46 protein-coding genes (1 of these 46 running past the window's edge) are annotated in these 57671 nt (G+C 72.1%); 16 read left to right on the forward strand and 30 right to left on the reverse strand.

Features of this window, described 5'->3' with window-relative positions; all coding sequences use genetic code 11:
- Positions 1–332 precede the first annotated feature (332 nt).
- A complete protein-coding gene (locus tag ACIA8L_RS54095; RefSeq protein ID WP_395917762.1) occupies positions 333–1067 on the forward strand; it encodes a response regulator in 735 nt (244 codons plus the stop codon).
- A 43-nt stretch (positions 1068–1110) separates the two neighbouring features.
- Here ACIA8L_RS54095 and ACIA8L_RS54100 read toward each other — a convergent pair whose 3' ends face one another.
- The 21 genes from ACIA8L_RS54100 to ACIA8L_RS54200 form a co-directional block, all read right to left on the reverse strand.
- Positions 1111–3018: a response regulator gene (locus tag ACIA8L_RS54100; RefSeq protein WP_395917763.1), complete on the reverse strand. Its 1908-nt coding sequence runs from the start codon at positions 3016–3018 to the stop codon at positions 1111–1113.
- Positions 3019–3023: 5 nt separating this feature from the next.
- On the reverse strand, positions 3024–3464 hold the full coding sequence (locus ACIA8L_RS54105; RefSeq protein ID WP_395917765.1) for a response regulator: 441 nt from the start codon (positions 3462–3464) through the stop codon (positions 3024–3026).
- Positions 3457–4854 carry an ATP-binding protein gene (locus ACIA8L_RS54110; protein WP_395917767.1) on the reverse strand — a complete coding sequence of 466 codons (1398 nt, stop codon included), beginning with the start codon at positions 4852–4854 and terminating at the stop codon, positions 3457–3459. Before ACIA8L_RS54110 ends, ACIA8L_RS54105 begins: the two co-directional genes overlap by 8 nt.
- 160 nt (positions 4855–5014) lie before the next feature.
- On the reverse strand, positions 5015–6343 hold the full coding sequence (locus tag ACIA8L_RS54115; RefSeq protein ID WP_395917769.1) for an acetyl-CoA carboxylase biotin carboxylase subunit family protein: 1329 nt from the start codon (positions 6341–6343) through the stop codon (positions 5015–5017).
- Complete coding sequence (locus tag ACIA8L_RS54120; RefSeq protein WP_395917770.1) at positions 6340–9477, reverse strand: amino acid adenylation domain-containing protein; 3138 nt, start codon at positions 9475–9477, stop codon at positions 6340–6342. Before ACIA8L_RS54120 ends, ACIA8L_RS54115 begins: the two co-directional genes overlap by 4 nt.
- Positions 9478–11422: 1945 nt before the next feature.
- Entirely contained in the window at positions 11423–12469 is a 1047-nt protein-coding gene (locus ACIA8L_RS54125) for a M23 family metallopeptidase (protein ID WP_395917772.1), read from the reverse strand.
- 275 nt (positions 12470–12744) lie between these two features.
- Complete coding sequence (locus tag ACIA8L_RS54130; protein WP_395917774.1) at positions 12745–14109, reverse strand: hypothetical protein; 1365 nt, start codon at positions 14107–14109, stop codon at positions 12745–12747.
- A 212-nt stretch (positions 14110–14321) separates the two neighbouring features.
- Positions 14322–14828 (reverse strand): hypothetical protein, encoded by a 507-nt coding sequence (locus tag ACIA8L_RS54135; RefSeq protein ID WP_395917776.1) that lies wholly within the window; start codon positions 14826–14828, stop codon positions 14322–14324.
- A complete protein-coding gene (locus ACIA8L_RS54140) occupies positions 14812–15732 on the reverse strand; it encodes a DNA-processing protein DprA (RefSeq protein WP_395917778.1) in 921 nt (306 codons plus the stop codon). The genes ACIA8L_RS54135 and ACIA8L_RS54140 overlap by 17 nt, the downstream gene beginning before the upstream one ends.
- The gene (locus ACIA8L_RS54145) at positions 15732–16796 is read right to left on the reverse strand and encodes an ArdC family protein (protein WP_395917780.1); all 1065 of its coding nucleotides are present in this window, start codon (positions 16794–16796) and stop codon (positions 15732–15734) included. Before ACIA8L_RS54145 ends, ACIA8L_RS54140 begins: the two co-directional genes overlap by 1 nt.
- Positions 16797–16939: 143 nt before the next feature.
- Entirely contained in the window at positions 16940–18016 is a 1077-nt protein-coding gene (locus tag ACIA8L_RS54150) for a DUF4192 family protein (protein WP_395917782.1), read from the reverse strand.
- 265 nt (positions 18017–18281) lie between these two features.
- Positions 18282–18566 carry a hypothetical protein gene (locus tag ACIA8L_RS54155; protein ID WP_395917784.1) on the reverse strand — a complete coding sequence of 95 codons (285 nt, stop codon included), beginning with the start codon at positions 18564–18566 and terminating at the stop codon, positions 18282–18284.
- Positions 18567–18609: 43 nt separating this feature from the next.
- Positions 18610–19608 carry a DUF4192 domain-containing protein gene (locus ACIA8L_RS54160; RefSeq protein WP_395917853.1) on the reverse strand — a complete coding sequence of 333 codons (999 nt, stop codon included), beginning with the start codon at positions 19606–19608 and terminating at the stop codon, positions 18610–18612.
- Positions 19609–19664: 56 nt separating this feature from the next.
- Positions 19665–20321 carry a GGDEF domain-containing protein gene (locus ACIA8L_RS54165; protein ID WP_395917786.1) on the reverse strand — a complete coding sequence of 219 codons (657 nt, stop codon included), beginning with the start codon at positions 20319–20321 and terminating at the stop codon, positions 19665–19667.
- A gap of 94 nt (positions 20322–20415) precedes the next feature.
- Positions 20416–21096 (reverse strand): hypothetical protein, encoded by a 681-nt coding sequence (locus ACIA8L_RS54170; protein ID WP_395917788.1) that lies wholly within the window; start codon positions 21094–21096, stop codon positions 20416–20418.
- Between the two features lie 328 nt (positions 21097–21424).
- The gene (locus ACIA8L_RS54175) at positions 21425–22411 is read right to left on the reverse strand and encodes a replication-relaxation family protein (RefSeq protein WP_395917790.1); all 987 of its coding nucleotides are present in this window, start codon (positions 22409–22411) and stop codon (positions 21425–21427) included.
- Positions 22404–24896 (reverse strand): type IV secretory system conjugative DNA transfer family protein, encoded by a 2493-nt coding sequence (locus tag ACIA8L_RS54180; protein WP_395917792.1) that lies wholly within the window; start codon positions 24894–24896, stop codon positions 22404–22406. The genes ACIA8L_RS54175 and ACIA8L_RS54180 overlap by 8 nt, the downstream gene beginning before the upstream one ends.
- Positions 24896–27592, reverse strand: a complete 2697-nt coding sequence (locus tag ACIA8L_RS54185) for an SCO6880 family protein (protein ID WP_395917794.1) — start codon at positions 27590–27592, stop codon at positions 24896–24898. The genes ACIA8L_RS54180 and ACIA8L_RS54185 overlap by 1 nt, the downstream gene beginning before the upstream one ends.
- A 57-nt stretch (positions 27593–27649) precedes the next feature.
- A complete protein-coding gene (locus ACIA8L_RS54190) occupies positions 27650–28708 on the reverse strand; it encodes a conjugal transfer protein TrbL family protein (protein ID WP_395917796.1) in 1059 nt (352 codons plus the stop codon).
- A gap of 1 nt (position 28709) precedes the next feature.
- Positions 28710–29012 (reverse strand): hypothetical protein, encoded by a 303-nt coding sequence (locus tag ACIA8L_RS54195; protein ID WP_395917798.1) that lies wholly within the window; start codon positions 29010–29012, stop codon positions 28710–28712.
- A gap of 322 nt (positions 29013–29334) precedes the next feature.
- On the reverse strand, positions 29335–30129 hold the full coding sequence (locus ACIA8L_RS54200) for a hypothetical protein (protein WP_395917800.1): 795 nt from the start codon (positions 30127–30129) through the stop codon (positions 29335–29337).
- Between the two features lie 449 nt (positions 30130–30578).
- Here ACIA8L_RS54200 and ACIA8L_RS54205 point away from each other — a divergent pair, with 449 nt between their 5' ends.
- Entirely contained in the window at positions 30579–31226 is a 648-nt protein-coding gene (locus ACIA8L_RS54205; RefSeq protein WP_395917802.1) for a hypothetical protein, read from the forward strand.
- 189 nt (positions 31227–31415) lie between these two features.
- On the opposite strand, the gene ACIA8L_RS54210 is transcribed toward ACIA8L_RS54205, so the two are convergent.
- A complete protein-coding gene (locus ACIA8L_RS54210; RefSeq protein WP_395917803.1) occupies positions 31416–31955 on the reverse strand; it encodes a hypothetical protein in 540 nt (179 codons plus the stop codon).
- Positions 31956–32405: 450 nt separating this feature from the next.
- On the opposite strand from ACIA8L_RS54210, the gene ACIA8L_RS54215 reads away from it, so the two are divergent.
- The 4 genes from ACIA8L_RS54215 to ACIA8L_RS54230 all read left to right on the forward strand — a co-directional run bounded on the left by ACIA8L_RS54215 (position 32406) and on the right by ACIA8L_RS54230 (position 35453).
- Positions 32406–33404 (forward strand): helix-turn-helix domain-containing protein, encoded by a 999-nt coding sequence (locus ACIA8L_RS54215; protein WP_395917805.1) that lies wholly within the window; start codon positions 32406–32408, stop codon positions 33402–33404.
- Positions 33397–33606: a DUF397 domain-containing protein gene (locus ACIA8L_RS54220; RefSeq protein WP_395917807.1), complete on the forward strand. Its 210-nt coding sequence runs from the start codon at positions 33397–33399 to the stop codon at positions 33604–33606. Before ACIA8L_RS54215 ends, ACIA8L_RS54220 begins: the two co-directional genes overlap by 8 nt.
- A gap of 385 nt (positions 33607–33991) precedes the next feature.
- Positions 33992–34564: an HD family hydrolase gene (locus tag ACIA8L_RS54225; protein ID WP_395917809.1), complete on the forward strand. Its 573-nt coding sequence runs from the start codon at positions 33992–33994 to the stop codon at positions 34562–34564.
- A gap of 412 nt (positions 34565–34976) precedes the next feature.
- Entirely contained in the window at positions 34977–35453 is a 477-nt protein-coding gene (locus ACIA8L_RS54230) for a hypothetical protein (RefSeq protein WP_395917811.1), read from the forward strand.
- 46 nt (positions 35454–35499) lie between these two features.
- Here the strand turns inward: ACIA8L_RS54230 and ACIA8L_RS54235 are convergent, their stop codons facing one another.
- The 6 genes from ACIA8L_RS54235 to ACIA8L_RS54260 form a co-directional block, all read right to left on the reverse strand.
- The gene (locus tag ACIA8L_RS54235; protein ID WP_395917813.1) at positions 35500–37779 is read right to left on the reverse strand and encodes an ATP-binding protein; all 2280 of its coding nucleotides are present in this window, start codon (positions 37777–37779) and stop codon (positions 35500–35502) included.
- A gap of 216 nt (positions 37780–37995) precedes the next feature.
- Positions 37996–40575, reverse strand: coding sequence for a S8 family peptidase (locus tag ACIA8L_RS54240; RefSeq protein ID WP_395917814.1), 2580 nt, complete (start codon positions 40573–40575; stop codon positions 37996–37998).
- Between the two features lie 183 nt (positions 40576–40758).
- Positions 40759–41355 (reverse strand): cadmium resistance transporter, encoded by a 597-nt coding sequence (locus ACIA8L_RS54245; RefSeq protein WP_395917816.1) that lies wholly within the window; start codon positions 41353–41355, stop codon positions 40759–40761.
- Positions 41352–42572 carry an amidohydrolase gene (locus ACIA8L_RS54250; protein ID WP_395917818.1) on the reverse strand — a complete coding sequence of 407 codons (1221 nt, stop codon included), beginning with the start codon at positions 42570–42572 and terminating at the stop codon, positions 41352–41354. The genes ACIA8L_RS54245 and ACIA8L_RS54250 overlap by 4 nt, the downstream gene beginning before the upstream one ends.
- Positions 42569–43828: a M20 family metallo-hydrolase gene (locus ACIA8L_RS54255; RefSeq protein WP_395917820.1), complete on the reverse strand. Its 1260-nt coding sequence runs from the start codon at positions 43826–43828 to the stop codon at positions 42569–42571. Before ACIA8L_RS54255 ends, ACIA8L_RS54250 begins: the two co-directional genes overlap by 4 nt.
- Complete coding sequence (locus tag ACIA8L_RS54260; protein WP_395917822.1) at positions 43825–44850, reverse strand: pyridoxal-phosphate dependent enzyme; 1026 nt, start codon at positions 44848–44850, stop codon at positions 43825–43827. Before ACIA8L_RS54260 ends, ACIA8L_RS54255 begins: the two co-directional genes overlap by 4 nt.
- A gap of 88 nt (positions 44851–44938) precedes the next feature.
- On the opposite strand from ACIA8L_RS54260, the gene ACIA8L_RS54265 reads away from it, so the two are divergent.
- A complete protein-coding gene (locus ACIA8L_RS54265; RefSeq protein ID WP_395917824.1) occupies positions 44939–45850 on the forward strand; it encodes a LysR substrate-binding domain-containing protein in 912 nt (303 codons plus the stop codon).
- A gap of 34 nt (positions 45851–45884) precedes the next feature.
- Here the strand turns inward: ACIA8L_RS54265 and ACIA8L_RS54270 are convergent, their stop codons facing one another.
- Positions 45885–47414 carry a tryptophan 7-halogenase gene (locus tag ACIA8L_RS54270; protein WP_395917826.1) on the reverse strand — a complete coding sequence of 510 codons (1530 nt, stop codon included), beginning with the start codon at positions 47412–47414 and terminating at the stop codon, positions 45885–45887.
- 231 nt (positions 47415–47645) lie between these two features.
- Between ACIA8L_RS54270 and ACIA8L_RS54275 the strand changes: the two genes are divergently transcribed.
- From ACIA8L_RS54275 to gntD, 5 genes are all read left to right on the forward strand, one after another.
- The gene (locus tag ACIA8L_RS54275) at positions 47646–49229 is read left to right on the forward strand and encodes an MBL fold metallo-hydrolase (protein WP_395917827.1); all 1584 of its coding nucleotides are present in this window, start codon (positions 47646–47648) and stop codon (positions 49227–49229) included.
- Between the two features lie 20 nt (positions 49230–49249).
- Positions 49250–49471 (forward strand): MbtH family protein, encoded by a 222-nt coding sequence (locus ACIA8L_RS54280; protein WP_395917829.1) that lies wholly within the window; start codon positions 49250–49252, stop codon positions 49469–49471.
- A 15-nt stretch (positions 49472–49486) separates the two neighbouring features.
- Complete coding sequence (locus ACIA8L_RS54285) at positions 49487–50308, forward strand: alpha/beta fold hydrolase (protein ID WP_395917831.1); 822 nt, start codon at positions 49487–49489, stop codon at positions 50306–50308.
- Positions 50305–51420 (forward strand): capreomycidine synthase, encoded by a 1116-nt coding sequence (gene vioD, locus ACIA8L_RS54290; protein ID WP_395917833.1) that lies wholly within the window; start codon positions 50305–50307, stop codon positions 51418–51420. The genes ACIA8L_RS54285 and vioD overlap by 4 nt, the downstream gene beginning before the upstream one ends.
- Positions 51421–51836: 416 nt before the next feature.
- A complete protein-coding gene (gntD, locus tag ACIA8L_RS54295; RefSeq protein ID WP_395917835.1) occupies positions 51837–52838 on the forward strand; it encodes a guanitoxin biosynthesis L-enduracididine beta-hydroxylase GntD in 1002 nt (333 codons plus the stop codon).
- 45 nt (positions 52839–52883) lie between these two features.
- Here gntD and ACIA8L_RS54300 read toward each other — a convergent pair whose 3' ends face one another.
- Entirely contained in the window at positions 52884–53705 is an 822-nt protein-coding gene (locus ACIA8L_RS54300) for a BTAD domain-containing putative transcriptional regulator (RefSeq protein WP_395917837.1), read from the reverse strand.
- Positions 53706–54040: 335 nt separating this feature from the next.
- Between ACIA8L_RS54300 and dpgA the strand changes: the two genes are divergently transcribed.
- The 4 genes in view from dpgA to dpgD are tightly spaced (at most 11 nt apart) and all read left to right on the forward strand, a layout consistent with a single transcriptional unit that may run on beyond the window.
- Entirely contained in the window at positions 54041–55261 is a 1221-nt protein-coding gene (gene dpgA / locus ACIA8L_RS54305) for a 3,5-dihydroxyphenylacetyl-CoA synthase DpgA (RefSeq protein WP_395917839.1), read from the forward strand.
- An 11-nt stretch (positions 55262–55272) separates the two neighbouring features.
- Complete coding sequence (dpgB, locus tag ACIA8L_RS54310) at positions 55273–55953, forward strand: enoyl-CoA-hydratase DpgB (RefSeq protein ID WP_395917841.1); 681 nt, start codon at positions 55273–55275, stop codon at positions 55951–55953.
- Positions 55950–57290: a (3,5-dihydroxyphenyl)acetyl-CoA 1,2-dioxygenase DpgC gene (gene dpgC, locus ACIA8L_RS54315; RefSeq protein ID WP_395917843.1), complete on the forward strand. Its 1341-nt coding sequence runs from the start codon at positions 55950–55952 to the stop codon at positions 57288–57290. Before dpgB ends, dpgC begins: the two co-directional genes overlap by 4 nt.
- Positions 57287–57671, forward strand: partial view of an enoyl-CoA-hydratase DpgD gene (gene dpgD, locus ACIA8L_RS54320; RefSeq protein WP_395917845.1) — the start only. Its footprint extends 449 nt past the window's final position; only the first 385 of its 834 coding nucleotides appear in the window; its start codon is at positions 57287–57289; its stop codon lies off the right edge, out of view. The genes dpgC and dpgD overlap by 4 nt, the downstream gene beginning before the upstream one ends.

Consider the following 57671-nt stretch of genomic DNA (forward strand, 5'->3'; position numbering starts at 1 on the left):
GAGCGGCGCCGCCGCGACCCGCCGCCGCGGCCCCCCCCCCGGGCGGGGGCGCCACAGACCGGCGGGCCCGGCGCCCGGGGGGGGGGGCTGACCCGGCAGTTGCTGGCGTTCGGTCGCGGGCAGTCCGGCACGGCCCAGGTATCGGACCTGCACGACGTGATCACCGCCCTCACGCCGATGTTGCGGCGGACCCTCGGTGAACACGTCGAGCTGGTGACCATTGGGCATTCGGCACCGCCGCGCCGGGTGCGGATCGACCGCGGCCAGTTGGAGCAGGTGGTGGTCAACCTGGCCGCCGACGCCCGCGACGCGATGCCTCGCGGCGGACGATTGTGCATCGACTGGGACTGGTTGCTGCTGGATCGTGCCGAACTGGTGCCGGCGACGCGGAGGGTCCGGACAAGATCTGGTTCGTCCGGCTCGCTGTCGCCGACAGCGGACTGGGCATGGACAGCGAAACCCTGGCACACGCCTTCGAGCCCTTCTACACCACCAAAGGCGTCGGCCACGGCACCGGTCGGGGACTGGCCGGTGTCTATGGCATCGTGCGCAACGCCGGCGGTGTGGCCCAGCTGTACTCGGAGGCCGGACACGGCACCACAGTGAAGATCTACCGCCCGGCCTACGATGACCACCCGCCACCGCCACCAGCGTCGCCTCGGGAGGCCGCCGCATTGGCGGTCGGCGGCGCCCGAGCCGGAACCCACATCCTGGTCTTGGAGGACTCCCCGGAACTGGCCGCCGTCGTGCAACGGCTGCTCGACCGCGCGGGTTACCGGGTGACCGTCTGCCTTGACCCGGTGCAGGCGCTGGAGCTGCTCGACGGCGGCCTGCCGGCCGACCTCGTCATCACCGACGTGGTGCTGCCCACACTGACCGGCCCGGAACTGGCGCAGGCCATCCACCGACACCGGCCGGGTCTGCCGATCGTCTACACCGCCGGCGTCCTCGGCGACCGCAACCAGCTCGACGCGGCCGCGATCCTCGTCGAGAAGCCGTTCTCCCGGACCCCCGTGCTCACCGCGGTCGACCGGTCGCTCAAACAGGCGGCATCATCCGCGGAATGATCGGCAACAAGCCCACCGCCACCACCCGCCATCCGCGTTGCGTTCATCGCGTCGCGGCGTCGATGGCGGCCCGGATCCCGCGTAGGAGTGTGGCCGCGTCAACGGGTTTGGCAATGATGGGGATGTCCTCGGGCAGGTTGCGGCTGCTGTGGTTCTCGGCGGCGTAGCCGGACATGAGGATGATCGGCGTGGTTGGGCGCAGTGCGCGGAGTTGTTCGATGAACTCGGGGGCTGTCATGCCGGGCATGACGACGTCGGAGAGGCAGAGGTGGAACTGGTTGCGGTCGTCGCGGATGGCTTCGAGTGCGTCGTCGCGGGTTGGTACGTCGGTAATGAGGTAGCGGCTGTTGCTGAGGAGGCGTCGTGTGGTCTCGCGGACCCGCGGGTCGTCCTCGATGAGCAGGATGTGTTCGCCGGCGCCGCCGCTGGTGGCGGTGGCGGCCGTGGTTTGGGGTAGCGAGGCGATGGGCAGGTCGGCGGCGGGCAGGTCGATGGTGAATCGGGTGCCTCGTTCCGGTTCCGACCACAGGGTGATGGTGCCCGATGCATCGCGGACGACGCCGTAGACGGTTGCCAGGCCGAGGCCGCTGCCCTTGCCGGTGCTGCTGGTGGTGAAGAAGGGTTCGAAGGCGCGGCGCTGGACCTCGGGGGTCATGCCGCAGCCGGTGTCGGTGACGGTGAGGCGGACGAAGCGGCCGTCCAGTGCGGCGGTCTTGATACTGAGCTCACCGCCGTTGGGCATGGCCGTGCGGGCGTTGACGACGAGGTTCATGATGAGTTGCTCGAGGCGGCTGGGGTCGATGGTGACACAGTTGATTGCCGGGTCGGGGCTGATGACGAAGTCGATGTCCTCGCCGATGGTCCGGCGCAGCAGCCGTTCGACGTCGGCGATGACGGCGTTGACGTCGACCAGCTGTGGGCGGGACGGTTGGAGCCGGGTGAAGATGAGCAGTTGCCGGGTCAGCGCGGCGCCCCGGCGGGCGGCGTCGGCGATGGCGTCCACGTCGCGGGAGCACGGGTGGCCCGGGCCGAGTTCGTCGAGGATGAAGTCGGCGTACCCGCTGATGACGTGGAGCAGGTTGTTGAAGTCGTGGGCGATGCCGCCGGCGAGTTGGCCGAGGGAGTCGAGCCGTTCGGCCTGATGCAGCTGACGGGCCAGTTCCTCGCGTTCGTGCGCGGCCTGAATCTGTGTGGTGACGTCGCGGAGGATCCCCTCGACCGCGACGGTTGCGTTGTCGTCGCTGTGTACCGCGACCAGTCGGTGCTCGATCCACGCCTCGGTGCCGTTGGGTCGCCGCCACCGCGTGAGGAAGGGTTGCGGTGGCGGCGACTGCCAGGCCTGGCGCTCCTGTTCGAGGTCGTCGGGGTGTACTGCGTCGAAGATGAGCTCGGGCCGGTCGTACAGGACGCTCGGCTGGTGGCCGTTCAGGGCGGCGATGCCGGGACTGACGTACTCGATCGCCGGGCCGGGTGTGAGCCGGTACTTGACGACGACGTCGCTGAGGTGCTCGGCGATGAGCCGGAACCGTTCCCTGGCGGTGTGCAGGGCCGCCTCCGCGTGGCGCCGCTCCTGGCGGTCCCGCGCGTCGCGCAGCTCGCGGTGCGCGGCGGGCGCGAGGCGGGACAGGCTGTCCTTGAGGACGAAGTCGTGGGCGCCGGCGCGCATGAGGGATGCCGCGGACTCCTCGCCGATCTGGCCGGACACGACGATGAACGGGATGTCGAGACCGGTCCGGCGCAGCAGCTTCAGGGCGGCCTCGGCGTTGAACCGGGGCATGCTGTTGTCTGAGATAACGATGTCGGGCGGGCTGCGGTCCAGCTCGGCGGACATCGCCTCGGCGGTTTCCACCCTGCGGTGTTCGATGGTGAGGCCGGAGCGGCGCAGTCGGTTGACGACCAGGATCGCGTCGTCCTCGCTGTCCTCGATGAGTAGCAGCCGCACGGTCTCCATGGCGGTCAGGTGCCGTTGCGGGTCAGCGCCGGCTGGTTGACCAGTAGCCAGTACAGGCCGAGCACCCGGACTGCTTCGAGGAACTCGGCGAAGACCACGGGTTTACGCACGAAGCTGTTCGCGCCGAGGTCGTACGTCTTGATGATGTCGCGTTCCTCGGTGGACGTGGTGAGCACGACGATCGGCAGGTACCGGGTGCGTTCGTGGGCGCGGACGGCGCGTAGCACGTCGAGTCCGTTGACTTTGGGCAGGTTGATGTCGAGCAGGACCAGCGCCGGTAGCGGGTTGCTCGGGCCGCCGGCTTCGGGCAGCAGGTATCGCAGGGCCTCTTCGCCGTCCGCGGCGATGTCGACGTGGTTGGTCATGTTGCTCTTCTTCAACGCCCGCAGCGTCAACGCCACATCATCGGGGCTGTCATCGACGAGGAGGATGGTGCTCTCATTCATGCGTTGTCTCCTCGAGGGCGGCCGGCGCCGCGGTCGGCGTGTCGTGGGGCACGGCGGTGGCCAGGTTGAAGGTGAACGTCGCGCCGTTGCCGATCTCGGCGTGGGCGAAGATCCGGCCGCCGTGCCGGTGCATCACCCGGGCGACGATGGCCAGGCCGATGCCCGTGCCTTCGAACTCGGCGACCGGGTGCAGCCGCTGAAATGCGCCGAAGAGCTTGTCGGCGTACTGCATGTCGAACCCGGCACCGTTGTCGCGGACAAAGTACATCTCCTCGCCGTCGTGCTTGACACGGCCGATCTCGATGACGGGGTCGGCGCGTTTGCCGGTGAACTTCCACGCATTGCCGAGCAGGTTGTGCAGGGCCATGCGGATCAGCTGCGGATCGCCGTAGGCGCGGAGGCCGTCGGCGATCCGGGTGGTGACGGTACGCTGCGGGTCGTTGGCGGCGAGTTCGGCGAGGACGTCGCGGGCGATACGGGTCAGGTCCGCCGTCTCGCGGACAAGCTCCACGCGGGTGGCCCGGGACAGGTCGAGCAGGTCGTCGATCATGCGGCCCATGCGCTGCACGTTGTGCTGGATCCGCCGCAGGTAGTCCCGGCCCTCCTCGTCGAGGACGTCGAGATAGTCCTCCAGCAGGGCGTCGCTGAAGCCGTGCAGGGAGCGCAGCGGGGCGCGCAGGTCGTGCGAGACCGAGTAGGCGAACGCGTCGAGTTCCCGCGTGGACGCCTCGAGCTCGGCGGTGCGTTCCCGTACGCGGGTCTCGAGGTTGGCGTTGAGCCGGCGTACCTCCTCTTCGGCCTGTTTGCGCTCGGTGATGTCGGTCGAGATGCCGCAGACGGCGTACGGCTGGCCGGAGCTATCCAGCACCGGAAACTTGACCGACACCCAGGTGCGCACCGCCGAGTCGACCTCGGCGCTCTCCTCGTACTGCACGGTCTGGCCGGCCCGCGCTACGCCGAGGTCGTTGGCGCGCAGCTGCTCGGCGAGGTCGAGCGGGAAGACGTCGTGGTCGGTGAGGCTGACCACCCGCTGCCGGTCGACCCCGAAGAGCCGCTCCCATTCGCCGTTCACGAGCACGTACTGGCCGTTGTCGATGCGTTTCATGTAGATGACGGCGGACGTGTTGTCGATCAGATCCTGCAGTTGATTGTGACTGGCCGCGGCCTCCTGCTCGGCGTCGCGACGGGCCACGGCCTGCCGGACCGCGACCCGGTCGGCCAACACGCCCAAGCCCGCGAGGACCGGCAAGAATGCCGCAGCGGTGACCGCCATCGCCCAGTGACTGGCCACCGCCGACACCGCCGACGTCGCCAGCGCGGCCAGGAGCGCCGCCGCGAACGCGCGATGCATCGACGTCAGGCCGTCGATGCGGTCCGGTGTGCCGGCCACCGGCCGGCCACCGGCCGACGACGGCGCCCCGAGGCCGCCCGGATCGCCAGCGGATGCCGTGGCCGGCGGCACTGTGCCGTCCGAGGGGACGGAGGACCGGCGCGTTCCCGAGGACGACACCGCTGGCATCGCGACACCCCCGCACCGTGCAGCCACCCGACTACTCTACGTAGTCGACGGTATCATCCGCGGTACCGCTCCGCGGCCGGACCGGAGCGTGACCGGCGACGACGTATTCGATGCGCAACGTCCGGTTGATGCGGTCGACGAGTTCGAGCACGTCGCGGTGGTCGCGACCGGATCCGTGGACGATGCCGAGGTACGTGAGCGTCCCCTCGCGCCAGTCCAACGCGTCGCCGGCCTGCTTGAACGTCTCGACGGTAAGGCCGCGCTGCCGGTGAAGCTCCTCGACGCCGTCGAACCGGCGCAGCGCGACCGCCTCCATCGGGGGCGTGAGGAAGTACTGGAACGTGTGCCGGCGACTCGCGCCCGCCGTCGCGCCGCCGTCGCGGTCGAGCGCCGCTGCCAACGAGGCCCGGATCAGGTCGAAGCCGCGGGCGCGGCGGATCAGGTCGGCGACGTACCCGCCGACGCGGCCGTTGACCTCGATGACCCGCGGCCCGGCCGGGGTCAGCTTGATCTCGACGTGGGTAGCACCGTGCTGCACGCCGAGGGCGGCGAGGGCCGCGGAGGTCAGGTCGAGCACGCGGCGGCGGTCCGGTTCGCGCAGCGTGCTCGGCACCACGTAGCCGGTCTCGCGGAACGGGGCGGCGAGGGGAAACTTACCGGTGATCTCGACGTGCCGGGCCACGCCGCGGTGGGTGACCGATTCGACCGAGACGTAGTCGCCCCAGCCGGGTCCGGCGGTCGACGGGTCGCCGGCGAGCACCTCCTCGACGACGAACTCGCGACCGGACGGGCCAGGGCCGGCCAGGAAGTCACGCAGCTGCGCGGCCGCGTCGGCTGGGCTGGTAACCAGGCAGGTCAGCGCGCCGGCGGCGCCGCTGCGCGGCTTGAGCACCGCGGGCAGGCCGACCTCGGCGAGCGCGGCGGTGAGGTCGGTGATCCGCCGCACGGTGCGGCACCGGGTGGCCTGCACGCCCGCCTCGGCGAGCAGCCGGCGTTGCCGGTACTTGTCGGTGGCCGCGCGGGCCGCCGCCGGGCTGAGGAACGCCCAACCGCGCCGGTCGGCCAGGGCTGCGGTCCGGGTCAACTGGCTCTCGCTGAACGTGGTGATCCCGGCCAGGCCGGCCCGGTGGACGACGTCGTCGACCTCCTCCGCCGAGCGGCCGGTGATGTCGTACGTCACCGCCAGGGCGTCGAGTTCGTCGAAGCGCGAAGCGACGTAGCCGAGGCTCCGGTCGCACAGGAACACCACCTCGGCGAGGCCGCGCGCGGCGGCCAAGATGCTCAGCGGGCTGGCCGCACCGAAGTCCAGCAGGACCGCCAGTCGCGGCAGCTCACCGCCGGTCGCCGCGGACGTGGTCATCGCGGTGGTCGCGGCGCCGGCACCGTCGGCGCTCCGGTGTGGCCGGGCGGGGGCGGGAAGAACGCCACGCGCTGGAAGAACCGGATGTAGTGGTCGAGGAGGTCGGCGTCCACCGGCGGCATGCGCCGGTCCAGGTCGGCCAGCGCGCGCTCGGCCTCTGCACTGCCGAACCGGGGGAAGCGGGAGGTGAGGTACATCTGCTTGACCACCAGGCCGCTGAGCGGGCTGCGGTCGACCCACAGCGGCACGAACGGCGTGAACGGGTGCTCCGGATGGTCGCACGCGTGCTGGACGGCCCGGCGGACCCAGTCCGGGTACGCCACCATCCGGATCGGATAGCCGTGCTCGCGCAGCCGGTCGACCATGTCGGCGAGGCTCGCCGGCCTCGGGTTGGCCAGATGGTACGTGCGCGTGTCCGCGGTCCTGGTCAGCGCGATGTGGACGATCTGCGCGGCCAGCACGTCCACCGGCACCAGATCGAGCGGCAGGTCGATGTCGGGTGCCACCCCCAGGTCCACGATCACCCGCAACAGGGCACAGGTGGCGTTCTCCAGGTTCCACGCCCCGTCCGTCAGGTCACCCGATACCTCGTACGGCCGGTAGATCGACACGGCGAGCCCGGCCTCGGCGGCGCCGCGCAGCAGCTCCTCCGCCACCCACTTGGTCTCGGTGTAGCCCATGTACAGGTGCTCCGGGAAGTCCAGCGGGGTGTCCTCGGTGACGGCGGCCACGCCGGCGGCGCCGAAGCCGGCCAGCACCGCGAGGGTGGACACCATGTGCACCGGAATGCCAAGGCGCTGGCCGGCGAGCCGGATGAGCTGCTTCACCCCGTGTACGGTCACCTTGGCCAGGTCCGGGTACGGATAGGTGAAGTTGACGTATGCCGCCGAGTGCACGATCAGCCCGAGCGTCTCGGCATAGCGGTCGAAGTCCGCACGGGCCAGCCCCAGCAGCGGCTGAGCGAGGTCACCGACGACCGCAACTACCCGCCCGCCGGGCACCTCGCCGAGCCCGTACCGGGTCCGTGCCGCCTGGATCCGCTGTGCCGCCTGCCCGTCGTCCAGCGCCCGGACCAGGCAGTGGATCCGGGCGTCGGTCGTGTGCAGCAGTTCCCGGAGCAGATAGCTGCCGACGAAGCCGGTCGCACCGGTGAGCAGGATCTCGCCGGCGGGCCGGCCGGCGGCCGGGTGCGGCCCTTCCGGCCGGGGGTGGGCGATCGGCACGTCCAGCTCGGCCTCCCGGCGGAAATCGATGGCCGGGCCCTCCGTGGCCCGGCCGAGCGTGCCCGAACGTGCCTCGGCGACCGCCGCCGCGCACGCCTCCAGCGACGGGTCGGCCAGCAGGCGCGCGGTCAGGAACCGGCTCTGCGCCGCGTCGATCCCGAAGGTGGTCTGCAGCCGGGCGAACACTCGGGCGGCGGTCAGCGAGTTGCCGCCCAGCGCGAAGAAGTCGTCGTCGAGGCCGATGTCGTCGACGTCGAGCGCCTCGGCCCACAGCCGGGCCAGCCCGGCCTGCAACGCGGTCTGCGGCGCGCGCCCGCGGGGTTGCGCGGAGCCGCCCGGCGCAGGCACCGCCCGTGACAGCGTCGCGACCAGCGCCGCCCCGTCCACCTTGCCCGTCCCCGTCAGCGGAAACCGGTCCAGCGCCACCAGCGTGGCCGGCAGCATGAACTGCGGTAATCGGTCGCCGAGGAACTCCCGCACCTGCGCCGCGGTCGCGGCGGCGTTCGCGGCGGGCACGTAGAACGCCGCGATCGACCGGATCCGGCCGCCGTCACGCACGGCCACCACCGCGGCCTCGCCGACACCGGGACACCGCGACAGCACCCCCTGGACCTCGTCGAGGTCGACCCGGAAGTCACGGAACTTCACCATGCGGTCGAGCCGACCCATGAACTCGATGGTGCCGTCCGGCAACCACCGGGCCAGGTCGCCGGTCCGGAACAGCCGCGCGTCCGGCCGCCGTCCGTCCGGGTCGGCGACGAACCGCTGGGCCGTCAGGTCCGGGCTGTTGAGGTACCCGGCCGCCACACCGTCCCCGCCGACCCACAGCTCGCCCGGCTCGCCCATCGGCGCCGGCCCGCCCTCGGCGGTCACGATCCGGCACGTCGAATTGGCGATCGGCCGGCCGATCGGGATGCTGCCCAGGCCGGGAGGTACCGCCTCGACCCGGTACGTGGTCGAGAACGCCGTGTTCTCCGTCGGCCCGTAGGCAGCGAGCAGGCGCTCCGGCGGTCCCTCGGTCAGCACCCGCCGGATCAGCTCCGGATTCAGCACGTCGCCACCGGTGATCAGGCACCGCAGGCCACGGAACATCGCCGGCCTGGACCGCGCGCAGTGGTGGAACACCCCCGCCGACAGAAACGCGACCGTGACCCCGGCCGAGTCGAACAGCGTGTGCAGCCGCACCGGATCGACCAGGCTCTCAGCGTCGATCACCACGACCCGGGCGCCGTTGAGCAAGGCGCCCCAAACCTCGAACACCGACGCGTCGAACGCGAGGTGCCCGGTGTTGCTGACCCGGTCCTGCGCCCCAAGCTCGACGTAGTCGGTGTTGAGCACAAGCCGTGCCACCGCCCGGTGCGGCACCGCGACCGCCTTCGGCGGCCCCGTCGACCCCGACGTGAACATGACGTACGCGATGTCACCGCCGCCGCGCCGGACCGGGGACCAGGCCACGTCGGCGCCGTCACGGAACTCGGCGACCTCCAGCCCGGGAATCCGGTCCAGCATCCCGACCGCACCCGGCAGCCACAGCATCCGCCGGATCGACAGCTCGTCGGCCAGCGCCCGGAGCCGGCCGATCGGATCGGACCGGTCCAGCGGCACGTACACCGCCCCGGCCTTGAGCACCGCCAGCATCGCCGCCGGCGCCTCGAGACTGCGCTCGCCGAGCACGCCGACCGGCTCACCGGCCTGCACCCCGGCTTCCGTCAGCCGCGCCGCCAGCCGATCGGACCACCGGTCGAGCTCGGCGTACGAGACGCGCCGCCGGCCGTCCACCACGGCCACCGCATCCGGCCCGCGCGCGGCGGCGTCGCCGAACAGCGCCGCGATCGACCGGTCGTCCGGGTAGGCATTACGCGGCCCGTCGCCCAGTCCACCGGCGCATGTGCCGGTCGCCGTCTCAGACATGCGTCATACACCTCCGTTCACGCCGATGCCGTGGCGTACAACGGATCTCAGTCCGACACAGCCATCTCCATGTACCCACGCGGACGTCACGGCTGTCGATAGAGAAAGCCCCGAGCGCCGCCACAATCAGAGCCGATTCACCCGATCGGGCGACCAACTCAACCTGCCGCTAGGCCGGGTAGTCCGTCAGGTCGCCCTGTACGGCTTCGAGCCCGGGCTTCGACCACCGCGCTGAGCCGGCGACGGGCCTCGGCGCAGTCTCCGGCGTGCCATGCCCCGAGGAGGCACGCCCCTGACAGTTGCTGGTGGCAGCTCCACGCCAATCCTCAGTGCATGCTATGCGGACTCCGGCGTCTGTAGGTAGAACGCGATGCCGGAGTCACCGTCGACCTTGAGCTCGAACCAACGCTCGTCGACCCACGAGAGCCCGGGGTCCATAGCCGGTGACTGCTTGCCCTGGTGACGAGTGATGGACCGGACCAGACGCAGTTGGGCCAACGCAGCCCGCCACCGCACCAGCAGATCTCGCGGCCACCCCGAGTATGACTCGGGCACACCATTCACCCGTTCGGACTTACGCCGCTCATCGTCAACGGCCAGGAATCGCTCAACGAGGTCGCATGCAGGTCGGACATCGGTCTCTTTCGGCTCGGGCCGTCGCGACTGGCGGTCCAGCTGCCCGAAGTGATCTCGCGACCTTGCTGATTCCCGAAACTAGACAAGTCATCACATCGAGTGACAAACTCCGACGCACGCACCGCAGGTTTGGTCCTCTACCGTGCGGCTGATCGGCGGGATCGCGATGTGTTCCTGACGTGATCGGACGTAGCGCAACCGTCGAGCACATCCCGCACCGAATCAGCACGGACGCCAAGCGCTCGCGAGGCAGGCAGCGCTGGCGTCAGGTGAGATCGCGTGGACCTGCGGATACGCGCCGCACCGTTCGAGTACCGACCCCTTGCGAACCGACGCGATTTTTCATGAGATGGTACTTGCGAAGGAGACTGATCGGATCATCTGACTACGGATCAGATGCTCGGATTGTAAGTACCGGGACCGGTTGTCGGCCGACTCCGAGCTCTAGGGCCGGCTCGATGCAGTCTCCGGCCTGCGGCGGATGGCCCGGCCGGAACGGTGGACTCCTGATGAGAACCGCCGAGCCGAGGGCGAGGTGAAGCCGGCTGCTTGGCGTCGAGAAGAGTTCAGACCTGGAGGCCGCCTCCACCGGGGTTCATCTCCGTCTGTGACGGGAGTTTGGCGGCCTTGATCAACTGGACCGCCCATCTACCCCGGAGAGTCCAAGCGGGGGTTTATGGGGGACGCTCCGCAGAGCCATCGAGAAGCAAAATGGCTTGAGCCTGTTATCCCAGCTCAAGCCATTCTCCGTGTCGGGACAGCGGGATTCGAACCCACGACCCCTTGACCCCCAGGCGTGTACTTGCGGTCGGCCAAGCCGTTTGCCGTCCTGTGTGGCGCACTTTGGATATGTCTACGTTCGTGGGATCGGCGCCTGCCGGCGGGCCGCGACCTTGGGCCAGTGGGCGCGCCGGCCGTGGTGCGGTCCGCCGGCATGATCAGCGACCGGCTCCAGTACCGGGCCGGTTCACCAGCGCGCGGCCGACCTCGACGTAGGCCAGATCGTGGTCCTGCATCGCGCCGGCCTGGCCGGAGTCGTTCGGGGGTCGGATCCCTTCCGGCGCGAGCCGTTGCCATCGCCCGCATCCACTACATCGGCCTTGGGAGGCGTCCGATGAGGGGAAGGGTCCGCCACGTATGGGTACGCCCGACGTGGGAATGCGCCGGTTGTGGTGAGCCGTGGCGATGCCGCGTCGTCGTCGGCTCGGTCGGCGTGCGTGTCGATAGCCTCACGGGTGCCGGACTCCGGTGGGTGCCTGTCTGAGCGGCACGGATCCATCGCAGAGCCGAATCGGTGGGCAGGACGATGTCAAAGCATGAGGTTGACGCCTCGTGCGGCGAGGAAGCCGGCGGGGTCGGTGGCGTTGGCTGGGGTGGCGGGTCGGCCGGTGTGGGTTTCGAAGTGCAGGTGGGGGCCGGAGGAGTGGCCGCTGCTGCCGACGACGCCGAGCGACTGCCCGGCGGTGACGTGCTGGCCGGAGGTGACGGTCGGCTCATGCAGCATGTGGCAGTAGCGGGTGACGGTACCGTCGGTGTGGAGCAGTTCGACGTACCAGCCGCAGCCACGGACGGTGACCGGGTCGCCGTCGATGTCGCAAGAGTAGGGCCCGCCGGCGGCGAGGTGCGCGTTGCAGCGCACGGTGATGACGAGCCCGGCCGCGGCGGCGCGGATCGGGGTGCCGCGGGCCGCGCCGAGGTCGACGCCGTCGTGGGTGGGTCGGTCTGGGCCGCGGAACGGTGAGACGATCGGCGCGTCGACCGGCCGGACCCAGCCCGCGTGACAGGCCGGCAGGTTTCCGGATGCCGCGTCTGCCGGCCCGATGGCGGATGCGACGGCGACGAGGGCGGTGGCGTCGGCCTCCCATTTGGCGTAGGCGTCGGGGTAGGCGCTGTGCTGGACGGCTTGAGCGGCGGCGGTGAGCGGCAGCCGCGCCCAGCCGTCGACGCGCAGCAGCGCGTCGTAGAACGCCCCGGCGGCATAGCCCGGGTCGAGGAGCTGCTGCGGGCTGCCCCAGCCCTGGCTCGGCCGTTGCTGGAACAGTCCGAGCGAGTCGTGGTCGTTGGCGGCGCCGAGGTCGCCAAGATTGTGCAGCCGCGACTCCTGGATCGCGACGGCGACGGCGATGACCTGCCCGCGGGCGGGAATGCCACGGCGGGCGCCGACACCGACAATGCGTTCGGCGTTGCCGCGCTGTTCGGTGTCGTATCGGCTGATGTCGCCGCCGGGCGGCGGTGTGGCACCGCGGCACGGGCCGCCGATGCCGCTCATGCTGCCCAGGCCCGTGAGGCCGCCGATGCAGCAGATGACGACGCCGGCCAGGCAGGCGACGGCGGCGGTGAGGATGCGGCTGCTCATGACGCTGCGCCGGGGTCGTTGCCGGGGGTGGTTGCGGGCATGACGGGTCTCCTCGGGATAGGGCGTGCGGGTCCGGAACGCAAAAAAGCGCCTGGGCCCGCGAGGCGGGCCGGCGCGAGTCGGGTGACAGCCGGGCACGGCCGGGTGGCCGTGCCCAGCTGCGGTGTCGATGACCGGGTGGGGCTGTGGTGTGCCGCCGGCCCGGTGCGGTACCCCCGCAATGCCGTTATGCCGACGCCCGGTGACACCGTCCAAACCGGTGTTGCAGGTTCGGGTCAGGCGTTGCCGGGCTTGCCGAGGACGGCGGCGAGGGTGGCGGTGTTGCTCGCGGTGCGGAAGATCGAGGCGGCGTTGTCGGAGATGTCGGCGACGCCGTCGCTTCGCTCGCGGTCGGTGAACGGCAGCCCGGCGTGCGGGCCGATCCGGAATGCGGGCAGCAACTCGTGCTTGGTGGCGATGGTGACACCGTCGCCACCGTCGAGCTCGCCGGTGTCGTACCGTTCGAAGTAGCCGGCGCGGAGCCCTTCGATCGGGGTTTCGCGGTAGCCGGTGCAGAGCACGACGAGGTCGTAGCTGCGGCCGTCGATCAGGGCGGCGCCGGGCAGCGGGATCGGCCGGGCCCGGCGCTGCAGGACGTAGAGCCGCTGGGCGCCGAACCGGTCGGGTCGGAGGCTGCGGCCGATGGCCTGGTAGCGGCCGCGGACCCGGTCCGGCCAGGCGGTGCATGTGGTCGGCAGGTTGTCGGCGTACCAGTCGATGCGCTCGACGTGGTCCAGGGCGGCGGCGGCCATCGGTGGTTGCGGGGCGATGCCGAGCATCGACTCGACCGCGCACTTGCCGGCGTCGCCGCCGCCGACGACGGCGGCCCGGTGGACCCCGCGTAGCGGCCACGTGCCGGCCATGCGTTGCATGAACTGCGCGAAGGTGAGGATCGTGGTGCCGTCGGCGAGGTCCTGCCCGGCCGGGTCACCGAGGCCGCGGGCGTCGAGGATCCGCCCGGCGAACAGCGGGTTGCGGTTGGTGAACTCGATCTCGACGCCGCTGGCGGCCGACGAGACGGCCCTGACCTCGGTGCCGGTGACGACGTCGGCGCACTGGGCGAGGGTCAGCCGGATGACGAGGGCCAGGTCGACGTTCGTCTGGTATTCGGCCATGGACACGTTCGCGGCCTGGATCGGCGCGCCGGGAAGGTAGTTGAGATTTGCCCCCTGGTCGCCGGCGAGCCCGGCTCCGCCGGGCCGGTTGCGGGAGTTGAGCCGGAACGTGGGCCGGGCGGTCATCGCGAAGGTGCCACCGGCCCGGTCGGCGCGTTCCAGGACCAGGGGCCGCGGGTGGCCGCGCAGCACCCGGACCGCGGCGTAGACGGCGGCGTGGATACCGCTGCCGATGATGACCTCGCGGTCGGTCGGGCTGAAGCCGAGGATCTCCTGCCGGCGCTGCTCGTCGGACCAGGTGCGGTCGAGGAGCTGCTCGGCGATGTCGCGGGCGGCCGGGTCCAGGGCGATGCCGGTGAGGCTGGCGGTGAGAGGGTCGGGGAACTCTGCGGCCCGCTGCCGCAGTGCTTGCAGGCCGGGGCCGGTGGCCAGGCGGGTGTTGACGGTGCTGAGGACGTCCGTGATCTGTGCGGAGGGCTCCAACATGGCGCCGCATCCTTTCCATGACGGTGTCCCGCGGCGCCGCACCGGGTTTGCACGCCGAAGCCCCGGGGTCAACCCCGGGCGCTTCGGCGCACGGCCGGTGCGGGCTCCGGGAAGGTTGAACCGGGATTGGGCAGCTGAGGCCGGGGTCGGTCCGTGGCCTCAGGTGGGTGGAACGCCGACGCGTGCAGCGCCGGCCGGCAGGCCTGCTGCCGCTACAGCGGCCGGATGCGCAGCGGCGGCATCCGCTGCCACGACGCGGCGAGCGTGCCCGGCCGGGCCGGGTGCTCCACGACGTCGTAGTCGGCGACCCAGACCGGGAACCACGCCTCGGCGGGTGCCGCCCGGCGCAGCGCCGCGTCCGCACCCTCCGGCATCGCGGCGAGCGCCGGGTGGCCGGTGGCCCGGTACTGGGTGCGCCGCCCGGCGAGCATCGGGCAGGCGTGGCGGCTGTAGGCCGCGCACGGCGGGCAGAGGGCCGGTTCGGCGGTGCAGGCGTGGCCGAGGTCCGACGCCCGGGCGAACAGCACCGCCCGCCGTGACAGCGGCTGCCGGCAGATCTGGCAGAGGCTGCGTAGCAGGCAGTCGTGCTGGGCGACGTCGGAGACGGTGCCGAACAGCGCCACTCCGTCCGGGGTCGCGGGCGTGATCCACGGCACGACCAGACCGCCCTGGCGCGGCCGGCGGATCAGGTGTGCCGGAATGTCAGGTGTTGCAGGCACGGCCCTCACCGCCGTCCGCGGTGTCGCGGAGTTCGGCGACCACCTGCTCGGCGCTGGTGACGAGGCGCACCCGCGGATCGGTGCGCAGCAGCCGGTGGCAGCCGGCCGACGTCACCGCGGTGACGGGCCCGGGCACCGCCATACCGGCCCGGCCCAGGGCTACGGCGTGACCGACGACCCGCAGCGCGTGGCTGCGGATCAGGGCCTCGATGACGACGGTGCCGGCCGTCAGCGCGGCCAGCAGCACCCGGTTCGCGTCGTTGCGGCGCGGTCCCGGCCGGGCGCCGGGTGGCCAGGCACTCAACAGCAGGCCTTCCCCGGCGAGCCGGTCGAGCAGAGGCCGGTTCGGGGCCGGATAGCGCTGATCGAGGCCACACGGCAGCACCGCGACGGCCGCGCCACCCCCGGTCAGCGTCGCGCGCAGCGCGGTGCCGTCGATGCCGGACGCTGCGGACGACACCACCGTGTGGTACTGCTCAGCCAGGCCGTCCGCCAGGCGGGCCGTCACCGCGGTGCCGTAGCCGGTGCAGGCCCGGGCCCCGACGACGGTCACCGACGCGTGCAGCTGGAACTGCGCGATCGGGCCGCGGGCCCACAGGCACACCGGCTCGCCGTCGCCGAGGTCACGCAACCCGCCCGGCCACGCCGGGTCCGCCGGGATGAGGATCCGGCCGCCGGCACGTTCGGCGTCCTCGAGCGCGAGCAGCGCCTCGTCCCAGCGGCGCCGGGCCGGCAGGTGCCGGATCTCCGTTCGGGCGGTGTACGGCACGCCGTCGCGGCGCAGCAGGTCAAGGACCTCGACCGGGCTGTGCCGGGCCAACAGGTAACGCAGGCGCTGCTCGCCGGGTTCGCACAGCCAGCCCAGCGCCGCCCGGGCGAACCGCTCCTCGAAGTGGACGTCCATCACCCGGTCACCCGTTCCGCCGCGGCGACCAGGCCGGGGCCGGTGTCGCCGGCCAGCCCGGCCGGGGTGAGGTCGGCCAGGATCTGCCGGGCGATTCGTAGAACCGCGTCGGCGCAGGATCTGACCAGGTCCAGGTCGCCGCCGGCCCAGTCGAACACGTACGCGTCGGAGAACTCGGCGCTGTCCAGACCCATGGCCCGCAGCACGATGTGCGCGACGCTCTCCGCCTCGGTCTCGCCCCGGCCGCGGTGCAGCCGCGCCCCGGCCGTGGTGTCGAGATGTCCGCAGCGGATGTGTGCCAGCTCGTGCATCGCCGTCTTGGTGCGCTGGCTCGCCTCGACGTCGTCGCGGACCTGCACGACCTGCAGACCCGGGCGGCGCACCGTCACCCCGTCGGCAGCGCCGAGATACCCGGAGCGTGGCGGGCGCAGCTCGAAGCGGTACCCGGCGGCGGTGATGAGCCGGACCAGGTCGTCGAAGGCACCGGTCGGGTCGTCACCGTCCAGGCGCACGGGTGCGCTGCCGTGCGATCGGACGCGGCGGCGGACCGCGACGGTCGGAACCTCGAACGGCTCACCGTCGGTCTGGCTGAGCTCGAAGACGTTCACCAGCCGGAACCCGACCACCTGCACCGCCGGGCGCCCGGCGGCATCCCGGGCGACGGTGCGCCCGGCCGCTTCCCAGGCCGTGACCTGCTCGTCACCGGGTCGGCGGGTGATCGGCGCCCAGACCTTGAACGCCCGCTGCCCGGTCCGGACCCAGCGCCCGTGGGCGCGCCAGCCGGTGGAGTGGTCACGGCGGCCGAACGGCAGGAAGTGCCGCGGGGTGATCCCGCGCTCCTCGGCCTGGACCAGCAGCAGGATCTGGTTGCCGAGGCTGTAGCGGGCGCCGAGCGTGGCGGCGTGGTCGATGAACTCGACCCACCGTGCCGGCTGGGCCGCCATCGCGGCGAGCCGGGCGTCGAAGTCGGCTTGGATCTTCACCAGCAGCTCGGCGTGCTCGCCGCCGGGCTGTTCGGTTGCCGGGGTTGCCGTGTCCCCGGCCGGTGAATGTTGCGTGGCCATCAGCGTGGCCCTCCTGTTCCCCGCCTCGTGGCGGCGGACAGGCTGGGACCCGCGCGGCCCCAGCCTGCCCGTAGGCACGAGGTGAGGCCGCCGCCCCGGGTATCGGGACGGTCAGGCTGATCCGGCCGCGGCGGCCGGGTGCGCTATCGCAGGGGCTGCGTCCGGGTGAACGCGGCCCGCAGGCCGGCGCGGTCGACGCCGCGCCGTTGCGCCTCGGCGACGATCCGGGCCAGCTCGTTGCCGGGGTCGGCGGCCAACGCCCGGGCCAGCGCGACAACGGCGAGGGCGTCCTGCGACCCGAGGTAGGCGTTCAGGGCCAGCAGCGCCGCCGGTCCGGCGACGAGGCGCGGGGCGGCCCGGCGGGTCACATCGGCCCACAGCTCGATCTCGCCGGGGCTGCCGTCACAGCCGGCCGCAGCGTCGAAGTGCACGTCGCGATCCGTCAGCATGAGCACCAGCCACGCCACCGCCGCGGTCGACAGCCGGCCGGTCACGGCCCGGGCCCGGCCCACGGCCCTGATCCCTTCAGCGAGGCGCAGCACCTCGAACCGCTGCCGGCCCCGGTCGGGCGCGCCGGCGAGTGCAGTGCCGCGCCGCAGCTCGTCGAGCCGGACCCGGGCGGCCCGGGCCGCGGTGTGCATGGCGTCACGGGCGTCGCCGGTGACCGCAGCGGCGGTCGCTTCGACCTCGGCCAGGCTGGCGTACACGACCCGCCCGCGCAGCAGCGGATGCCCGGCGACCGTACTGCGACCCGGCTCGACCGCGAACAGGCCGCACTGGTGCCCGTTGCCGCCGAGGACATGGCCGCGGCCGTCCTGGACCCGCAGCATCCGCAGCACGATCACGTGCTCGGCGGCCAGCCGCGCGGCGAGCGGCACACTCACCGCGTCGACGTGGTCGGCGCGGCCGTAGCCGATGAGGTACACCGCGGTGACCTCCGCGGCGCGGCATGCGTCGGCGCCCGCGGCGACGGCCCGGGCGGGCGCATCGAGCCGGGACGTGATGTGCAGGACCGGGCCGAGCCGGTCGCCGCGCAGACAGACGCAGACCAGGCTGTCCTCGGGGTGGAAACCGACGAGGTACGGCACGGCGGTGACGAGGTCGTTGTCGTCGTCCAACCGCAGCCGGCCGGCTGCGGGCGGCGGTGTGACGGTCATGATGCCGGGGGTCGGCTCGACGCCGGCGCGACGGCCGCGCCAGCGGTGATGGTGCGTGGCCATGATGATGGCCTCCTGTCCCCGCCTCGTGGCGGCGGACCGGCTGGGACCCGCGCGGCCCCAGCCGGCCCGTAGGCACGAGGTGAGGCCGCTGCCCCGCCAATGGGGCAGTGCGGCTGCAGAGGCGGTGCTTGCCGTTGCGGTTATCGGGCCATGCCGGCGGCGGGCGATGTGCCGCCGGTCGCTGACCTGCCAGGCAGCCGTGCAGCGGCAGCCGGTGGCACGTTCGGCGCTGCGTTGCGGTGCGCCGCATCGGCCCACTGGCTGGTCATGTTCTGCCGCCCGGCGGTTCCGGTGTGCGCGGGACCGGATCACCGTCGATGACCTGGTCTGCTGCGGGCAACGCGCCGACCGCAGCGGCAAGCTGCGCGACGGCCGCGCGCAGGTCCGCCGGATCGCCGTAGATGACCAGCGCGGCCGATCCGGGATCGCCGATGACCAACGCCCAATGCCGCTCGTCGTTGCCGTCCTCGGCCTCGTCCCAGAGACCGTCGTCCGGGCCGCAAAGCCAGGCCGGCGGCGACCCGAGGTACCACTCGTATCGGTTGCTCACCGGCCCGGCACCGCCGGCGGTCGGTCGGTGTGTGCCACGGCGCTCACATCCTGGCGAAGAGCTGGCGTACGACATCCCGGTCGATACCGCGGCGCTGGATGTCGAACAGCAGCTGGGCGAGGCGGTGTTGCGGGTCGATGCGCAGAGCCCGTTCGATCGCGGTGTTGACCAGCATGTCGTCGCCGGCCAGGTAGGCGTTGACCGCGACCAGGCAGGCTGGGGCGAGGGCCGCTGACGGGTCGGCGCGGCGGGTGATGTCGGTCCACAGCGCCACCTCGGCAGGGCTGCCGTCACAGCCGCGCAGCGTGTCGTCGCGGACGTCGGCCTGCCGCAGCAGCAGCACCAGCCAGGCCACGTCGGCGTCGGCGAGCACCTGCCCGTCGCCGGCCCGCTGCCGGGCGTCGTGGACGGCTGCCGTGCCGCGCTCACGCAGGATCGGCGCCAGGGCACTGACCGGCTGTGCCGGCTCGGAGCCGAGGACCTCGCGGTACAGATCCAGCAGCCGCGAGCGGGCGGCCTGGTCGGCCGTGTCCATGGCGGCGCGTTGGGTGCCGGTGACCGCGGCGACCCGCGCCGCGACGGCGTCGCGGCTGGAGTATGCGACCAGCCCCTGCGCAACGGCCCCAGCGACCGCCGGGGCGTGGTCCGGCTGGAGTGGGAAGTCGCTGACCGGGCGGCCGTCGCCGTCGAGGAGATACCCCCGGCCGTCAGCGACACGGACCTGGGCCATGATGTCGACGCTGTCGGTCTGCAGCGCCTCGGTCGCGGCCGCTACTGCTGCTGCGACCGGCGCTTCGTCGCCGTAGCCGACGAGGACAACCTCCGGGATCTGCTGCAGTGCGGACGCCTCGCGGACGGCCGCGATGCCGGCGTCGCGTGCGGCGACGTCGTCGGTTGTGAGGTTCGTGCGGACCAGTCCCACGAGGCGTCGGTCACGGATCAGAACGTAGAGCAGGCTGTCGCTGGGATGGAAGCCGGCAAGGTAGGGCAGCAGCACGACAAGGTCGTGAAGATTGCGGACGGCAAGGCGGGGGTCGGACATTGACACGGATGTACTCCTTCGCAGGTGGATGGGTGGCAGCTGGATGGCTGCTGGATTCATGGGGTGTCGCGGCGCCGCACGGGCGAGCGGTGTCCGGCCGGCGGCGGGTCACCGTCGCGGGCCCGGTCGTAGACGGCGATGCCGCCGCCGCACCGTTTCGCCGTGTACATGGCTGCGTCGGCGCAGCCCAGCGCGGTGTGCAGGTCGCTGCGGCCTTCGTACACCCCGACGCTGCAGCGCAGCGGCACGACGATGCCGTTGACGGGGATCGGGGTGTGCGGCAGGCGCTGCAGCCGCACGGCAACGATCTCGGCAGGGCAGGAGGTCAGCAGCAGGAACTCGTCGCCGCCGATGCGGGCCACGAGGTCGCCGGGTTCGGCCAGGCGTTGCAGTTCGTGGGCGACAACCCGCAGAAAGATGTCACCGCCGAGATGGCCGTGCTCGGCGTTGAGGCGGTGCATGCCGTCGACGTCGAGCAGGGCGACGGTGTGCGGGCTGCGGACGGTGGCGAGCCACTGCTCGGCCAGGCGCCGCACCGGCAGGCCCGTGACCGGGTCGGTGTTGGCCTCGGCCAGCTGGCGGGTCAGGTCGCGGATGCGGGCCGCGGCACGGCTGCGGTCAACCATCCAGCCGGTGAGGACGGCGGTGAGCACGGCGAGCGTCGAAGTCCGCCGGCGTGGTGTCGGACGGGCGGGTGTGGGCGGGGTCGGCATCGGCTGGGCTCCTTCTGTGGGGGTGCGGATCCGTCGGCGGACATGGCAGCGGCCCGCACCGGAACACCGGTACGGGCCGCTGCGGTAGACCGGGTCAGCTGACCGCGAGTGCCACCAGGGCGGCGGTGCGGCCGAGACGGTCGATGTGGTGGTTGGCTGCTGCCAGGTAGGCGACGTGGTCGGCGAGCCGGCCCGACGCGGCTGTGTGGTAGCCGCCGTCCGGGTCGATGAACGCCGAGCCGGGTACCGCCTGCAGCCAGCCGAGACCGCAGTACTGTTCCGGACCGGCCTGAAATGCCTCGAGCTCGTTCGTCGGCAGCAGCAGCTGCCCGGCGGTGGCCAAGGCGTTGTGCATCCGCATCGCGATGATGCGGGGCTGGGCCAGATAGTCCTGCTGCGCCCTGGTGATCGGGTAGCGGCGCGGGTTGTCCTGGTGCTTGCGGGCGAACACCCAGAACGGCCGGGCAATCGGCAGGTGGGCCACGACGTGGGACCACAGCTGCCACCGCTGCCAGGCCTGCGCGTGCCAGTCGGCCCGCATCGCGGACAGGTCCAGCAGCCGCACCGGGCCGCCGCTCGCGCGGTACTGCCACGGTTCGACGAGCTTGCTGACCCGCCGGGTGCGGTAGGCGAAATGGCCGGCCAGGCTGATGTCGGCGGGGCAGCCGCGACCGGATACGGGCAGGCACCGGTTGACGGCATCGGCGACGAGCGTGCCGGGGGTGCCGCCGTCGGGCAGGCAGACGACAACCAGACGGGTGTCCGCGGTTGACATGATGGACCTCCAACAGGGGTTGGGTGTGCTGCAGCACACGGGCAGCCGGAGAACCGGCCGTGGGGGAGTGGGCGCGGGTGCGCCGGGCGCATGCAGCGCGTGGTGGCGCGGCCATGGCCGATGTGGTGCGGGCGGGTTGGGGCGTCGGCGAGGGGAGCCGGACCGACCGGCCAGCGGTGCTGGCGGGTGGGTGCCGGCAAGCCCGGGTTCGCGGGCGAAGCAACCCTGGGTGGTGCTGTGCTGTGGAGTCGTGACCGTAGCCGCTGCACCCAACAGCAGCGCCGGGCTGCGGCCGCTGTTGGGCAGCCCGCACCCAACAGCCGGCGGCTCAGCCGAGGGTCAGCGGGTACAGCGGGTCGTCGGTCGGCGGTGGCGCGCCCGGGTTGAGCGGACCGGGTTCGCCGTGTCCATCCGGCAGTCGCGTCAGCCCGACCCGGGACGCGCGCTGTCCGGCCCGCCACCACACCGGCCCGGCCACACCCTGCCCGGCGGCGGCGACCACCGCCGGCACCGTTGTCGCCACGACGAGGGGTTCGTGCAGGTCGGCGGTGTCGGCGAGGCGCTGCTGCAGATGCCGTTCCCGGGCGGGGCTGGGCAGGACGAACACGACCGGGTAGCCGGGCCCGCCGTCGAGGCGCAGTCGCCGGTATGCGGCGAGCTTGGTGACGAGCCGGCCGATCGTCTCGGTGCCGCGGTCCAGTTCCAGGAAGAACCCGGCGCTGCCGCCGCCGTCGGCCCACACACCGTGGCCGTCGGGGTGGATGCGACGGCCGTAGGCGGCGGCGGTGGCCCGCTCCGACCACCAGCGCAGCAGCCGCCCGGTTCCGGCCCGCCGGGCGTGCGCGAGGAGGCCGACGAAGACGTCGTTGACCTCGAGCAGGTGCGGCAGGATCGGGCTGACCATGACCCGGTCCTGGCGCAGCTGCAGCATCCGCGCCGTCGGCGGTGACTCGTCGCGGATCAGGGCGGTGTAGCGGGCCGAGAGGACGCCGGGCACCCAGCACGCGGTCGTGACACCGCCGGGGCGCACATGCGGGAACTGGTCGATGAACCGCAGCAGGTGCAGTTCCCGCAGCCGGTGCCGGCAGGTGACCCGGTTCGTGAACAGGATCGCGGTCAGCTGGTCGGTGGTGAGTGCGGTGTGCGCGTCGAGGAGGGTGGCGATGGTGTAGTCGCGGGGTCGGAGCCGGTTGGCGACGGCGATGAGCGCGGCGATTGCTGGGCGGGCCGCGTCACGCGGCGATCCGCCGGTGGTTCTCCCCGGCGGGGATGGCTCTCCGGAAGAGAGCTGTCGGGTTGTGTTGGGTTCAGGCACGGTGGCTCCCACCTGCGTGTCCGCCGGGGGAGGGGCGGCCCGGGGGCGGCCCGGCGGGGCCTTGCGGGGCCGGGTCTGGGGCCGCCCCCAGGGCCGGCCCGGGGCCGCCCTGCGGCGGCTCGTCGGCGTCGGCGGCGAAGCGGCGGACCCGGGCGGCCATCGCCGCGGCCGCGGCGCGGCGCAGCGGCCCGGGTTTGCCGAGGGTCGGTGCGGGCGGATTGGTGTGCAGGGTGAACGCGGGGGTTTCCCGGCCGGCGACGATGAGCCGGCAGGCGGCGGTGTAGGCGCCCAGGTGCGACACGTCGTAGTCGGTGAGCTCCGGCAGGGTGTGTCTGGCCAGTTGCTGGGCGTCCTCGGGCGCGCACGAGAAGAAGATCTTGTTGCGGGCGTTCGCGGACAGCGCCTGCTGTGTTTCGCGCGGCATCTGGGCCAGGTTCTGGTGGGCCAGGACGAGGCCGAAGTGGTAGCCGCGGGCCTCGGCGAGCATGTCGGCGACGCTGCCGGGCAGGTTGAGGAAGTTGTGCGCCTCGTCGATGTAGACGACGGCGTCGCGGCGGCGCTGCTCGGCCACCCGGATGCGCCCGGTCGCCGCCTGCCAGGCCGAGGCGAGAATGAACGAGCCCATCAGCCGGGTGGTTTCCTCGCCGAGCTGGCCTTTGGGCAGCCGCGCGAGGAGGATGCCGCCGTCGAGGACGGCGCGCATGTCGACGCTGGAGTGTGGCGAGCCGAAGGTGCGGCGGACGAAGTCGCGCAGCAGGAACGCCCGCAGCCGGGCCAGGACCGGGCCGGTGATCTGCGCCCGCAGCGGTGGTGGCGTGGACTCGAACCATTCCCAGAAGCCGCGCAGCCCTTCGGGGTCGTCGAGTTCGGTGGTGTACGGCTGGCGGAACCGGCGGTCGTTGAGCAGTTGCGGGATCAGCGCGAGGGTGGCGTTGGGCCGGCGCAGCAGGGTCAGGCACGCCACCCGCAGGGTGTCGTCGATGCGTGGCCCCCAGTGTTTGGCGAAGATCCGGCTGAAGATCGACACGATGTTGTCGACGGTCAGGTCGTGGTCGTCGCCACTGAGCGGGTTCAGGGTCGTGCCGGCAGGCTGGTCGGGGTCGATGAGGACGAGCCGGTCGGCGTGCCGGGCCGGGATCCGCTCGAGCAGGTCGATGACGAGGTCGCCGCGGGGGTCGATGACGATGGTGCCACGGCCGGCGTTGATGTCGGCCAGGGCCAGGTTCACCAGCAGGGTGCTTTTGCCGGAGCCGGTGGAGCCGAGCACGTGCAGGTGCTGGCGGGCATCGGCGACGGCGAGCGCGACGGGCCGGCCGCCGACGGCGGCGGTGCCGAGAGCTTTCGTGCCGCGCCCGCCGGTGGCGATCATCGGCGGGGCCGGCATCGGCCGGGCCTGCGCCCGGTCCAGGCCGGGCACGGCCAGGTCGCGGGGCAGCCCGCTCAGCGCGGCGAGTTCGGCCGCGCCCAGCAGCCAGCCCGGACCGGGGGAGCGTCCGGCGAGCAGGGCGATCGCGTGGCGGGACGGGCGGTGCCGCAGCTGGTTGCGGCCGGTGTAGACGCCGAAGGCGACGGCGAGGTCGTGGGCGACGGCCTGGATGCGGGGCCGCTGCGCGGCGGGCTCACCACCGCGGGGGTCGGTGTGGGCGGCGCCGTAGCGGACGGTGACCTGCCACTGGGGGCCGCTGACCTTGTCGGCGGCGGCCCGGGCGTCGCGGTCTCGCTGCGCGTCGCGCCCGGTCGGCCGGGTTCGCTGGGTCGCCGGCTGCAGCAGGTCGGCGGCGGCGTGCAGCCAGTGCAGCGGGTCGAGGACGTCCCCGGCGGGTGTGCCGGTGCGCAGCGCTGTGGCGCCGGACCGCAGCCGGCGCAGCTGGGCGAGCGTGGCCGGGCGGGCCAGGATCTGCACGCAGGCGCTGTCACCGGGACGCAGCCCGGCCGCGGCGGCGATCAGGGTCCGCAGCGGGTCGTCGTTGTGCTCGGTGCGCAGCGGGTACCACGCCGGCAGGACCGGGGCGAGGACCCCACCGGCTGCGGTGGTGGCGTCGAGGGGCAGCGGCGGTGCCGGCTCGGTCTCGGCGACGACCGCGCCCGGCCAGGCGCCGTGGATCGCGGCACGGATCGGGCCGGCCGGGACGGTGCCGGGCACCCATACGGCGATCGTCAGGGTCCGCTCGACCCACCGGTACTCCACAGCCAGGTGCCCGCGGCCGGGCCAGATCCGCCGCCAGCCCCGGGTCCGCAGCGCCGCGGCGGCGGTGGCCCAGAACACGTCGGTGCCGGCCGGGTCGGCCTGCGGCGGCGGGCTGATCGTGAGCAGCCGCGCCCCGCGGTGCCGGCGGTGCTGCTGCCGCCCGGCCAGCAGCAGTCGTCCACCCTGCAGCACCGTCGCGGCTGCCACAGCGATGGCCACGACCGGCGTGGGATGGGCGTGGCACCAGGCGGCGACTCCGACGACGACGTGGGTGAGCAGATCCGTCAGCGGCGGCATCACGCCTGCTCGGCCGGGTCGAGGTCGCCGATGCACAGCCGGTGCTCGGCCGGGGAGGCGACCGCGGTGAACCCGGCCCGCTGCGCCCCGCACAGCAGTAGCCCTTCGCCGCGGCGGGCGGTGAGCAGCAGCCGGGCCTCACCGCCGGTCAACCCGAACGCCTCGGCGACCGCGTCGATCGCCTGCGGCGCCTGCCGCAGCAGGATCTGGGTGGCCGCGTTGGCGACGACCACCTGGCCCAGCGCCGAGCCGAGCAGGTCCCCGACGTCCTGGGTGACGACGGTCAGCCCGGCGCGGCGTTTGCGGGCGCTCTTGGCGAGGCGGGCCAGGAACCGGGCCCCGGCCGCGTCCTGCAGCAGCGTCCAGGCCTCGTCGACGATCACCTGCCGCCGCGGCGGCCCGCCAGGGCCGGACGCTACGGCGGAGCGGCCCGCGCCGTCGACGCAGCGCCAGATCGCGTCGAGGGCGAGGAGCATCCCGGCCGGGCGCAGTTCCTCGGCGAGCAGCCGGGTGGAGAACACGACCAGGTGCCCGGTCGGCGCGGTGGTGGTCGGCCCGTCGAACAGGGCACGGAACGACCCGGACGTCCACGGCACGAGCCGGGCGGCGAGGCTCGTGCCGGCGCTGTGGCGCTGCCGGTCCAAGGCCGTGGCCACGTCCCGCAGCAGTGGCGCCGGCCGGTCCCAGGTGTGCGGGTCGGCGGTGATCCCGGCGGTGTCGTAGGCGTCCAGGATCGCCCGGTCCAGCGCGGCCCGTTCGGCCGGTGGCAGCGCCTCGCCGAGCAGCACCGCGATCAGGGTGTGCAGGAACAGCGCCCGGTCGGTGCGGGCCTGCGGGCGGCGGTCACCGGCCGGGATGTCCAGGGGGTTGACCCTGACCCCGGCCGCGCCGAGGGTCACCGTGGCTCCGCCGGTCGCCTCGGCCAGGCGCAGGTACTCGTTGTCAGGGTCGATGACCGCGCAGTGCACACCGTCGGCGAGGGCCCGCAGCAGCCCGAGTTTCACGAAGTACGACTTGCCGGCTCCGGAGCGGGCCAGGATCACGCTGTTGGCGTTGTGCTGGGCCCACACGTCCCACCAGAGCACCCCGGCCGAGTCGCGGTTGAGCCCGTAGAGGACCCCACCGGCCGACGTCGCGGTGCCCGGCAGCGGTACCGGCAGGTCGGGGCCGGCGAGGGGGAATGCGGCCGCGACCGCGTCGGTGTCCATGACCCGGCGCATCCGCAGCCCGTCGAAGCCCAGCGGCAGCGTCGACAGCCAGCCGGTCAGCTGTCGCCACGTCGCCGGTTGGGTGTCCAGCAGCAGCGACGCCGCCGTCGTGCGGATCTGGGCGACAGCGTCGGCGAGCTCGTCGCGGGTCGCGGCGTGCACGCACAGGTACAGCCCGACCCGGAACAGCCGCGACTCGCCGCGGGCCACCCGATCGGCGAGTTCCGCGGCGTCGTCGGCGGCCGCGTCGGTGGCGGGGTCGACGAGCCGGCCCTGCCCGGCGTCGGTGCGCCGGTTCGACTCGAGACGGGCCCGTTGCCGGCGCAGCCGGGTCGTGGCCTGCTGCGCGGTCAGCGGCTCCACGTACAGGACCACGTCGAGGCGGCCCGGCCAGGCCAGCAGCGGGTCCAGCCAGGCCGCGCCGACCTGTGCCGGGTAGCCGGTCACGACCAGGGTGGCGGCGTAGCCGTCGCCGAGCTGCAGCTGCCCGGGCAGGTCATGCACCGCCGCCGGGCCGACCGTGGTGGCGAGGGTCTCGGCATCGGCGGGCCCGGTCGCTGTCGTACCGGTGGCCGTGACCGGGAGGTCGGGCCGGGACCGGGGCCAGGTCGTGTCCGCCGGTGTGTACGGGTCGGTGGCGGTGGCCAGCAGCGCCAGGGCCCGCGGCCCGTCCAGCACCGCCGTCTCCGCCCCCAGCGCGGCCAGGGCGGTGGCGGTGTGCTCGGCGCGGCGCAGGACCTCCCGCTCCCGGCCCGGTCCGGCCGGTCCGGTCACGGCGACGGTCACCCGCCGGGCGAGAAGGTCCCGTTCCGCGGCCAGCCGGCCCAGGAACGCCGCGTAGTCGGCGGCGGCCGCGGCCAGCGCCGGGTGCGGTAGGACATCGACCGCGGCGGCGACCCGCTGGGCGTGGCTGTCCAGGTCGACCCGCTGCGCGGCGACGACGAGCTGCACCGGGCCGGTGAGGCCGTTGAGCCACCGGCCGAACCCGGCCAGCAGCGCCTCCTGCTCATCGCCGGTGCGCAGGCCGATGTTCACGGTTGTCGCGGCGACCAGCGCCACGGTGTGCTCGCCGGCCTCGATCACCCCGGCCGCGGTGATCGCGGTCGCGGGCAGCCGCAGCGCCGCCACCGCCGGGGCCGGCGTGGCCGGCCGGGGCGCCCACGGCGGCAGCGCTGCGGACAGGCGCGGCACCAGCCGCCGTGGCTGCTGCCACCAGCGCAGCGCCGCACCCAGCCACCGCTCCAGCGGGAGGCCGTCGCGGGCACCGAAGGCAACGGCGACTCCGGCACCGGTCGCCGGGATCAGGACGGCGATCAGCAGCGGCGCCGGTAGGTGCCGGGCGAGCGCGTGGTAGAGCAGGACATCGGTGACCGCGGCGACGGCGAGGACAGCCAGCTGCCGCGCGGTCAGCCCATAGACGATCTTGTCGGGGGTGTCGACGTCGGCCGGAATGCGGGCGGCCGGGGTGGTGTCGGGTTCGGTGTGCACGACAGGCTCCTTCCGGGCCCGAGGACCCAGGTACGGCGAGACGAGACGGGGGAGGGTTCAGCGGCCGCGGGCAGGCAGCGACGGCGCGCGCATCCGCGGGCGAGCGGTGCGGGGCGCGGGAAGGGATCGGGGTGCGGCGGGGGCCGGGCGCCGTCCGGGTGTGCCGGCGGCGGAGCGATGAGCATCCCGGCGGCCGCCGCTGAGGCCCAGGCTCCGGCGCACCGTGCGGGTCAGCTGTTGCACGAGCAGGACCCGCAGGACGGTCACCGCCCGGCCCGGCCGGGGCTGGGTGACGAAGTGGCTCAGCAGGCGAGGGATGCGGATGATGCCCCAGAACAGGCACAGCACGACGAGGAGGTTCATCGTCGCGTCGAACTCACCCGGCAGGCCCAGCACGGCATAGTTCGTGTCCGGATTCAGAAACACCGTCAGCGCGGTGTGCAGGGCGACCGCCTGCAGCATGACCGTTGCCAGAACGCCGCCGAGGGTGCGCCACCACAGCTTCGCGACGGCCTCGGTCTGCGGTGTGCCGTGCATCGCCAGGGCCAGCGGCGCCACCCCGGCCAGCACCACCAGCAGCCCGATCCGGGTGATGTACTGCACCACGAGCGTGCCCACCAGCACGGCGATGAGCAGCGCCAGCAGCAGCATCAGCAGTGCCGCGGGCGCACCCTGGTTCTGCGTCGGGACCGCAGCCACGACCGTGGCCCGCAGTAGCTGCAGTGACTCCGGCGACGCGATCGGCTGCCCGGTCAACGCACCGGTGGCGGTGTTTGATGACGTGATCAGCCAGGAGCACAGGGGCAGCGCAAAGTTCGCGCCGAGCAATCCCAGCACCAGCCGCGGCACCAGCTCGCCCGCCTCGACCGGCGAGGCCAGCTGGCCGCGGCCCATGATCAGCAATGCCGCCCACAGAAACGCCAGCACGTAGACGGCGTTGACGATCAGCAGTGACCGGCCGGCGAACCCTTCGACCTGCGGCAGCCCGGTCACGTCCGGGTTCGTGAACACCGTTGACGCGAGCAGGTCCCACAGCGCGTTCAGCGCGGCGAGGACGCCCTCGGCGATCAGGTTGATCAGCTGCGCGAAGAGCGACGATGGGCTCCAGTCGCCCATGTCAGGCGCCGAGCCAGCTGCGGACGATGCCGAGTGCCACCGGCGCCAGCAATGCGAGGGCGTAGCCGATCAGCGCGTTCTTGAACTCGCGGCCGGCCCGTTCGATCTGGGTCGGGTCACCGCCGGCCGTCAGCCGGCGCGCGCCGCTGATCGTCAGGAACAGTGTGGCAACGCCGAACAACATCCCGGTCACCCACCGCGTGATATTGCCGATGATCGCGTTGATCTGAGCCGTCGGATCGGTATCCGCCGGTGGTGGTGCCGCCCACACCGGGTCGGCCAGAACCACCAGCGTCGCGGCCACGAAGGCCGCCGTGGCCACAGCCCGGGCTGCGGCCCGGGATCGGGTGGTGCGAGACATGACGGGTACCTCCCGGCCCGCGACGGCGGGCCTGTGCTCGGGAACCGGGTGCGTCACCGGGAACCGGGCCGGGCCGTCGGAGCGGCACTCCCTCCAGCCGTGGGCGAACGGTGGCGAACACGATCCCCATGACGCCGGCCACGGCCCGGTCCCCGGGACGCCGGCACCGGAACGATGCCGTGCCCACCAACCGCCCCACCCTCCCGCCAACCGCGCCGCGCCCGAACCCAACAGCGGCCAACAGGCACCCAACGGCGCCGTGCGGTCAGCCCGGCGCCGCGGCCCGACGCCGCGGCCGCAACGCCACGAACGCCAGCTCACCGGCGGCGATCGCATCCGCGAGGCGCCGCTCCGCCTGCCGCCGCCACGCATACGCGAGCGCCACACTGATCCCGAGCATGTCCGCGCACTGCGCGACGGTCGCTTCACCCAACCGCGTCGCCCCGACGATGCGGGCCTCATCGGCGTCGATCACCCCAGCCGCCACCGCCCGCACCAGCACCAGATCCGGATGGTCGAACGGCCGCGCCGGCAACACCGGCCCGACGGCCTGCAGCGGCAGCACGTCCAGGCCTTGCTCACGATCCCGGAACCGCCGGCCCGCCCGCACCGCAGCGTCGAGCAGCCGCCCGCAGATCCGCGGCCCGTCCACATCGATGGTGCTCAGCCGGGCCACGAACCCGGTCAGCAGCTCCGCGTCGAGATCCGCGGTGTCGCCGCGCCAGCCCGCCGCCAGCCGTCCGGCACTGCTGCGCAGCCCCGGCATCGCCAGCCCGACCGCCGCGATCACCCACGCCGGGCCGTCCAACCGGGCCCGGCCGACGAGGTCCGCCCACACCGTGTCCCGCACCGCCGGACCAGTCTGCCGATGCAGCAACAGCGCACGCAGCTCCCGCAGCGACAGCAGCCGCTGCGGCAGACCGGCAACGCCACACCCGTCGAATCCCAACCGGGTCGGTGGCTGCAGCAGCAGCTCGTAGGCACGCTCTGCCGCATCCAGCGGCGACGCCGGCCACGGCCGCGCTCGCCGCCTAGCCCGGCCTTCGGTGAACTCGGCCATGTCCGCACTCCCGCAAGCCACGGCACCGTCCCGGCCGGACGATGCGCCGGCCCACATCCGGACACACCCGCCCGACACCCAGCCCAACAACGCCAACGCGTGACCCAACCGCCGCCCGCCGGCACCCAACAGCGCCCGCGACCTGGCCAACAGCGACCCAACCGGTCAAGCGTTGCCACCCAACAGCCCGCGGCCGAGCCCAACAGTTCCACGCTGCCGCCCAACAGCTGGCCCAACACGCACGACACCAGCCCAACAGGACCGTGACGCGACCGAACAAGCGCCGAACACCACAGAACAGAGGCTGATCAACCGGCCACGACGACCAAACAGCTGCGGCGTGTTGGGTCCCGTTGGGTCCGACGCTCCGGTCGGCGACCGGACCAGGCCCGCCGCCGGCGCCCTTTGAAGACGCGAACACGATTCCCGGCGCGGGGAGCCACCATCCGATGACCCGACCTGCCACCACGCAGCCGTCAGACGACGCTGCATCGCCCGACCCCGCCTACGGCAGCGCCGTCTGGCGCCTTGACGAGCACCCGTACTCGGCCGACGCCGACGACGGCTTCATCGACCGCCTCACCAGGCGACTGCTGCAGGTGTACACCACCCGCGGCGACACCATCGTCGACTTCGACGACGACCCGACCCTGCAACGGGCGGCCATCGCCACCGGCCGCGGCTACTGCGCCATCACCACCGGCGCCGACATCGCCACCCTCGACGCCATCACCGACCAGGTCAGCCTCATCGCCGTCCGCTGGCCCCGCCACCCCAGCCCGGACAGCGCCGCCGTCGCCGACCTGTTCCAGGCCTGCCGGTACCTCGCCACCGGCCACGACGCCGTCATTGTCGTGATCAACCCAGTCCCGGCGGCCGATAACGGCGATGCACCGGCGGCCGAGCTCACGGCCCAACACCGGCACGAGCTGCTGATTGCCGCCGACGCGGCCGGTCTGGCCTACCTGCAACACCTCGCCGCTGTCCGCACCCCCGGTGACCCGGACACCTTCCAGTACCTGCCGCCGCGTGTCGAACAGCCCGAGCCGTCGCCGTGGGGCGAACTGTTGGTCTTCGGCCCGCTCGACGACCGCTGATGAAGACGACCACTGCGGAGATGCCTGAGGGCCTCCGCAGTGGTCGCCCTGTCAGGCCGCTGTTGGGCTGATTCCACCAGCTGTGAGGCGCTGTCATCGGACATCGGCAGCGTGACAGCCGGCGAACCGGCCGCTGTTGGTCGCCGTTGGCCGCTGTTGGGGTAGGGTCGGCTCGCCAACCCAAACCCGTCAGCCGCTGTTGGGTACGGTCGAGACATCCGTGAGGCCGGTGTCAGCTGTTGTCAGCCGAGCCCGGCGCAGGACGGCGTCGAGTTCGTCGCGAAGCCTGGTGGCCTGTGCGAGGGTCAGGTCGTGGGTCGTACACGCCCGCCGGAGCGTCACAAATGACAGCCCGACGAGACTGCTCGTCCGCCTGCCGGCGAGCGCGACGTTGACGCCGCAGCCCGCTCGCTCGTCGAAGGGCACCATACACGCGGGACCGGCAGCACCCACCAGGCGAAGATGCGAGGCGGTCTGGCACGCATCGCGGACGAGCTCAGCGAAACGCAGCGCGGTGTCCGCGATCTGTTCCGCTGCGGCGATGACCTCGACTGGACTGGCCGCCCCGGCCTCGAGGCACACCGTGGTGTCAGCATCGACGAGGACCAGGAGCGGATCCCCGTCGTCCTGGCCGAGGTACGCGCTGGTACGGGACAGGTACAGGTCGGCGTCTGCCTGCGGCGCGTCGGGCAGGCAGTGGATCCTCGCGGTCATGTTGCTGGTCGTCATTTGATGGTTCTCCATGTCAAGGCCGGTTCGGGCGGGTTCGCCCGGCCAGCGGTCGAAGCCCGGCCGTCGCCGAACGAGTCGACCGGCGGCCGGTCGACATGCTTGGCTGCGGTCGTCGGGGTAGGGGTACGGCGAGGCAGTCGCCGAGACCGGGTAAAGGTCGCTTCGGCACGGCGTCTGGATGACCAACAAGGCCACGGACGTCCGCAGCCACACGACTTCCGAAGCAATCGACGGCACAGCGGTTGCAATCGATGACCGGTTGCGCAGCGTCAAAGATGACTGCGGCTGCCACACGTGCCGTGGTTGTCATGATTTGTCCCGTCACTTTGCAATCACGGTCAAGGCTTTGACCAACTTGAGATTCGGTGCCGCCACGCTTGCGGTCCAGGACGGGAACACCGCTGAGCGAAGCTTGGCCTACCATCAGCAGCCGGAGCAACAACCTGAATGGAGATTCTCCAAACGGGGCTGCACTTGTTCCGTTTGGGGCAGCGCGAGTGTCTCGTCAGAGACAGATCGAGCGCCATCCTGGAGAAGGAGGTGCACGTGGTAGGCAGCGCAACGAAGGGTGGGACGACGTTCCCGGCCCGCCGGCTCGGGGCCTTCCTGCGCCAGCTCCGCGAGGAGTCGGCGAACACGGTCGCCGGTGCGGCTGCGGCCATGGAATGGGGCCGCAATAAGCTGTACAAGGTCGAGGCCGGCCACACCGTCCTGAAGGGACACGAGCTGGTCAGCCTGTGCGCGGTGTACGGCGTCACCCATGTAACGAACCGCGACACCCTCGAAGCGCTTCTGGCATTGCTGTCCGAGGCGAAGGAGAAGGGCTACTACCATGCCTACGGCGACGTCATACCGGAATGGTTCGAGCTGTACGTCGACCTCGAACGCGCCGCAAGCCGTCTCCGCATGTACTGCCCTTTGCTCGTCCCGGGCCTGCTGCAGACTCGCGAATACGCAGCGGAGATCGTCGGTCAGAAGCCGGGAAGACCGGCTGCTGTGACCGAGCAGATCGTCAACCTGCGTCTCGAACGCCAGAAGCTCCTCCGCAGGCGAGTGCCGAAAGCGCCGAAGCTCAGCGTGATTGTCGAAGAAAGCGCTCTGCGTCGGCCGCTACCGAATGGCGCTTCGAACGTCCAAATCCAGCGGCTGCTGACGGCGAGCGAGTCTTCCAACATCATTATTCGCGTGATTCCGGCCTCGACCGGTCCGCACCGGACGCTCGTTGCCGGTGAATTCGTCATTCTAGACTTCGCGATGGATGGCGGTCGACCGGCCGATCCTGCCACGATCTACCTGGAGTCGTTAACCGGGGCCCTCTACCTCGACAAGCCCACTGTAGTGGACGAGTACGTAAGTGCTTGGATAGCGCTCGAAGCTCGTGCATGGGATGAGGAATCGTCGCGTCACCTAATGAGTCAGATGATTGAGGAGACCGTTGATGCTTGACCTGACCGGTGCGAACTGGCACACGAGCCCTCGCAGCGGCGATTCTGGCAACTGCGTCGAAGTAGCTTGTGTGGTGCCCGAAGCGCCGGGCATCGTCGCTGTCCGGGACAGCAAGGACCGCGGTGGTGCGGTGGTGGTAATTGCTGATTCCGAATGGGCGGCATTTATCGCGGAGGTTAAAGCCAGCACATTCGATTTGTGAGTAGTAGCGGGGCAGCTGGCCGTGTTGGGAGCCGTCGCCGATTGCGTGTCGAAGAAGAGTCGACCGTGACCGGCTGGCTGGAGGGCACTCAGCCGGCTCGACCTCTCGACCGCAGAGCTTTAACACCCCGCGCGAGATCTCCAACTTGAGTATGCCTACGCGAACGCCGTCGAAGCGTGGACCTTGACGACTGATCAGGCCTTCCGATCCGTGGCCCCACCTACCAACGAGTTTCTCGGGCAAGCGAAGCAGTGATCATAAGGTCGCCTATCCAGATGCGTTGCGGCGTACTGAGGGCGACCAGATCGCGGGGCTGTAGTACGCCACGCATATCACCGGCCGATGACGGGTCCTCGTCGCGCACATGAAATGGAAAGGATCCTCCGTGTCAGATGAGGCCGAGCACGCCGCACAGGCGGTTGCCGTCTTCGGGTTCGAGCTCGGACTGCTGAAACGAATCCGCCGATCTGGATGGTGGCATGTGGGTGTGCGGGACCCTGAGTCGGTGGCCGAGCATACGATGCGCACCGCACAGTTGGCTGCGCTACTCGCAGCAGAGGAAGGCGGGGATCCAGCGCGTGCCGCGTTGCTGGCGCTGTTTCACGACAGCCAGGAAACCCGGACCGGCGACCTGCCGCACACGGCGGCGGCCTATCTGAGCAAGCCGGAGCCGCGTCAGATCACTGCGGACCAGACGGCGCGACTGCCCGAGCCCAGCCGCGATGCCGTCCGTGGTGCCGTCGATGAGTACGAGACGCGGCAAACCCTGGAAGCGCAGTGTGCCAAGGACGCCGACAAACTCGAGATGCTGCTCCAGGCGCTTGAATATCGCGATATAGGCGTCCAGCGGATTGATGGCTGGCTCGAATCGGCTCGCGACGGCCTCACGACCGCCACTGCCCGCCGCGTCGCCGACGCGGCCGTGAAAGTCTCGCCGCTGGCCTGGCGCGACCGATAGCGACGGTCCCGGCATCGGCGTTTTACTCTCTGATTGCCACACCCGCTCTACCTGTGCCGCCGCCCGATAGGGCTCTACCTCCGCGACTCAGCCCCGCGCTCCTTGATCCGCTGGCGGAGTGTTGCTCGATGTTCATGGGGCTGATGCCGACCGCAGCGACCCCCGCTCAGCTCGGCGAGCACCCCCGACGAACTGCCCGGCCACCGTATCGGCCGGCTTGGGGCTCGATGACTACGGCAGCCCTGCGGGTGCAGATTTGTATACAGGTATTTTTATACCACACCGGCTGATCTTCCGGTCGGACGTCCGGTTGTTCTTCGTGGTGAGGCGGGTCGATGCGTTCGAGACTCGGTGGGCGCACGGGCGCACCGGCCGGGGGAGGGTACCGGCCGGCGACACGAGGGGGAGATATATGACCACGACGGAGACGACGGAGCGGGGCGTGGCGGCGAGGGTGCGCCGCCGGCTCGGCCTGGCCGCCGCGGGCCTGGCGGTAATCGGGGGCATGCTTGCGCTGGCGCCGACCGCAGCGTCGGCCTCACCCGGGCAGAAGTGCTCGCTGCCGACCTGGGGCGGCAGCTACCTCTGCGACTACGGCGTCCTGAGCTCGCAGATCACGTCCAGCATCCAGGAGGTGTTCGTCATCGGCCCCGACTTCGCGGTCTGGACACGGTGGCGCAACGGCGGCACGTACAGCGCCTGGACCAGCATGGGCGGGCAGATCCTCCACGACTACGACTCCGCGGACTGGGACCGTTGGAACTGCGGCGGCGGGTCGGTGATCCTCAACGTGGTCGGCACCAACGGCTACTGGTACTACAACCAGCGCGGCACGGGGGCCAGCGGGCGGTGGAGCGGCTGGCACCAGGGCTACCTCGTCTGCACCTGACGGGCTGCCCCGTCCGCGGCAGTGTCGCCGCGGACGGGGCGCCGCTCTACTGCCCGCCGAGCCGGTGCAGCTTCGCGCGGATGTCCGCGGCGGCCGGGTGCCCGAACTCGGCGTAGATGTGCAGGGCCTGCCGCCAGGCCCGCCCGGCCGCCGCGGCGTCGCCGTCGTCGAGCATCGCGGCGGCCGCGTCGTCGAGCGTGGCCGCCTCCCGGTACCGGTTGCCCAGCTGCTGGTACGTCGCGGCGGAGCGCTCGAGGTGTCCGCGGCCAACGCCCGGCCGGCCCGCGCGATGCTCCGAGTAGCCCAGCGTGCGCAGGGCGGCGGCGACCACGTACGACAGCCCGGTGCTCGCCTCGACCACCGCACGGCTGTGCTGGATCGCCTCGTCGTAGGCTCCGAGCAGCGCATACTGCCAGGCGATCGTGTTCAGCGGCCCCAGCCGCAGCTCGGACCGGTCGTCGCCGAGCTCGGCCAGGGCGCGCCGGGCCTCGGCGATGGCCTCGTGGTGGCGGTGCTCCTGCTCGTAGACCCGGCCGGCCGCCAGGCGCACGGTCAGCGCGGCGCCGGTGTCGCCGGCGCCCAGGGCGGTGTCGAGCGCGCGTCGCAGTTGCTCGTGCGCCCCTTCGCAGTCGCCGCCCAGCATCTGCGCCTGCGCCAGCACGAGGCGGCACTGGACCAGCGCCGGTGGCCGGCCGAGCCGCTCGGCGGCCTCCACGCCGGTCAGCATCACCCGCTGCTGCTCCGCCCAGCCGCCGACGAGCTGCAGGTACCTCCCGGTCGCGGCCGCGAGCGCCACCGTGGGCCAGTCGGCGCCCGCCTCGGCGGCCAGCAGCACGAGCCCGCCAAGCGCCGGCCGCTCGGCCGCGAACCAGGCCAGGGCGGCGGCCCGGTCCGCGAAGGCCTCGGCGACGGGCTCGCACCGGTCGTCCTCCGGCGCCTCGAGCAGGCCGGTCGTCCAGACCCGGGCGGCCGCCGCCTGGGCGACGGCGGCGTAGTACCGCAGCAGCCGGGCGACGGCGTCCGCGCGCCGCAGTGGGGGCTCCTCCGCGTCGGCGAGCTCGGCGGCGTATGCCCGGAGCAGGTCGTGCAGGCCAAACCGACCGGCCGGCTCCTCGGTGATGAGATGCCCGCGCAGGAGTTCGGCGAGGGCGGACCGCGCCGCCGCCGGCTCCAGCGCCGCCAGCCGTCCGGCCGCCGCCGCGCCGAGGTGCGGCCCGGGGTGCAGCCCGAGCAGCCGGAACAGGCGCCGCGCCGGCCCGTGCAGCGCCCGGTACGAGGAGGAGAACACCGCCCGCACATCAGTGGCCGGGTCGCCGCCGTCGATGCCGTCGAGCCCGCGCGGTGTCCCTCGCAGCTCATCCGCGAGCGCCGAGAGCGCCAGCGTGGGATGGGTGGCGGCCCGGGCGGCGACCACGCCGAGGGCCAGCGGCAGCCGGGCGCACCGCCGCACGATCTCCTCGACCGCGGGCGCCTCCGCCGCCGCCCGCGACGCACCGATCCGCGCGATGAGCATCCGCCGCGCCGCGGCGTCGTCGAGGACCCCGAGCACGAGCGGCCGCGCACCGTGGCTGGCGACCAGGCCGGTCAGCCGGTGCCGGCTGGTGACCACCACCAGACAGCCGGCCGAGCCGGGCAGCAGCGGCCGGACCTGTTCGACGTCCCGCGCGTTGTCCAGCAGGACGAGCATCCGGCGGCCGTCGAGGAGGCTGCGGTACAGCGCCGCCTGTTCGTCAAGCGTGGCCGGCGTATGCCCCGGCCCCGCCCCGAGCGCGTCCAGGAAGGCGCGCAGCACCACGGCCGGGTCCGCCGGTGGCCCCGCCGGCCCGAACCCGCGCAGGTCGGCGTGCAGCTGCCCGTCGGGAAACGCGTCGCGAGCCCGGTGCGCCCAGTGCACCGCCAGCGCCGTCTTGCCGACGCCGGCCGTGCCGGAGACGGCGGCGATCGGCAGGCCGCCGGCCGGTTCGAGCAGACCGTCCAGCGCCGCGAGCTCGGCCTCGCGGCCGACGAGCTCGCCGATGCCGGGCGGGAGCTGCGCCGGCCGCACCGCGACCTGACCCGCCGGCGGCGGCACCGGGCCGCGGTCGTCCCAGTACTCCTCGCGGGCCAGCGCCTCGAACGCCGCCAGCTCGTCGCCGGCGAGCTCGAGCGCCCGCCCGATCAGCCGGGCCGACTCCGGGCGCGGGTAGCGGACCCGGCCCCGCTCGATCGCGCTGACGGACCGGACGCTCAGCCCGGCGCGCTCGGCCAGCTGCTCCTGCGTCATGCGGAGTGAGAGCCGCCGATCGCGCACGGCCGGCCCGAACGGACCGGCGCCTGGCTCGGACACGCGCCCCAGAATGGCACAGTGCGTTCTCGAACCACCACAGTCACCTCCGCCCGGTGACCCGCGGTGCGAGACAAATCTCTCTGAACTGCGGCTTTACCAACTGGAGAGCCGCCATGAGCCGTGGTTCTTCCGTGACGGGAGCCAGATCCGGTACCGGCGGTGCGCCTGAGGAGACTCGCCGCCCGGTCGACCGCGCCGCCGCTCGAGGCGCACCCGTCAGCGAGGTGGGAGACGGTGAATGGTGGCGGCGGCTTCGGACACGCGCGTGACTCGCAGAGCGTACAGGCCTGCGGGGATCGTGCTCGTGTCGAGTGTCAGGCGGCCTTCGTCCACGGTGCTCTGCCGCAGCGGCTCTCCGGCCGGCGACAGCAGCTCCAGGCGTACACCGTCCACCGCGCCGCCGAACGCGATCTCGGAGTCGCCGACGTGGATGCCGTACACCTGCATCGGGTCGTCCACGAGATATGGCGCGGGATCGATCCACCAGTGCGGGATGAGCCGCGGCACCTGCCGAGGACCGAGCAGCGCACCGTCGTTCGTCGCCATCGCCGTTGTCAGCCGATAGCGCGTCGGCTGCTGGCCATTGACGCGAAGGTAATAGTGCGTTGCGGGCTCCAGTGCCTGCGACCAGTCGAGCGTACGCGACCAGATCTTGAGTTCCTTCCGGGCCGAGTCGTACAGGTGCACGTCAACCGGGAAGTCGGCGAAGTCGGCGGTCACCCGCGGGTGCGACAGCGCCACTGACGGCCCCGTGTCCAGGCGGTAGTAGTCCTGGTTCACGTCGCCGAACACGTTCGCGTGCAGCGTCGCCTCGTAGGAGCCGGGCGCCCACGAGATCAGGGTCGCCTTGCCGGAGAACCGCATGATGGCCGCGTTGTCGAAGGAGTCGTTGGCCTCGAACCGGTCCGGCCTGAGCGGCGCCGGAGTGGTCTTCACCGCCAGCGCGTATGCCGTCATCCCGGGTCCGTCGACCCGGATCCGGTACTGCCCTGGCGCCAGTACACCGTTGAGGCGCACCGCGCCGGGCGTACCGGTCCAGGTGAGGAGTTTGTCCGGGGTACGGCTGGTACGCGCCACCGGCTCCACAGCGATCTTGAGGTTCACGAGCATCTGGTAGTAGTCGAGCGAGATCGCGACGTTGGAGAACTGCCCGAGCGTGAAGGTCCAGTAGTCGACGTCGTTGCTCGCCGAGATGGCGGTGAACGGGTTGATGGTGCTGGGTACCAGCGTCCCGTCCGGCTGGGAGATCAGCGCGCGGGCGCTGCCCGGAGTGTTGTTCGGCTCGCCGCTGTCCGCGATGTGGTAGCCAACAGCCTTGCCCAGGGCGGCGTACGCGTCCAGGCACCTGGTCGCCGCACTCTCGCCCACCCATGCGGTGTCGAGCAGGATCTGGCGTACCTGCTGGGAGGTCAGGGCCGGGTTGGCCCAGCGCATCATGGCCGCGACGCCGGCGACGACCGGTGAGGCGACGGAGGTTCCGTCCTCGGTGTGGTTGGACGGGACGTCGCCGTCCGGCGGCACGGGAATGCCGACACCGGGCGCCCACAGGTTGACCGACGGTCCGTAGTTCGAGAAGCCCGCCGGCTTCACGCCGTTCGCATCGAGCGCGCCGACCGCGAGCACACCCGGCGTCCGCGTGGCGGGGCGCGGGTTGTCCTCGTACGGCAGATTGTGGTTGTCGTTGCCGGCCGCGGCGACCATGACGACGCCGTTGTCGGCGGCGAACTGGAAGACCGAGTCCCACGAGCCGTGGCCGAAGAGGATCTCCGGCGTGTAGGTGAACTCGATGCTCATGTTCAGTACGTCGATGCCCCACGCCGCGCACGTCTTGGCGCAGTACATGAGCTGGGCGGCCGAGATGTTCGTCCGGAACAGGTACGGCAGGGCGGTGTCACCGGCCGCACCGGCGATGCCGGTCTTGTTGTTGACGATGCCGGCCGCGACCGAGGCGACCGCGTTGCCGTGCCAGGGGCAGACCGAGCCGCCCGAGCATTTGTTCGGGTTGCGGCCGCCGACCGTGCCGTTGACGTTCTTCTGGTCGATTTGGAGCATCGCGGCGAACTCGCTCATCAGATCCATCTGCATGACGCCGGTGCCCAGATCGGACGGCTGCCCGCGGGGTACGCCGTACTCGTCGAGCCAGAAGCCGCCGTCGCAGACGGCCAGGATCACCATCGGGCCGCGGCCGCGTATCCGGCGGATCGAGTCGGCCAGCAGCCACGCCTGCGGCAGGCGTACGCGGCGGGCGTTGGTCGTCCACCATTGGACCGGGTCGAACCCCGGCGCCTCCGTGATCGGCGCGAGCGGCATCGCGCACGTAGTGCCGACAATGTTCAGGCCGACGGTCGGGCGATCGGAGTACCGGGCGGCCAGCGCGGCCATCCGCATCGCGCGCTCGGAGCTGGCCGCGATCTCACCGCGCTCGGGCGTGTGCCGGGCGTACGCCTCGGCCAGCTCGCGAGCGGCGCCGTCCAGCCGGGGCGGGTCGGCGAACCGCAGGCGAACCACGCCGGGCATCTCGTCGAACGAGCGGATCCGGCGATGGCGAGCGATGGCGGCAATGGCCGGAGGCGGGGGTGGCACGGGCGGTTCGGGCAGCACCTCGGCGCCGAAGTCGGCGACCAGTTCGGCGATGCTGTCGCGATCGGACGTATCGACCAGCATCTCGTCGGCGACGAAGTACGCCGCCCGCCGGGGGTCGGGCCCGACCGCGCCCAGCTCCTCGGGGTGGCCCTGGGCATACCACTGGGCCCAATGCTCCAGCTGCTCCGACACCGCTACGCGTACATCGTCCACACTTCGATGATTGCTGTACACGGCTCCGAGCGGGTCCCTCTTCCACCGACAGACGCCTGATTGACGATATTGCGACACTGCATATCGACGACTTCGACCGTTCGGCCGGCCGGTACGTCGAGTCGGCGAGTTTCGCGACCACGCAGGGTCGAGCCTTGCGGCCGGCCCAATGGGGTTCCCCTGCTACAACCCGAAGGCTCCGCCCTCGACGAGGATGAGCAGGCCGATGCCGATGAGGACGATCGGCATCAGCATGTGTCCCCACCGGCCGAGCGCTCTGGCGATCACCGGACGGGTGGCGAGGTACCGGCCGGCGGCGATCCAGACGGCGACCAGGACGAGGAAGACGACGACGTAGATGCTCATGCCGCCGATGCCGGCGGTGGCGAACACCGGGACGTACACGCCGATGTTGTCGCCGCCGTTGGCGAAGGTGACAGTGGCAACCTCGAGGATCTTCGGGCCGTCCTGCTCGGCCTCCGCTTCGTCGTCGGTGCCGCCGCGGTGTCGCCATGCCTGGACCGCGGCCTTGATGCCCAGGCCGAGCGGGAGGAGCCCGAGGTACGGGATGACGCTCTCCGGTAGGAACGTCGCACCGAACGCGGCGGCCACGGCGGTGGCCAGGATCGCGGCGAAGCCGAGGTACTGACCGATGGCGATGTTCCTCGTCGCGCCTTTGTGCCCGGCGCCTTGGGCGAAGAACAGGGCGAGGATCAGGATGTCGTCGATGTTGGTGACCGCGAACAGGCCGGCCGCCGGCCCGATGGTGCCTGCGCTCACGAGTGCGGCCCCGCAACTGCGGTCCGCTCCGCGTGCTTTTCCGTGTGGAGGACGTGATGGGCGAGTTGGCGGTAGTAGGCGACGCCGGCGGTGAGGATGTCGTCGTTGAACGTGTAGTCGTGGCTGTGCAGCGGTGTTCCGCCTGCGCCGGGAGCGGTGCCGTTGCCGATGAGGGCCAGGCAGGCCGGGACGTGGGTGGCCAGGACGCCGAAGTCCTCGCTGGCCATGATGGGGTCGGCGGCGAGCTGGACGTGGTCTTCGCCGAGTGCGTGAGCTGCGGCCTCGCCGGCGATGGCCACACATTCGTCGTCGTTGACGGTGGGTGCGAATTCGTGGGTGTAGGTGATCTCCGCCGTGGCGCCGTGTGCGGCGGCGATACCGGTGCCGATGTCGCGGATGCGTCGTTCCAGCAGCGCCTGGACGGAGGGGCTGAAGCTGCGGGTGTCGCCGGTGATGGTGACGTGGCTCGGGATGGCGTTGCGTGCTCCGTCGGTGCGCAGGTCGGTGCAGGACAGCACGGCGGCGTGGAGGGGGTCGACGCTGCGGGCGACGATCTGCTGCAGGGCCAGGAGGATCTCGGCGCCGATGACCAGCGGGTCGACGACGAGGTGGGGGGCGGAGGCGTGCCCGCCGCGGCCGGTGATGTGGATGGTGAAGTTGTCCTCGCTGGCCATCATGGGTCCGGGACGGGTCAGCAGGTGTCCGGCCGGCGAGCCGGGATGATTGTGCAGCGCGAAGAGCCGATCCACCGGGAACCGCTCGAAGAGGCCGTCGTCGAGCATGGCTTGCGCGCCACGGCCCGGTTCCTCGGCCGGTTGCAGGATGATCCGGACGGTACCGTCGAATCCGCCCTCCTCGGCCAGGACCGCGGCCGCTCCCAGCACCATGGCCAGGTGCCCGTCGTGGCCGCAGGCGTGCATCGTGCCGGGATGCTCGGACGCGTAGGCCAGGCCGCTGTGTTCCTCGATCGGCAGCGCGTCCAGCTCTGACCGGAACCCGATGGCGCGGCCCGGACGACCGCGGGTCAGTGAGGCCACGACCCCGGTACCGCCGACTCCGGCGACGACCTGGAACCCCAGATCCCGCAGCGTGGCGGCGACGTACCGGCTGGTCGCGTGCTCGTTGAACGCCGTCTCGGGGATCCGGTGCAGGTCGTGTCTCCAGCTGCGCAGGCGGGCAGCGAGCCGGGCCGGCCCGGCGAGACCGGTGGTGCTCACGGCTGCTGGGCCAGGCGGAGGACGGCGTTGGCGAGGACGTCGGTGCCATTGCCGCAGGCGTCGGGGTTGGAGTATTCCCGCGGGGTGTGGCTGATGCCGCCGTGTTCGCCGGCGACGAAGACCATGGCGGTGGGGCAGATGGCGGCGATCTCCTGCGCGTCGTGCCCGGCACCGGACATGGCTCGGACGTAGGGCAGGCCGAGGTCGTCGGCGGTGGCGGCGAGGACGTCCTGGATGGCGGCGTCGAACGGGACGACGGCGGTCTTGGCCATCCGCTCCCAGGTCGTCGTGACGCCGTGCGCTTGGGCGAGCGCTTCGACGTAGTCGGCGAGGTGCTGTTCGGCGGCGGTCATGAGCTTGTCGTCGGGGTTGCGCAGGTCGACGGTGATGGTGGCCCGGTGTGGGATAACGTTGGTCTGGCCGGCGCCGATGTCGAAGGTGCCGACGGTGGCGCGGAGCCGGCCGAATTCGCCGCTGTCGCACATCCGGCGCAGCTCGACCACGACGGCGGCGGCGACGAGGCCGGCGTCGTGGCGGGACTCGATCGGTGTGGTGCCGGCGTGTGCCGCTTCCCCGGCGACGATGAGCCGCTGCCAGGAGATCGACTGGACACCCTCGACGATGCCGACGTCGACCCCGGCGTCGGCGAGGAGCGGGCCCTGCTCGATGTGGCACTCGATGTAGGCGTAGGGGATGGGGCGTCGCTCGTGCGCGTCGCCGTCGAAGCCGATGCGGAGAAGCTCCTCCTCGACGGTCTTGCCGTCGGCGTCGGTCAGCTTGTGGGCCTGGTCGAGGGGGATGCGGCCGGCGGTGACGGCGGACCCGAGCATGTCGATGCCGAACCGGACGCCTTCCTCCTCGGTGAAGAACCCGACCTCGACGTCGCGGAGGGTCTCGACGCCGGCGTCGTTGAGGGTGCGCATCACTTCGATGCCGCCGAGGACGCCCAGCGTGCCGTCGAAGGCGCCGCCGGTGGCGACGGTGTCGATGTGCGAGCCCATGAGAACGCACGGCAGGGTCCGGTCACGGCCGGGTCGGGTGGCGTAGACGTTGCCGATCCGGTCGACCCGGACGTCCAGCCCGGCCTCGGTCATCCACTGCACGCAGCGGCGGCGGGCCTCGGCGTCGGCGTCGGTCAGCGCGAGCCGGCGTACGCCGCGTAGCCCGGTGGCCTCGTCGTCGTAGCCGCCGATCTCCTTGAGCTCCATCAGGGTGCGCCAGAGCCGTTCGCGGTTGATCCGGATGGTGCTGGTCATGACCGGTTCCCTTCGGTGCTGAGCAGGACCACGACGGCGTCGTCGGCCAGGTCGAGTGCGGTGCGGCGCTCGGGTACGGACAGGGCGGCCCGCACACCCGCGAGCGTCGCGGCTCCGCTGGGCCCTGACGAGACGCCCAGGCGGCCGAGGTCGGCGACGGCGCGCAGTGCCGCGGCGTCGCCGACGGCGACGGCCGCGTCGCACCCGTCGCGCAGCACCGGCCACGCTGAACTGGAGATGGTGCCGCAGTTGAGACCGGCCATGACCGTGGCCGCGGTCGCCACGGTAATGGGACGGCCGTTGCGCAGGCTGACCAGCAGACAGGCGGCCGTGTCGGGCTCGACCGTCAGCACAGCGGGGTGCGGGGTCCGGGGCCGGCGATAGTGGCGGACCACCGCCTCGGCCAGCGAGCCGACCCCGGCCGGGACGACGACCAGGTCGGGGGGCGTGTCCAGCTGCTCGTCGATCTCGTGGAGCAGCGTCTGGTAACCCTCGACGATCCAGGCTGGTACCTCGGTGTAGCCGTCCCAGGCCGTGTCCTGGACGAGGGCGCGGTCCGTGCCGCCCTGTGCATAGCCGGCGGCGGCGCGGACCGCTTCGTCGTAGTCACCCTCGACCTGGACGACCTGGGCGCCTTCGGCGGCGATGCGGTCCTTGGTCGCCTCGAGCATCACCTTGGGCGTGAACACCGTCGAAACCACGCCGAAGTGCGCGGCCATCCGGGCAACCGCCCGCCCGTGGTTGCCGTCGGTGGCCGTCACCAGCTCCGCCGCCGGGTGCCGCAGCAGGACCTGCCGGCAGGCCCACGAGGCGCCCAGGACCTTGAACGCCGGCAGGCCCAGCCGATGGGACTCGTCTTTGACCAGGACACGACCCACGCCGAGCTCGGCGGCGAGGGTCGGAAGATCGATCAGCGCCGTGGGTTCGTACCCGGGCAGCGAACGGTGAAAGTCCCGCGGCGCCGCCGTCGATCCGCTCGACGTCCAGCATCGCGCCTGCGCCGACACGAACCACGAAGTCATGAAACCCATCGTCGGTATCATCCTCTGTGCAGTCCAGCGGGAGATACTGGCGGCAACCGTGAAGGAAATCTGAAAGGTCACGATCGCTGTGCTCGACCTGCACCGGCTTCGTCTCCTGCGCGAGCTGCACCGCCGCGGCACGATCACGGCCGTCGCGCAGGCGCTGTCCTTCAGCCCGTCCGCCGTCTCCCAGCAGCTCGCCACCCTGGAGCGCGAGGCCGGCGTCGAGCTACTGCGGCCCGCAGGACGCCGGGTCCGGCTGACCGCACAAGGCGAACTGCTCGTCGAACACGCCGAGGTGCTCCTCGCCGAGATGGAACGCACCGAAAGCGCCCTGGCCCGCTCCCTGCACGAGACCGCTGGGACGCTGCGTGTCGCCGCATTCCAGACAGCCGTGCTCACCGTCATCCCACCCGCCGTCACACGCCTGCAGGTACAACATCCGAACCTGCGGGTCGAGGTCACCGAACTGGAACCCGACGTCGCCCTGCCCGCCCTGGTGGCCGGTGACTTCGACCTCGTGCTCGCCGAGGAGTACCCCGGACATCCGCTGCGCCAGCTCGCTGGGACCTCCCGCCGGGACCTGTTCACCGACGAGCTGTTCCTGGCCGTGCCGGACTCGTGGACCGGAGACGATCTGGCGGGTGTGGCGGAACGACCCTTCGCCATGGAGCCGGCCGCGAAGCCCGCCGGGCGATGGGCGCTGGCGACCTGCCGCGAAGCCGGTTTCGAGCCCGACGTCCGCTACACCAGTACCGATCTGCAGATCCACCTGCGCATGGTCGAGCAGCAACTGGCCGTCGCCCTCGTTCCCGAGCTCGCCGACGCGCGCAGCCGCCCCGGCATCACCCTCAACCCGCTCCTGGGCCGCCGGAAACGGACGGTGTTCACCGCTGTGCGAACCGGCGCCATCGACCGTCCAGCCAGCCAGGCATGCACCACGGCGCTCGCCGAGGTGCACCGGCACCTCCTGACGAACGCGAACTACTTGCTGCCCTGAGGCGGGCGCGGCCGGGTGGGGACCCCCGGCCTTTCTACGCCGGCGCGCTGGGCTCCCAGGTGAGGCTGTCCAGCGACGGCACCAGGCCGCCCGGGAACAGCGGCGCCTCCCGCACCGCGGCCTCGCCGAGCAGCGCCCGCATCTGCACCTGGGACCCCTCGTGCATGGCCTGCTTGACCACGGACGAGCGCAGCATCGCCGACGCGCCGCCGGGCTCGCCGCCGGCGACGTCCTCGACCGCGCTGGCCAGTTCGTCGGCCCGCTTGGTCAGGTGCTCCACCATGCTCTGGGCATCGCTCAGCGCGGTCTCGCCGGAGGCGACCCCGGCGACGAGCTCCACAAAGGACTCGAACTCGGTGTAGTGCTCGCTGCGGGTGATCCGCTTGGCCTCCCAGAAGTACGAGTCCTCGTCGCGGTTCATCTGGTAGAAGGACGTGAGGAACTCGTAGAAGACGCTGTACTCGCGCCGGTAGCGCGCCTCGAACTCGTGCAGCGCGGGCTCCTCGGCGACCGTGCCGGCCAGAATGCTGTTGATGGACCGGGCGGCCAGCAGCGCGCTGTAGGTGGCCAGGTGGACCCCGGAGGAGAACACGGGGTCGACGAAGCAGGCGGCGTCCCCGATCAGGATCAGGCCGGGCCGCCAGAAGCGGGTGTTGTGGTACGAGTAGTCCTTCCGCACGCGCAGCTTCCCGTACTGCCCGCTGGTCACCCGGGTAGCGTTCTCCAGCAGGTCGTCGATCATCGGGCATTCCTTGATCAACGCGTTCAGCGCCGTCTCCGGGTCGCCCTGTACCTTCTCGGCCATGCTGCGGTGCACGACCGCGCCGACGCTGGTCAGCGTGCTGCTCAGCGGGATGTACCAGAACCAGCCGCTGTCGAACGCGGCCGACACGATGTTGCCCGAGATCGGCTCGGGAAGGCGTTTGCCGCCCTCGAAGTAGCCGAACAGGGCCAGGCTGCGGAAGTACTGCGAGTACTCGCGCCGACCGCCGGTGTTCGGGTGCAGGCGGCTGGTGTTGCCGGAGGCGTCGACGACGAACCGGGCGGTGGCCCGGCCCTCGGTGCCGTCCGGGCCGGTGAACCGCACGCCCTGCACCCGCTCGCCCGCCTCGATGATGCCGGTGACGGTGTGGCCCTGTCGGACGTCCACGCCGAGCCGGACCGCGTTGTCCAGCAGGATCTTGTCGAACTTGGACCGCTCGACCTGGTAGGCGTACGACGTCGGGGAGGCGACCCGGGGCGACACGGCGAACGAGAACGTCCAGGCCTGCTTGCGCGCACCCCAGCGGAAGGTGCCGCCGCGCTTGACCGGGAAGCCGGCCGCGGCGAGCACGTCGGTGACGCCGAGCAGCCGGCACACGCCGTGGACGGTGGCCGGCAGCAGCGACTCGCCGATCTGGTACCGCGGGAAGACCTCGCGCTCCAGCAGCAGTACCCGGGCGCCCTTCATCCGCACCAGCGAGGCCAGGGTCGACCCGGCCGGCCCACCACCGACGACGATGACATCGAACTGCTCCGGCGCGGACACGTTCTCGGGCGCGGACACCTTCTCGGGCTCGGACACCGGTGAACCTCCGGGCGTAGGCGATGGCGGCCCGGCGATCGTGGCACCCGTCCTGGGGCCGGCGACATCGCGCGCCAGTTGCACGCCACTGGGGGCCCAACCGCTCCCCACCCGCCGGTGCCCGACTGGCGCCCGGCTGGCGGCGATCTGCCGCCGCGATCGCGATCCCTGGCCCAGGCCGCGGCCCCCGTGCGACGGTTGGCCACCACACGTCGCCGACGAGGGACGGTCATGTCTGACGAGCCACGCTTCCTGCGCCCGAACGCCATCATCGAGCCGCTGGTCGACCGGTTCTACGCCTGGCACCACACCGTAGCGCCGGTGCAGGCCGCGCTGAACCTGTCCGCGCTGCAGCTGCCGATGCTGGAGTCGTACCTGCAGTCGCCCCAGGTGCACGCGGCCGCGTGCGCCAACCCGGAGCTGCGCGGCGGGTACTTCGTGAACATCCCGGAGCGGCGGGCCGGTGAGGTGCGCGACCTGGTCGCCGCGATCAAGCGCGACCGGGCCCCGATGCTGCGCTTCGCCGAGGCGATCGGCGAGGCCGAGACGCTGCTGCAGCAAGAGGCGACCGGGTTCGACCTCACGCCGCTGTACCCGAAACTGCCCCCGGAGCTCAACGGCGCCGTCGAGCTGGCCTACGACACCGGCAACCAGGCCACGCTGCGCTTCATCGAGCCGGTCGCGTACCGCAGCCCGGCGTACCAGGAGGAACGCCAGTCGGTCCAGCTCTCGCTCGAGCCGGGCGTCGAGCGGCCGTTCATCCTCAGCACCCCGCGCCTGCCCTCGCCCGACGCGCTCGACCTCGACATCCCGTTCCGCCACGATGGGCTGCGCGAGCTGTTCGCCGCCCGCCTGAGCCCGACCACCGTCGGCCGGCTGCGGGAAGCCCTCGAGGTGCCCGACGACCGCGTGCCGGCGCTGGAGCGGCTGCTCACCGACGCACCCGGGCAGGCCGAGGACCGGCACATCGACGCCGGTGGCCGCATCCGGTACTTCGGCCACGCCTGCCTGGTGCTGCAGTCGCCCGAGGCCACGGTGGTCACCGACCCGTTCATCAACGCCGACACCAACGCGTCCGGCCGCTACCTGCTCAGCGACCTGCCCGACCACATCGACCTGGTGGTGATCACCCACGGCCACCAGGACCACATCGTGCTGGAGACGCTGCTGCAGCTGCGCGGGCGGGTCGGTGCGATCGTGGTGCCGCGCTCGTCGCGGGGCAACCTGTGCGACCCGTCGCTCGGGCTGTACCTGCGCCATCTCGGGCTGCCGGTGGCCGAGGTCGACGACTTCGACGAGGTGCCGTTCCCGGGCGGCAAGGTGACCGCGACGCCCTTCCTCGGCGAGCACGCCGACCTCGACATCCGGGGCAAGTCGACGTACTGGGTCGAGATCGCCGGCCGCAAGATCTTCGTCGGGGCCGACTCCTCCGGGATCGACCCGGCGCTCTACCGCTACATGCGGGCCGACCTCGGCCCGGCGGACATGGCCTTCCTCGGCATGGAGTGCGACGGCGCCCCGCTGACGTGGCTGTACCAGGCTCTGCTGACCCGGCCGGTGACGAAGAAGATGAGCGACTCGCGCAAGCTCTCGGGCTCCAACGCGGAGCAGGCCGGCGCGATCGTCACCGAGCTCGGCGCCGGCGAGGCCTACATCTACGCCATGGGTGAGGAGGACTGGCTGGGTCACGTCATGGCGACGAGTTATACCCCCGACTCGTACCAGCTCAAGCAGGTCGAGGCCTTCCTGGCCCGGTGTGCGGCGACAGGGGTCAAGGCCGAGCACCTGCTCGGCCAGCGTGAGTGGCGTTGGTAGCCGACTTTCAGGAGGACGCGGTGCGTACGGTCAGCTTCGACTTCGACAACCCCGAGGCCCGGTTCAAGGTGCTCGTCAACGACGAGGAGCAGTACTCACTGTGGCCGGGCGACCTGCCGGTGCCGGGCGGCTGGGCCGAGACCGGGGTGCACGCCTCCAAGGAGGAGTGCGACGAGTACCTGCGCAAGACCTGGACCGACATGCGGCCCAAGAGCCTGCGCCTCGCCCTCGACGGGGAATGACCCGGAACCCCCGTCATGCCCTACGTCTTCACCAACGGCATCCGGCTCAGCTTCGAGCGGCACGGCCGGGGTGAGCGGGTCCTGTTCATCATGGGCTCGTCGGCCGGCGGCCGGGTCTGGACAATGCACCAGACCCCGGCCGTCGTGGCCGCCGGCTACCAGGCCATCACCTTCGACAACCGCGGCATCCCGCCGTCGGACGCGCCGCCCGGCCGGTATTCGCTCGACGACGTCGTCGCCGACACCAAGGGACTCATCGAGGCCATCGGCGCGGCGCCGTGCCGCATCGTCGGCACCTCGATGGGCGCCTTGATCGCGCAGGAGCTGGCGATCCGCTGGCCGGAGCTGGTGCGCTGCGCTGTGCTGATCTCCACCAAGTCCCGCTCCGACCCGGCCCGCCTGGCGCACAGCGCAGCCTCCCGGGCGCTGGCTGAGAGCGGCGTCCGCCTGCCGGCCGAGTTCAGGGCCGGCGTCGCGGCCTTCCAGATGCTCTCGCCGGCCACCCTCAACGACCCGGTCGCGGCGGCCGGGTGGCTCGACACTCTGCGCCACGCGGCGGCCACCGAGCCGGCCGGCTACGCCGGCGGGCAGGACTGGGTCGACCTGACCGTGGACCGCCGCGACGCCCTGCGCGGCGTCGCCGCCCCGTGCCGGGTCATCGCCTTCGCCGACGACCTGGTCACGCCGCCCCACCTCGGCGCCGAGGTCGCCGCGGCCATCCCGGACTGCGACCTCATCGAGGTCGCCGGCGCCGGGCACTTCGGCTATCTCGAGCGCCCGGCCGAGGTCAACTCGGCGATCCTGGAGTTTCTGGCCAAACACGAGGACATCGCATGAGACTTCGCCCGGCGCCGCTCGAGGACTGGCTCCGCGACTACTACTTCACCGCCGACATCGACATCAGCTCCAGCGGTGTCCAGACGTACACCATGGCCGAGCTGCGGGCCAAGACCGGCGTGCGGCCGGAGGACCTGGACCGGCTGACGTTCGACGACGGGTACTCCACCGGCGACCCCGCGCTGCGCCGGCTCATCGCCGACCGGTTCGGCGACGGCGACCCCGGCCGGGTGATCACCGCCAACGGCTCCAGCGAGGCGATCTCGCTGGTGCTCTCGACGCTGCTCGGCCCGGGCGACGAGGTCGTCGCCGTGCAGCCGGGCTACCACCTGCTGGTCGCCTACGCCGAGGCGCTGGGCTGCACCACGCGCACCTGGACGCTGCCGGCCGAGCGCGGCTTCCGCCCGGCCGTGGCCGACCTGGAGCCACTGGTGAGCGAGCGGACCCGGGCCATCGTGCTCAACTTCCCGCACAACCCAACCGGCGCGCACCTGACGGAGGAGGAGCTGCGGCAGGTCGTCGCGCTGGCCGAGCGGGCCGGGGCCTACGTGCTGTGGGACGGCGCCTTCACCAGCCTGGTGTACGACGCGCCGCCCCTGCCGCCGGTGAGCACGCTGTACGAGCGCGGCATCGACTTCGGCACGTTCTCCAAGGCGTTCGGCCTGCCCGGGCTGCGCTTCGGCTGGTGTGTCGCGCCGCCGTCGGTGATCGACGGCTGCGTGCGCATCCGCGACTACACGACGCTGCACGTGGCGCCGCTGATCGAGCTGCTGGCCGGGGCCGTGATCGAGCACGCTCCGGCGTTCCTGGAGCCACGGCTGCGGCAGGCGACCAGCAATCGTGCCCTGCTCGCCGAGTGGGCCGGCGAGCAGGGCGACCGGGTCGAGCTCGCGCTGCCCGGCGGCGGCGTGGCCGCCTTCCCTCGGCTGCCCGGCCTCGCCGACACCCGGGACTTCTGCGACGACCTGTTCAAGCGCCACGGCGTGCTGGTCATCCCGGGCGCCTGCTTCGGCGCGCCCGAGCACATCCGGCTGGGCTTCGGCGGCGCGACGGAGCAGCTGACCGAGGGTTTGGAGCGCCTCGGCCGGGCGCTGGCGGACTGGCCGGCCTGATTTCGGTCATTGAAAAAGGCGGTGTGCCCCGGCACACCGCCATTTCTCGTGCGCGGCGCGGATCGCTTTCCGGAAGGTTTCTGGCGCCGTGCTGGTGGCATCGTGGCAACCGGTTCGCGGCGCTTGCCCGAGCCGGTCGGAACGGTGACGATGAATGCGACCGGTCAATGCACCCAAACGAACTGGAAAGGGCTCTTACTCTGACTGACGATGTCGCGCGGAAATGCCGTCATCGCCCGGTTAGGAGTGCGAATTAGCGTTCGCCAGGCAGCGCAGAGCACAGGTAAGGGTTTCAAGTGCGGATGTCGATGTCACGGCGTGCGACCCGAGGCGATTGCGCGGGTCGCGGCCTTCTCAACCGGGCGGCTGCATGGTCGCCGACCTCATTGTCACCGAGTGGGAGATGAGTTCTCAGCATGGACCAACTGCATATGGACCGGTCGGAGCTCGACCAGGTCAACCGGCTGCTGGATGAGCACCAGGCCGACCTCTGGCCGCTGGAAACCGAGGAAGCGCTGCACCAGGCCGCGGTGCTGGCGCATGGGCTGCCCACGCGGGTGCAGGAGCGCCTCGACGCCTTCCGCCTCGAGCGGCTCTCCGGGGTGCTGTGCATCTCCGGCTACGAGGTGGACCAGGACCGGCTCGGTCCGACGCTGGAGCACTGGCGGGCGCGCCCCGAGCACTCCCCGGCCCACCGCGAGGAGCTGCTGCTGGTGATGCTCGGCGCGCTCATCGGGCACCCGTTCGCATGGGCGACCCAGCAGGACGGCCGGCTCATCCACGACGTCATCCCGATCAAGGGCCACGAGTACGAGCAGCTGGGCTCCAGCAGCGAGGCCCCGCTGACCTGGCACACCGAGGACGCGTACCACACGCTGCGCGGCGACTACCTGTCCTTCGCGTGCCTGCGCAACCCGTACTCGGCGGCGACCACGGTCGGCTACGTCGACGACCTGGACCTGCCCGACGGCGCCCGGGAGGTGCTGCTGCAGGACCGCTTCGGCATCCGGCCCGACGACTCGCACCTGGCCAAGAACAACTCCAAGTCGGGCATGGACGCCTTCGACGAAATCGACGAGCTGCAGCGCAGCCCGGAGCGTGCCGCGGTGCTCTTCGGCAACCCGGAGCGGCCCTACATCCGGGCCGACCCGTACTTCATGGTCGTCGACGAGGGCGACCAGGAGGCCCAGTGGGCGTTGGACGCCCTGGTCAAAGCCATGGACAACGCGATGTTCGACCTGACCCTGGCCAGCGGCGACTTCTGCTTCCTGGACAACTTCCGGGTCGTGCACGGCCGCAAGCCGTTCACGCCCCGCCACGACGGCACCGACCGCTGGCTCAAGCGCATCAACCTGACGCTCGACCTGCGCAAGTCGCGGGCAGCCCGGCCGAACCCGGCGGTCCGGGCCATCCACTGAGCTTTTCGCCGGCTCAGCGGGCCATCCGTTGAGCCGCTCGACCGCTCAGGCAGCCGGTTCCCGACCGACGCGCAGCTCGTCGCGTTCGCCGGGAACCGGTCGCGGCGGCCCCGGCGCCGTCATCTGCTCCACCGGCAGCTGCCGCAGGATCGAGCGGTGCAGATGCTGCAGCCCGGGGCCGGGGTCGATGCCCAGCCGCTCGCGCAGCCGCAACCGGACCGAGGCGAAGGTCTGCAGCGCCTCGACCTGCCGCCCCGAGGCGTAGAGGGCCAGCATGAGCTGGGCGTGGAAAACCTCGTGGTACGGGTACGACGCGACGGCCCGCTGCAGCTCCGGCACGATCTGCCGGGTGTTGCCGACGAAGATCTCGGCGCCGTAGAGCTCCTCGTAGGCGGCGATCCGCTCGCCGTCCAGGACCCGGCCCTCCTGCCGGATCACCTCGCCGGGCACGCCGGTCAGCGCATTGCCGCGCCACACCGCGCCGGCCGCGCGCAGGCTGGCGATCGCCTCGGGCCACCGGCTGCGCGCGGCGTCCTCACGGGCCTGCTCGACCCGGGTGCGGAACGACCACAGGTCCGTCTCGGCGGGCTCGACGGCGAGCATGTAGCTGTCGATGCTCGTGCGCAGTTCCACGCCCGGCAGGGGCCGCAGCAACTGGCGCAGGCGGTAGATGTACGACTGCAGCGTGGTCTGCGCGGTCGCCGGCGGGCGGCCGTCCCACACGTAGCGGATCAGCTGCCCGAACGGCACTTCGTTGTTGGCGCACAGCAGCAGGCCGGCGAGCACCGCCCGCTGCTTCGGCGCGCTGATCTGCATGCGTTGCCCGGGTCCGTGTATTTCGAGGCCGCCCAGGATCAGAAACTGCATCGGCCCTCCAGCCGTGGCATGTGTCGGGGTTTGACCGCCGGCCGAGCCCGGATCGATCGGACCCGGCGCCGTACGGGAGCGCGGCGCGGCCACCGGGGCCGCGCGATTCGCGGTGATCGTATCGACGGTGAATTTGGCCGTCCAGTCGCCATTTCACCAGTGTGCAACTGAGGGGCTCGACGCAGTCGAACACCCGCGGACCGGTGTTGAAATCGCGTTTGCAACCGTCCTTGTTGACATCGGGATTCGCCGACACAATGCACCTACATTTTCTTTTGGAAAGGGTGATCCGCCATGACCTCGGTAGTGGTGCGTCCGCGCAGTAAGAAGCGCATGTGGGGCTGGACATTCCGATGAGCGTCGCCACGGTCGGCGTGGCGCCGACATCCACGGTCGAACCAAGCGTGTACGCGGCCGCCGGGCCCGTGACGGGGCCGGCGGCCGCCGCGCGCGTCCCCGGCGCCCGCGTCCGGCCCGCGGCGGCCCGCCGCCGGCCCGCCCCGCCCGCCGTCGCCGGCGTCGGCACCGCGGTCGCCGGCCGGCCGTACTCGCAGCTGGACCTGCTCGACCTGTTCGCCATCACCGACCCCAAGGTGCGCTCGGTCTTCGCCAACAGCGCGATCGACCGCCGCTTCCTCACCGTGCCGGTGAGCCCCGACGGGCGCACCCACGACGAGCCGCAGGGCGACCTGCTGCGCAAGCACAAGGCGGTCGCGGCCGAGATGGGCGCCAACGCCCTGCGCGCCGCGCTCGCCGACGCCGGGCTGCGCCTGGCCGACGTCGAGTACCTGTGCTGCGTCACCTCGACCGGCTTCCTGACCCCCGGCCTCACCGGGCTGCTCATCCGCGAGCTGGGCATCGACCCGGGCTGCCACCGTGTCGACGTGGTCGGCATGGGCTGCAACGCCGGGCTCAACGCGCTCAACGGCACCGCCGCCTGGGCCAAGGCCAACCCGGGCCGGGTCGCCGTCATGGTGTGCGCCGAGGCCTGCTCGGCCGCCTACGTCATGGACTCCACGATGCGCACCGCCGTCGTCAACAGCCTCTTCGGCGACGGCGCGGCGGCCGTCGCCCTCGTCGCGCCGGCCGACCCCGCCGCGGACGCGGACCCGTCCGCCCCGCGGATCCTCGACTTCGCCAGCCGGATCATCACCGACGCGTTCGACGCGATGCGGTACGACTGGGACGACGCCCAGCACCGGTTCAGCTTCTTCCTGGACCCCGACATCCCGTACGTGGTCGGAGCGAACGCCGGCGAGGTCGTCGACCGGCTGCTGAGCCGCTCGGGCCTGCGCCGCCGCGACATCGCACACTGGCTGGTGCACTCCGGCGGCAAGAAGGTCATCGACGCGGTACGGGTGAACCTCGGCCTGACCCGCCACGACGTGCGCCACACGACGGGCGTGCTGCGCGACTACGGCAACCTCTCCAGCGGCTCGTTCCTGTTCTCCTTCGACCGGCTGCAGCGCGAGCGGGTCGCCGAGCCCGGCGACTACGGGGTGCTCATGACCATGGGCCCCGGCTCCACCATCGAGACGGCGCTGGTCCAATGGTGACCGGGGAACACGTGAGCGCCCGGCGCGCGGCCGCCGGCCCCCTGCTGCTGCGCATCGACGGGGCCCAGCCGCTGTCGGCCGAGACGGTCGGCGCCGTGGCGGCGATCTGCGTCCAGGCCGAGGACGCGGCCGGCGCCGCCGTCGTGGTGGTGCGCGCGACCGGCGCCCCGGCCGACGGCTGGGCCGACCGCCTCACCACCAAGCTGGTCAACCGGTGGGAGCAGGTGCTGCGCCGGTTCGAACGGCTGCCGGCCACCACCATCGCCGCGGTGCCCGACGACTGCGGCGGGCCGGCCCTCGACGCGCTGCTGGCCACCGACCACCGGATCGCGTCGCGCACCGCTCGGCTGGTCCTGCCGACCCAGGCCGGGCTCGTCTGGCCCGGGATGGCGCTGTACCGGCTCGCCCGGCAGGCCCCGCACGCCGCCGCCGTGCGGCGCGCGGCCCTGTTCGGCGCGGCGATCGACATCGCCGACGCACTGGCCGTGCACCTCGTGCACGAGGTGACCGACGACCTCGACGCCGCGGTCGAGGCCGCCGCCGCCCGGGCCGCGACGCTGTCCGGCACGGAGCTCGCGGTCCGCCGGCAGCTGGCCCTCGACGCGCCGACCGTCGGGTTCGAGGAGGCCCTCGGCACCCACCTCGCCGCCGTCGACCGGACCCTTCGCCTCGCCGCGGAGACCGCCTCATGACGGCCGGCCTGGACGTCGCCGGCTCGGATCTCGCCGGCCCGGACCTGGCCCCGGCGGCGGAGGATCTGGCCGTCGCCCGGCGGGCCGTCGCGGTCGCCGCCGGGCGAGCGGCCGACGTGCTCGACGCGCTGCCCGAGCCGGCGCAGCGCACGCCGGAGCAGCGCGCGGCCGCAGCGGCGGCGCACGCCGCCGCGCGCCGGGCCCGCGGCGCCTTCCTCGAGCGTCACACGGCGGCCGTCTACGCCGAGCTGACCGACGACCGGTCCCGGCCGCTGCGGCTGACCGAGCTGTGCGCCGCCGCCGCAGTGGCCTACCCGGGCCTGGTGCCCGGGGCCGCCGCGCTAACCGAGGACCGGTCCCGGCCGCAGGCGGCCAAGGAGGGGTGGGAGGTGGACCAGGGGCTTCTCGTCGCGGCGGTACTGCGCCGGCCGCGCGAGGGCAGCCACCTGCTGGACGCCATGCGCCGCCCCACCTCCCGCGCACGGGCCGCGCTGGCCGCCTACCGCGGCGCCGGCGAAGCGGACCTCGGCTCGGTCCGGCTGCACCGCCGCGACGGCGTCGCCCATCTGACCTTCCGCCGCCCGGACTGCCTCAACGCCGAGGACGAGCGCCAGGTCGACGACATGGAGACGGCCGTCGACCTGGCGCTGCTCGACCCCGCGGCCGAGGTTCTCGTGGTGCGCGGCGGGGAGATGACGCATCCGCGGTACCAAGGTCGGAGGGTCTTCAGCGCGGGCATCAACCTCAAGGCGCTGCACGCCGGCCGGATCGGGCTGCTGGAGTTCCTGCTGCGCCGGGAGATGGGCTACATCGCCAAGCTGACCCGGGGCCTGGGCCACGGCGAGGGCTGGTGGGAGGAGCCCGGCGGCAAACCCTGGCTCGCCGTGGTCGACGGCTTCGCGATCGGCGGCGGCTGCCAGCTGCTCCTCGCCGCCGACCACGTGATCGCCGCGGCCGACGCCTACCTGAGCCTGCCCGCGGCCCAGGAGGGCATCGTGCCGGGGGCCGGCAACCTGCGGCTCACCCGGCACGGCGGCGCGCGGCTGGCCCGCCAGGTGATCCTGCTCGGCCGGCGGATCCGGGTCATCGAGCCCGACGCCCGGCTGTTCGTCGACGAGGTCTACGACCCCGGCGAGGAGCTGGACGCCGCCGTGCCGCGCTGCGCGGAGCGGCTGCGCGGCGGGGCCGTCGCGGCCAACCGCCGGATGCTGATCGAGGCCGAGGAGCCGGTGCCGGTGTTCCGGGCCTACCTGGCGCAGTTCGCCCTGCAGCAGGCCCGCCGCATCTACAGCGCGGACGTCCTGGGCAAGGTCGGCCGCTTCGTGACCGCGGCATGAGCGGCACCGAGCCCGACGGGGCGCCGCCGGGCGGCGAGCGCTCCCGGGTGCGCTACGAGAAGCGCGGCCACGTCGCGTACGTCACGCTCGACCGTCCCGAGCGGCTCAACGCGATGGACCTGCGCACCCACGTGGAGCTCGCCTGCATCTGGGACGACGCCGACGCCGACGACGACGTGCGGGTCGTGGTGCTCACCGGGGCCGGCGACCGCTCGTTCTCGGTCGGCCAAGACCTGCACGAGCGGGCCGGGCTGGACCGCTACGGCGCCGAGCCGACCACCTTCGGCAGCCGCGGCCAGCCCGGCTGGCCCCGGCTCACCGAGCGGTTCGGCTTCTCCAAGCCGATCGTCGCGCGGGTCAACGGCTGGGCGCTCGGCGGCG

The sequence above is a fragment of the Dactylosporangium sp. NPDC051541 genome (assembly GCF_044454505.1).
Classification (GTDB): Bacteria; Actinomycetota; Actinomycetes; order Mycobacteriales; family Micromonosporaceae; genus Dactylosporangium.

What these genes read in the sequence shown, in the direction of transcription:
- ACIA8L_RS54100 (WP_395917763.1), bottom strand. Translation starts at nt 3,018, where the DNA reads ATGGAGACCGTGCGGCTGCTACTCATCGAGGACAGCGAGGACGACGCG.
- ACIA8L_RS54105 (WP_395917765.1), bottom strand. Translation starts at nt 3,464, where the DNA reads ATGAATGAGAGCACCATCCTCCTCGTCGATGACAGCCCCGATGATGTG.
- ACIA8L_RS54115 (WP_395917769.1), bottom strand. Translation starts at nt 6,343, where the DNA reads ATGACCACGTCCGCGGCGACCGGCGGTGAGCTGCCGCGACTGGCGGTC.
- ACIA8L_RS54120 (WP_395917770.1), bottom strand. Translation starts at nt 9,477, where the DNA reads ATGTCTGAGACGGCGACCGGCACATGCGCCGGTGGACTGGGCGACGGG.
- ACIA8L_RS54125 (WP_395917772.1), bottom strand. Translation starts at nt 12,469, where the DNA reads ATGAGCAGCCGCATCCTCACCGCCGCCGTCGCCTGCCTGGCCGGCGTC.
- ACIA8L_RS54130 (WP_395917774.1), bottom strand. Translation starts at nt 14,109, where the DNA reads ATGTTGGAGCCCTCCGCACAGATCACGGACGTCCTCAGCACCGTCAAC.
- ACIA8L_RS54140 (WP_395917778.1), bottom strand. Translation starts at nt 15,732, where the DNA reads ATGGACGTCCACTTCGAGGAGCGGTTCGCCCGGGCGGCGCTGGGCTGG.
- ACIA8L_RS54145 (WP_395917780.1), bottom strand. Translation starts at nt 16,796, where the DNA reads ATGGCCACGCAACATTCACCGGCCGGGGACACGGCAACCCCGGCAACC.
- ACIA8L_RS54150 (WP_395917782.1), bottom strand. Translation starts at nt 18,016, where the DNA reads ATGGCCACGCACCATCACCGCTGGCGCGGCCGTCGCGCCGGCGTCGAG.
- ACIA8L_RS54160 (WP_395917853.1), bottom strand. Translation starts at nt 19,608, where the DNA reads ATGTCCGACCCCCGCCTTGCCGTCCGCAATCTTCACGACCTTGTCGTG.
- ACIA8L_RS54165 (WP_395917786.1), bottom strand. Translation starts at nt 20,321, where the DNA reads ATGCCGACCCCGCCCACACCCGCCCGTCCGACACCACGCCGGCGGACT.
- ACIA8L_RS54170 (WP_395917788.1), bottom strand. Translation starts at nt 21,096, where the DNA reads ATGTCAACCGCGGACACCCGTCTGGTTGTCGTCTGCCTGCCCGACGGC.
- ACIA8L_RS54180 (WP_395917792.1), bottom strand. Translation starts at nt 24,896, where the DNA reads ATGCCGCCGCTGACGGATCTGCTCACCCACGTCGTCGTCGGAGTCGCC.
- ACIA8L_RS54190 (WP_395917796.1), bottom strand. Translation starts at nt 28,708, where the DNA reads ATGGGCGACTGGAGCCCATCGTCGCTCTTCGCGCAGCTGATCAACCTG.
- ACIA8L_RS54200 (WP_395917800.1), bottom strand. Translation starts at nt 30,129, where the DNA reads ATGGCCGAGTTCACCGAAGGCCGGGCTAGGCGGCGAGCGCGGCCGTGG.
- ACIA8L_RS54205 (WP_395917802.1), top strand. Translation starts at nt 30,579, where the DNA reads ATGACCCGACCTGCCACCACGCAGCCGTCAGACGACGCTGCATCGCCC.
- ACIA8L_RS54210 (WP_395917803.1), bottom strand. Translation starts at nt 31,955, where the DNA reads ATGACGACCAGCAACATGACCGCGAGGATCCACTGCCTGCCCGACGCG.
- ACIA8L_RS54215 (WP_395917805.1), top strand. Translation starts at nt 32,406, where the DNA reads ATGGAGATTCTCCAAACGGGGCTGCACTTGTTCCGTTTGGGGCAGCGC.
- ACIA8L_RS54220 (WP_395917807.1), top strand. Translation starts at nt 33,397, where the DNA reads ATGCTTGACCTGACCGGTGCGAACTGGCACACGAGCCCTCGCAGCGGC.
- ACIA8L_RS54230 (WP_395917811.1), top strand. Translation starts at nt 34,977, where the DNA reads ATGACCACGACGGAGACGACGGAGCGGGGCGTGGCGGCGAGGGTGCGC.
- ACIA8L_RS54255 (WP_395917820.1), bottom strand. Translation starts at nt 43,828, where the DNA reads ATGACCAGCACCATCCGGATCAACCGCGAACGGCTCTGGCGCACCCTG.
- ACIA8L_RS54260 (WP_395917822.1), bottom strand. Translation starts at nt 44,850, where the DNA reads ATGACTTCGTGGTTCGTGTCGGCGCAGGCGCGATGCTGGACGTCGAGC.
- ACIA8L_RS54275 (WP_395917827.1), top strand. Translation starts at nt 47,646, where the DNA reads ATGTCTGACGAGCCACGCTTCCTGCGCCCGAACGCCATCATCGAGCCG.
- ACIA8L_RS54285 (WP_395917831.1), top strand. Translation starts at nt 49,487, where the DNA reads ATGCCCTACGTCTTCACCAACGGCATCCGGCTCAGCTTCGAGCGGCAC.
- vioD (WP_395917833.1), top strand. Translation starts at nt 50,305, where the DNA reads ATGAGACTTCGCCCGGCGCCGCTCGAGGACTGGCTCCGCGACTACTAC.
- gntD (WP_395917835.1), top strand. Translation starts at nt 51,837, where the DNA reads ATGGACCAACTGCATATGGACCGGTCGGAGCTCGACCAGGTCAACCGG.
- ACIA8L_RS54300 (WP_395917837.1), bottom strand. Translation starts at nt 53,705, where the DNA reads ATGCAGTTTCTGATCCTGGGCGGCCTCGAAATACACGGACCCGGGCAA.
- dpgC (WP_395917843.1), top strand. Translation starts at nt 55,950, where the DNA reads ATGACGGCCGGCCTGGACGTCGCCGGCTCGGATCTCGCCGGCCCGGAC.